This is a genomic window from Sulfitobacter litoralis (assembly GCF_900103185.1).
In the GTDB taxonomy this organism is placed as follows: domain Bacteria; phylum Pseudomonadota; class Alphaproteobacteria; order Rhodobacterales; family Rhodobacteraceae; genus Sulfitobacter; species Sulfitobacter litoralis.
Map to the genome: position 1 here is coordinate 1 of NZ_FNJD01000011.1, position 57,083 is coordinate 57,083.

The 57,083-nt window shown below is 59.6% G+C and carries 56 protein-coding genes, 1 tRNA gene and 1 riboswitch; of the genes, 31 read left to right on the top strand and 26 right to left on the bottom strand.

Features of this window, described 5'->3' with window-relative positions; genetic code table 11:
- The 7 genes from BLQ98_RS10155 to BLQ98_RS10185 form a co-directional block, all read left to right on the top strand.
- Positions 1–268, top strand: a 268-nt coding sequence (locus BLQ98_RS10155) for an integrase core domain-containing protein (protein WP_141135317.1), incomplete at its 5' end; no start/stop codon positions are given.
- A 201-nt stretch (positions 269–469) separates the two neighbouring features.
- Positions 470–1,249, top strand: a complete 780-nt coding sequence (locus BLQ98_RS10160) for a GntR family transcriptional regulator (protein ID WP_093733208.1) — start codon at positions 470–472, stop codon at positions 1,247–1,249.
- Between the two features lie 619 nt (positions 1,250–1,868).
- A tRNA-Glu gene (locus tag BLQ98_RS10165) sits at positions 1,869–1,943 on the top strand.
- Positions 1,944–2,101: 158 nt separating this feature from the next.
- A riboswitch (cobalamin riboswitch) is annotated at positions 2,102–2,300 on the top strand.
- 144 nt (positions 2,301–2,444) lie between these two features.
- Complete coding sequence (locus tag BLQ98_RS10170; protein ID WP_093733209.1) at positions 2,445–3,476, top strand: ABC transporter substrate-binding protein; 1,032 nt, start codon at positions 2,445–2,447, stop codon at positions 3,474–3,476.
- Between the two features lie 20 nt (positions 3,477–3,496).
- Entirely contained in the window at positions 3,497–4,525 is a 1,029-nt protein-coding gene (locus BLQ98_RS10175; RefSeq protein WP_237272662.1) for a FecCD family ABC transporter permease, read from the top strand.
- Positions 4,522–5,289, top strand: a complete 768-nt coding sequence (locus BLQ98_RS10180) for an ABC transporter ATP-binding protein (RefSeq protein ID WP_093733211.1) — start codon at positions 4,522–4,524, stop codon at positions 5,287–5,289. The genes BLQ98_RS10175 and BLQ98_RS10180 overlap by 4 nt, the downstream gene beginning before the upstream one ends.
- A 105-nt stretch (positions 5,290–5,394) precedes the next feature.
- Entirely contained in the window at positions 5,395–6,912 is a 1,518-nt protein-coding gene (locus tag BLQ98_RS10185; RefSeq protein ID WP_093733212.1) for a catalase, read from the top strand.
- Positions 6,913–6,985: 73 nt separating this feature from the next.
- Here BLQ98_RS10185 and panC read toward each other — a convergent pair whose 3' ends face one another.
- The 6 genes from panC to BLQ98_RS10215 form a co-directional block, all read right to left on the bottom strand.
- Positions 6,986–7,831, bottom strand: a complete 846-nt coding sequence (gene panC / locus BLQ98_RS10190; RefSeq protein WP_093733213.1) for a pantoate--beta-alanine ligase — start codon at positions 7,829–7,831, stop codon at positions 6,986–6,988.
- Positions 7,828–8,655, bottom strand: coding sequence for a 3-methyl-2-oxobutanoate hydroxymethyltransferase (gene panB, locus BLQ98_RS10195; protein WP_093733214.1), 828 nt, complete (start codon positions 8,653–8,655; stop codon positions 7,828–7,830). The genes panC and panB overlap by 4 nt, the downstream gene beginning before the upstream one ends.
- A 155-nt stretch (positions 8,656–8,810) precedes the next feature.
- Positions 8,811–9,755 carry a DMT family transporter gene (locus BLQ98_RS10200; protein WP_093733215.1) on the bottom strand — a complete coding sequence of 315 codons (945 nt, stop codon included), beginning with the start codon at positions 9,753–9,755 and terminating at the stop codon, positions 8,811–8,813.
- Between the two features lie 65 nt (positions 9,756–9,820).
- Positions 9,821–10,861, bottom strand: a complete 1,041-nt coding sequence (choV, locus tag BLQ98_RS10205; protein ID WP_093733216.1) for a choline ABC transporter ATP-binding protein — start codon at positions 10,859–10,861, stop codon at positions 9,821–9,823.
- On the bottom strand, positions 10,858–11,691 hold the full coding sequence (gene choW / locus BLQ98_RS10210; protein WP_093733217.1) for a choline ABC transporter permease subunit: 834 nt from the start codon (positions 11,689–11,691) through the stop codon (positions 10,858–10,860). Before choW ends, choV begins: the two co-directional genes overlap by 4 nt.
- Positions 11,692–11,777: 86 nt before the next feature.
- Positions 11,778–12,701 carry a choline ABC transporter substrate-binding protein gene (locus BLQ98_RS10215; protein ID WP_093733218.1) on the bottom strand — a complete coding sequence of 308 codons (924 nt, stop codon included), beginning with the start codon at positions 12,699–12,701 and terminating at the stop codon, positions 11,778–11,780.
- Positions 12,702–12,873: 172 nt separating this feature from the next.
- On the opposite strand from BLQ98_RS10215, the gene BLQ98_RS10220 reads away from it, so the two are divergent.
- On the top strand, positions 12,874–13,761 hold the full coding sequence (locus BLQ98_RS10220; RefSeq protein WP_093733219.1) for a 2-dehydro-3-deoxygalactonokinase: 888 nt from the start codon (positions 12,874–12,876) through the stop codon (positions 13,759–13,761).
- Positions 13,762–13,795: 34 nt separating this feature from the next.
- On the opposite strand, the gene BLQ98_RS10225 is transcribed toward BLQ98_RS10220, so the two are convergent.
- From BLQ98_RS10225 to BLQ98_RS10255, 7 genes are all read right to left on the bottom strand, one after another.
- Positions 13,796–14,767 carry an ABC transporter ATP-binding protein gene (locus tag BLQ98_RS10225; RefSeq protein WP_093733220.1) on the bottom strand — a complete coding sequence of 324 codons (972 nt, stop codon included), beginning with the start codon at positions 14,765–14,767 and terminating at the stop codon, positions 13,796–13,798.
- Positions 14,764–15,741, bottom strand: a complete 978-nt coding sequence (locus tag BLQ98_RS10230) for an ABC transporter ATP-binding protein (RefSeq protein ID WP_064216034.1) — start codon at positions 15,739–15,741, stop codon at positions 14,764–14,766. The genes BLQ98_RS10225 and BLQ98_RS10230 overlap by 4 nt, the downstream gene beginning before the upstream one ends.
- 3 nt (positions 15,742–15,744) lie before the next feature.
- Positions 15,745–16,650, bottom strand: coding sequence for an ABC transporter permease subunit (locus tag BLQ98_RS10235; protein WP_093733221.1), 906 nt, complete (start codon positions 16,648–16,650; stop codon positions 15,745–15,747).
- 1 nt (position 16,651) lies between these two features.
- The gene (locus tag BLQ98_RS10240) at positions 16,652–17,659 is read right to left on the bottom strand and encodes an ABC transporter permease subunit (protein ID WP_093733222.1); all 1,008 of its coding nucleotides are present in this window, start codon (positions 17,657–17,659) and stop codon (positions 16,652–16,654) included.
- Entirely contained in the window at positions 17,653–18,762 is a 1,110-nt protein-coding gene (locus BLQ98_RS10245; RefSeq protein WP_093733223.1) for a M24 family metallopeptidase, read from the bottom strand. The genes BLQ98_RS10240 and BLQ98_RS10245 overlap by 7 nt, the downstream gene beginning before the upstream one ends.
- A 92-nt stretch (positions 18,763–18,854) precedes the next feature.
- A complete protein-coding gene (locus BLQ98_RS10250; RefSeq protein ID WP_093733224.1) occupies positions 18,855–20,444 on the bottom strand; it encodes an ABC transporter substrate-binding protein in 1,590 nt (529 codons plus the stop codon).
- A gap of 70 nt (positions 20,445–20,514) precedes the next feature.
- Positions 20,515–21,105, bottom strand: a complete 591-nt coding sequence (locus BLQ98_RS10255) for a helix-turn-helix domain-containing protein (protein ID WP_093733225.1) — start codon at positions 21,103–21,105, stop codon at positions 20,515–20,517.
- Between the two features lie 364 nt (positions 21,106–21,469).
- Here BLQ98_RS10255 and BLQ98_RS10260 point away from each other — a divergent pair, with 364 nt between their 5' ends.
- Complete coding sequence (locus BLQ98_RS10260) at positions 21,470–22,276, top strand: HAD-IIB family hydrolase (RefSeq protein WP_093733226.1); 807 nt, start codon at positions 21,470–21,472, stop codon at positions 22,274–22,276.
- On the top strand, positions 22,269–23,489 hold the full coding sequence (locus tag BLQ98_RS10265; RefSeq protein WP_093733227.1) for a glycosyltransferase family protein: 1,221 nt from the start codon (positions 22,269–22,271) through the stop codon (positions 23,487–23,489). Before BLQ98_RS10260 ends, BLQ98_RS10265 begins: the two co-directional genes overlap by 8 nt.
- 24 nt (positions 23,490–23,513) lie before the next feature.
- Here BLQ98_RS10265 and BLQ98_RS10270 read toward each other — a convergent pair whose 3' ends face one another.
- From BLQ98_RS10270 to BLQ98_RS10295, 5 genes are all read right to left on the bottom strand, one after another.
- Entirely contained in the window at positions 23,514–25,262 is a 1,749-nt protein-coding gene (locus tag BLQ98_RS10270) for a sugar phosphorylase (protein ID WP_093733228.1), read from the bottom strand.
- 610 nt (positions 25,263–25,872) lie between these two features.
- Positions 25,873–26,874, bottom strand: a complete 1,002-nt coding sequence (locus tag BLQ98_RS10280) for a GGDEF domain-containing protein (RefSeq protein ID WP_244148417.1) — start codon at positions 26,872–26,874, stop codon at positions 25,873–25,875.
- A complete protein-coding gene (locus BLQ98_RS10285) occupies positions 26,871–27,467 on the bottom strand; it encodes a heme NO-binding domain-containing protein (RefSeq protein ID WP_093733230.1) in 597 nt (198 codons plus the stop codon). The genes BLQ98_RS10280 and BLQ98_RS10285 overlap by 4 nt, the downstream gene beginning before the upstream one ends.
- Before the next feature lie 133 nt (positions 27,468–27,600).
- Complete coding sequence (locus tag BLQ98_RS10290) at positions 27,601–28,296, bottom strand: HAD family hydrolase (RefSeq protein ID WP_244148418.1); 696 nt, start codon at positions 28,294–28,296, stop codon at positions 27,601–27,603.
- A gap of 2 nt (positions 28,297–28,298) precedes the next feature.
- A complete protein-coding gene (locus BLQ98_RS10295; RefSeq protein WP_171048974.1) occupies positions 28,299–28,577 on the bottom strand; it encodes a DUF3572 domain-containing protein in 279 nt (92 codons plus the stop codon).
- Between the two features lie 104 nt (positions 28,578–28,681).
- Between BLQ98_RS10295 and BLQ98_RS10300 the strand changes: the two genes are divergently transcribed.
- Positions 28,682–30,097 (top strand): diguanylate cyclase domain-containing protein, encoded by a 1,416-nt coding sequence (locus BLQ98_RS10300; protein WP_093733233.1) that lies wholly within the window; start codon positions 28,682–28,684, stop codon positions 30,095–30,097.
- A gap of 109 nt (positions 30,098–30,206) precedes the next feature.
- Complete coding sequence (locus BLQ98_RS10305) at positions 30,207–31,133, top strand: DMT family transporter (RefSeq protein WP_093733234.1); 927 nt, start codon at positions 30,207–30,209, stop codon at positions 31,131–31,133.
- Here BLQ98_RS10305 and BLQ98_RS10310 read toward each other — a convergent pair.
- A complete protein-coding gene (locus BLQ98_RS10310; RefSeq protein WP_093733235.1) occupies positions 31,066–31,758 on the bottom strand; it encodes a thiamine diphosphokinase in 693 nt (230 codons plus the stop codon). The genes BLQ98_RS10305 and BLQ98_RS10310 overlap by 68 nt on opposite strands.
- A 137-nt stretch (positions 31,759–31,895) precedes the next feature.
- Here BLQ98_RS10310 and BLQ98_RS10315 point away from each other — a divergent pair, with 137 nt between their 5' ends.
- The gene (locus BLQ98_RS10315; RefSeq protein ID WP_093733236.1) at positions 31,896–34,040 is read left to right on the top strand and encodes a hypothetical protein; all 2,145 of its coding nucleotides are present in this window, start codon (positions 31,896–31,898) and stop codon (positions 34,038–34,040) included.
- Between the two features lie 105 nt (positions 34,041–34,145).
- Here the strand turns inward: BLQ98_RS10315 and BLQ98_RS10320 are convergent, their stop codons facing one another.
- Together BLQ98_RS10320 and BLQ98_RS10325 are read right to left on the bottom strand one after the other, a co-directional pair.
- Positions 34,146–34,376 carry a DUF2842 domain-containing protein gene (locus BLQ98_RS10320; RefSeq protein WP_093733237.1) on the bottom strand — a complete coding sequence of 77 codons (231 nt, stop codon included), beginning with the start codon at positions 34,374–34,376 and terminating at the stop codon, positions 34,146–34,148.
- 55 nt (positions 34,377–34,431) lie between these two features.
- On the bottom strand, positions 34,432–35,727 hold the full coding sequence (locus BLQ98_RS10325; RefSeq protein WP_093733238.1) for an adenylosuccinate synthase: 1,296 nt from the start codon (positions 35,725–35,727) through the stop codon (positions 34,432–34,434).
- 216 nt (positions 35,728–35,943) lie between these two features.
- On the opposite strand from BLQ98_RS10325, the gene BLQ98_RS10330 reads away from it, so the two are divergent.
- From BLQ98_RS10330 to BLQ98_RS10405, 16 genes are all read left to right on the top strand, one after another.
- On the top strand, positions 35,944–36,339 hold the full coding sequence (locus BLQ98_RS10330; protein ID WP_093733239.1) for a DUF6524 family protein: 396 nt from the start codon (positions 35,944–35,946) through the stop codon (positions 36,337–36,339).
- Between the two features lie 120 nt (positions 36,340–36,459).
- Positions 36,460–36,825 (top strand): preprotein translocase subunit SecG, encoded by a 366-nt coding sequence (gene secG / locus BLQ98_RS10335; RefSeq protein ID WP_093733240.1) that lies wholly within the window; start codon positions 36,460–36,462, stop codon positions 36,823–36,825.
- A 177-nt stretch (positions 36,826–37,002) separates the two neighbouring features.
- Entirely contained in the window at positions 37,003–38,652 is a 1,650-nt protein-coding gene (locus BLQ98_RS10340; protein ID WP_093733241.1) for a CTP synthase, read from the top strand.
- 24 nt (positions 38,653–38,676) lie between these two features.
- Positions 38,677–39,459, top strand: a complete 783-nt coding sequence (rlmJ, locus tag BLQ98_RS10345; protein WP_093733242.1) for a 23S rRNA (adenine(2030)-N(6))-methyltransferase RlmJ — start codon at positions 38,677–38,679, stop codon at positions 39,457–39,459.
- A gap of 10 nt (positions 39,460–39,469) precedes the next feature.
- A complete protein-coding gene (locus BLQ98_RS10350; RefSeq protein WP_093733243.1) occupies positions 39,470–39,763 on the top strand; it encodes a DUF1330 domain-containing protein in 294 nt (97 codons plus the stop codon).
- A gap of 134 nt (positions 39,764–39,897) precedes the next feature.
- Positions 39,898–40,335, top strand: a complete 438-nt coding sequence (locus tag BLQ98_RS10355; RefSeq protein ID WP_093733244.1) for a tellurite resistance TerB family protein — start codon at positions 39,898–39,900, stop codon at positions 40,333–40,335.
- 37 nt (positions 40,336–40,372) lie between these two features.
- On the top strand, positions 40,373–40,813 hold the full coding sequence (locus BLQ98_RS10360) for a tellurite resistance TerB family protein (protein ID WP_093733245.1): 441 nt from the start codon (positions 40,373–40,375) through the stop codon (positions 40,811–40,813).
- Positions 40,814–40,940: 127 nt separating this feature from the next.
- Entirely contained in the window at positions 40,941–41,717 is a 777-nt protein-coding gene (locus tag BLQ98_RS10365) for an ABC transporter ATP-binding protein (RefSeq protein ID WP_093733246.1), read from the top strand.
- 38 nt (positions 41,718–41,755) lie between these two features.
- A complete protein-coding gene (locus BLQ98_RS10370; protein WP_093733247.1) occupies positions 41,756–42,490 on the top strand; it encodes a transporter substrate-binding domain-containing protein in 735 nt (244 codons plus the stop codon).
- 110 nt (positions 42,491–42,600) lie between these two features.
- Positions 42,601–43,482 (top strand): ABC transporter permease, encoded by an 882-nt coding sequence (locus tag BLQ98_RS10375; RefSeq protein WP_093733248.1) that lies wholly within the window; start codon positions 42,601–42,603, stop codon positions 43,480–43,482.
- Complete coding sequence (locus tag BLQ98_RS10380) at positions 43,479–44,285, top strand: ABC transporter permease (protein ID WP_093733249.1); 807 nt, start codon at positions 43,479–43,481, stop codon at positions 44,283–44,285. The genes BLQ98_RS10375 and BLQ98_RS10380 overlap by 4 nt, the downstream gene beginning before the upstream one ends.
- A gap of 97 nt (positions 44,286–44,382) precedes the next feature.
- Positions 44,383–45,717 carry a glutamine synthetase family protein gene (locus BLQ98_RS10385; RefSeq protein ID WP_093733250.1) on the top strand — a complete coding sequence of 445 codons (1,335 nt, stop codon included), beginning with the start codon at positions 44,383–44,385 and terminating at the stop codon, positions 45,715–45,717.
- Between the two features lie 13 nt (positions 45,718–45,730).
- The gene (locus BLQ98_RS10390) at positions 45,731–46,411 is read left to right on the top strand and encodes a type 1 glutamine amidotransferase (protein WP_093733251.1); all 681 of its coding nucleotides are present in this window, start codon (positions 45,731–45,733) and stop codon (positions 46,409–46,411) included.
- Positions 46,411–47,769 carry a glutamine synthetase family protein gene (locus tag BLQ98_RS10395; RefSeq protein ID WP_093733322.1) on the top strand — a complete coding sequence of 453 codons (1,359 nt, stop codon included), beginning with the start codon at positions 46,411–46,413 and terminating at the stop codon, positions 47,767–47,769. Before BLQ98_RS10390 ends, BLQ98_RS10395 begins: the two co-directional genes overlap by 1 nt.
- A 73-nt stretch (positions 47,770–47,842) precedes the next feature.
- Complete coding sequence (locus tag BLQ98_RS10400) at positions 47,843–49,147, top strand: NAD(P)/FAD-dependent oxidoreductase (RefSeq protein WP_093733252.1); 1,305 nt, start codon at positions 47,843–47,845, stop codon at positions 49,145–49,147.
- 95 nt (positions 49,148–49,242) lie between these two features.
- Complete coding sequence (locus BLQ98_RS10405) at positions 49,243–50,421, top strand: DegT/DnrJ/EryC1/StrS family aminotransferase (protein WP_093733253.1); 1,179 nt, start codon at positions 49,243–49,245, stop codon at positions 50,419–50,421.
- A gap of 117 nt (positions 50,422–50,538) precedes the next feature.
- On the opposite strand, the gene phaR is transcribed toward BLQ98_RS10405, so the two are convergent.
- The 3 genes from phaR to BLQ98_RS10420 all read right to left on the bottom strand — a co-directional run bounded on the left by phaR (position 50,539) and on the right by BLQ98_RS10420 (position 53,637).
- Positions 50,539–51,102 (bottom strand): polyhydroxyalkanoate synthesis repressor PhaR, encoded by a 564-nt coding sequence (gene phaR, locus BLQ98_RS10410; protein WP_093733254.1) that lies wholly within the window; start codon positions 51,100–51,102, stop codon positions 50,539–50,541.
- Positions 51,103–51,235: 133 nt separating this feature from the next.
- On the bottom strand, positions 51,236–51,679 hold the full coding sequence (locus tag BLQ98_RS10415; protein WP_093733255.1) for a phasin, PhaP: 444 nt from the start codon (positions 51,677–51,679) through the stop codon (positions 51,236–51,238).
- 152 nt (positions 51,680–51,831) lie between these two features.
- On the bottom strand, positions 51,832–53,637 hold the full coding sequence (locus tag BLQ98_RS10420; protein ID WP_093733256.1) for a PHA/PHB synthase family protein: 1,806 nt from the start codon (positions 53,635–53,637) through the stop codon (positions 51,832–51,834).
- A gap of 105 nt (positions 53,638–53,742) precedes the next feature.
- Between BLQ98_RS10420 and phaZ the strand changes: the two genes are divergently transcribed.
- Both phaZ and BLQ98_RS10430 read left to right on the top strand, forming a co-directional pair.
- Positions 53,743–55,059, top strand: coding sequence for a polyhydroxyalkanoate depolymerase (gene phaZ, locus BLQ98_RS10425; RefSeq protein ID WP_093733257.1), 1,317 nt, complete (start codon positions 53,743–53,745; stop codon positions 55,057–55,059).
- Complete coding sequence (locus tag BLQ98_RS10430) at positions 55,059–55,649, top strand: DUF6151 family protein (RefSeq protein ID WP_093733258.1); 591 nt, start codon at positions 55,059–55,061, stop codon at positions 55,647–55,649. The genes phaZ and BLQ98_RS10430 overlap by 1 nt, the downstream gene beginning before the upstream one ends.
- Before the next feature lie 15 nt (positions 55,650–55,664).
- Here BLQ98_RS10430 and BLQ98_RS10435 read toward each other — a convergent pair whose 3' ends face one another.
- Together BLQ98_RS10435 and BLQ98_RS10440 are read right to left on the bottom strand one after the other, a co-directional pair.
- Positions 55,665–56,375, bottom strand: a complete 711-nt coding sequence (locus BLQ98_RS10435; RefSeq protein WP_093733259.1) for an alpha/beta fold hydrolase — start codon at positions 56,373–56,375, stop codon at positions 55,665–55,667.
- A gap of 65 nt (positions 56,376–56,440) precedes the next feature.
- A complete protein-coding gene (locus tag BLQ98_RS10440) occupies positions 56,441–57,055 on the bottom strand; it encodes a hypothetical protein (RefSeq protein ID WP_093733323.1) in 615 nt (204 codons plus the stop codon).
- Positions 57,056–57,083: the final 28 nt, after the last annotated feature.

Below are 57,083 nucleotides of genomic sequence, written 5' to 3' on the forward strand. Positions count from 1 at the left end.
ACAAACCCAAGGCAAAATCGAACGCTGGCACCAGACCATGAAGAACCGGGTTCTGCTGGAAAACTACTACCTGCCAGGCGATCTTGAGCGTCAGATCGGGGCCTTCGTCGAATACTACAACAACCAGCGCTACCACGAGAGCCTGAACAACGTCACGCCAGCCGACGTCTACTTTGGCCGCGACAAAGCCATTCTGAGGGAAAGGGAAAAGATCAAGAAGCAGACAATCCGCCAACGTCGCTTGCAACACCAAAAACAAGCCGCATAATCAACTACACATACGAGCCAGAGCCTCCAATGCTCAAACCGCTCTGATGCCCCATTTTATATGACGACGGACACGTCAAACGCTGCTTCTTTATAATGGAAAATACGCCGAAGCTATCCTATCACCTGTTGCGTTGCTGTTTATCGCACTTACAATTGGTGTAATGGTCCGTGCATTTATGGTATCTCAAAGGAAAGCCGAATGAAGCAGCACGCGCCGATCACCGATCAAACAGACCCCACTCCAATGCTAAAAAAGGCAATGCAGCGCGAGATGGCGATCGAAGGTGCGACTAAAAGGCAAGCGCTACGCGTTGTACTTGTCTGGGCGATCAACAGTGGCACACTACCTGCTGGCTTCCGTCTGCCTACAGAAACAGATTTAGCACGTGGCCTTGGGGTTAGCATAGGAACCGTGCAGACCGCACTGGGGCAGGTGCAAGATCTCGGCCTAATTAAGCGCCGACGGGGCGATGGGACAAGGGTACTTGATAGCTCCGTCTTGCCGTCCAGTATTTGGCATTTCCGAATGCACTCCATTGAGACAGGTAACGTGTTTCGCATTCTTGACCAACGGATTGAAATTGCGAGCACTGACGCATCTGGCCGCTGGTGCGAGCATTTGGGGCATTGTCCAGAATATACGGTGATCCGACGAAGCATAAAGGGAACGGATGGAATGTGTGTGGGCGCGGAGATGATCCTTGACGCTCGATTGGTGCCCGCGGCCAGCATCACGGCACACGCGCTTCGACAATCCAACGTTCGGACGGTTTTGGAGGCCCGCCTCGGGGTGGTCGCAATTCAAGGCAAGCGGCAGGTAACGCTCGGAGGTATCGACCCGAGACAATCAGCGCTTTTCGAATTATCAACAGACGTGCCAATTTTCGAAGTCGAAGCCAGCACATTCCTCACAGACCAACGCCCATTCTACTTTCAGACTTTGTATGTTCCCGCTGACCGTATCGCATTGGAATTTTAGCTTTTCCGAATGTGACGCTCCCCTTCGACCCGAATCGATTTCTGATGGGCGATACGACCAACGTCAGCCTTCAGCCCGCATCTCCGACTTCTTTCTGAGCATAGAAAATGTCCGTAAACGGTATTTCGCAATAAACACTTAATCTTACTCAAAAGATAAAAGTGTTGCGACCTTTAGAAATCACAAGTGAGGACGGGGCCCTTCTATGTACCAATGACCATCATAAAAGGTGCGGTCGTCTCTCTCAACTTGTGATCTTAATGCGCGATGTCAGGTCAAAGGTCGTATGTGAGCGTGGGACACCCAGGTCGTAACCTATTGATTCCCCTTCTACCGCATTCGGTTTTCGTGGGACACCTACTTCCATATTTCATTGGGATATAGTACACTTCTGAGAGGCCCCTACGGGCTGCCACTTGTGCCTTTCCAGCATTAGCATAGACTTATAGGCCTTTGCGCTGCTATTTATCAGCGCGCTTTGAGGCTGGTACCGCCCCTTGTGAGCCCCACACGAGCACTGCGCGAGATGTAATTTTTCGCCCGATTTTCGTGTTTTTCCTGCGCAGTTTCTCTTGCGCCTTGCTACTGCTTTCCCTAAAGAAGCGCTCACAAGTTAAGTGGCCCGTTCGTCTATCGGTTAGGACGTCAGGTTTTCAACCTGAAAAGAGGGGTTCGACTCCCCTACGGGCTGCCACTTGTACTTTCCCCCAATCTATAGTTGCCGCAGTTACTGGCCCACCCGACGGTCGGTTCGGGCCTGCAGTGGCATGGCGCTGCAAGACTGGGCCGCACCAATCATGTCTGACGCCGAGGGCAGCGTGCAAAACGCGGCTTGACGGGTGCCGGAACAACTGTCATCGAAATGCGGTCGGTTTCCTTCGGGAAATAATAGGGAATTCGCCATTCGAGCTTGGTCTTGGATGAACCGAAACTGCCCCCGCAACTGTAGACGGTGAGCTACCTCCATCATGCCACTGGGCCCTTTGGCCCGGGAAGGCGGGGACAGCCGCGATCCGTCAGTCAGGAGACCTGCCGACACTGAACCTGAAACACCGGGCGGGGTTGCTCGGGAGAGGATGATGATGGGACCGAGCCTTACGACACGCGCAGACCACCTAGCGCCCGCGCGCCGTTTTGCTGGCCCCTTCTCTTTCTATTCAAAGACCCCGGCGTCGGACCAACCGGAGCCTTCGACATGACAACCACACGCGCAAAAGCGACATTTACCGGACTGACCCTGATCGCCTCTCTAGCAGGGAGCACCGTGCTGGCGGCAGAAACAACCTATCCGCTGACCATCGATAATTGCGGCCACAGTCTGACCTTTGATAGCGCCCCCGAGGCCACCGTGACCATCGGGCAATCCACGACCGAGATCCTGTATCTTCTGGGCCAGCAGGACCGGATCAAGGGGACGTCGGTCTGGTTCAGCTCTGTCCTGCCAGAATTCAACGAAACCAACGCCGCCATCGACCGGTTGGCCGACAATGACCCCAGCTTTGAAAGCGTTCTGGCCAAACGTCCCGATCTGGTCACCGTCATGTATGAATGGCACGTCGGTCCCGAAGGTATGGTTGGCACCCGCGACAGCTTTCACGAGGTTGGCGTTCCGACCTATGTGATGCCCACCGACTGCGCCGCAAAGGACAATACGGTCGGGGCGGATGGCACGCGATCTGAACTGTTCACCACCCAGCAGCTCTATACCAGCATCGAGGAACTTGCCCGGATCTACAACGCGCAAGATGCCGGTGCCGCCCTGCTGCAAGATCTGCAATCGCGCGAAGCAAAGGCCGTGGCCAAGGCCAAATCGCTGAACCTGCCTCAGGGGACATCAGCGTTGTTCTGGTTCTCAGCGTCGGAAATGGCGGCGGACCCCTATGTCGCCGGCCAGCAGGGTGTGCCCGCCTATATGATGGACAAGCTTGGCGTCGAAAACGTTGTGACCTCGGCCGAGGAATGGCCGCTGGTAGGCTGGGAAACACTGGCGAAATCCGATCCGACTTTCATTGTTCTTGCCAAGATGGACCGTCGCCGCTTTCCGGCCGATGATATCGAGAAAAAGCGCGAATTCCTGATGACTGACCCCGTCGCCCGCGAGATGACCGCCGTGAAAGAGGGCCGGATCATCACCATGGACGCCCATGCGATGGACCCGACCGTGCGCGCGATCTATGCGCTCGAGACGATGGCCGACGCGCTGTCCGGTTTCGATCTGGCCGAATGACCGCAATCGACCGCCCCGTAATGCGCAGACCGCAGTGGCACTGGTGGGTGATTATCCCGCCCGCGCTGTTGGCCGCGCTGCTGTTTGGTGCTGCCATCGGCGAGGTCTCTATCCCGCCGCAGGTGGTGCTGAAAGTGCTGGCCAATAAGGTGCTGAACGCGGGCTATGCGGTCGACAAGATCGACGAAGGCATTGTGTGGAACTACCGCATGGCGCGGGCCGTGGTCGCGATGTGTTGCGGGGCCGGTCTGGCACTGTCAGGCGTCGTGTTGCAGGCGCTGCTGCGCAATGCGTTGGCAGACCCTTATCTGCTGGGCATCTCGGCGGGCGCGTCGACGGGTGCCGTCGCGGTGACCATCCTCGGGCTGGGGGGGGGTGCGATCTCGCTGTCCATCGGGGCCTTCAGCGGGGCGCTTGTGGCCTTTGCCTTTGTCGCCGTGCTGGCGCAGGCGGCGGGGGGCGGCGTCGGGCTGCGGGCAGCGGGTGTGATCGTGCTGGCAGGCATTGCGGGCAGCCAGATGTTCAACGCCCTGACCGCACTGATGATCACCAAATCCGCGAATGCGGAACAGGCCCGCGCCATCATGTTCTGGCTCTTGGGAAACATGTCGGGCGTGCGTTGGCCGGATGTGTTCAGTGCGTTGCCTGCCGCGATGATCGGTCTGCTGGCCTGCCTGTGGCACGCCCGCGCGCTGGATGCCTTTACCTTCGGCAGCGACAGCGCCGCGTCCTTGGGCATTCCGGTGCGCCGCGTGCAGCTGCTGCTGATCGGCACGGCGGCGCTGGTCACGGCGGTGATGGTCTCGGTGGTCGGGGCGATCGGCTTTGTGGGACTGGTGATCCCCCACGCCATGCGCATTGTCGTAGGGCATCGTCACGCGATCCTTGTGCCTGCATCTGCACTGGCTGGAGCGGTATTTTTGGTCTTTGCCGATGTGATTTCGCGGGTGATCGTACCGGGCCAAGTGCTGCCCATTGGCGTCGTTACCGCTTTGGTCGGCGCGCCTGTGTTTGCGCTGATCCTGATTGGCAAAAGGACGTCGCCATGATCCTGTCGTGTCACGAACTGGGCTGGCGGGTGCGCAACCGCGCCATTGTCAACGATGTGTCCTTGTCCTTGCGACCGGGCGAAAAGCTGGGGCTGATCGGGCCGAACGGATCGGGTAAATCCACGCTGCTGCATATGCTTGCCGGTATTCAGAAACCGTCGCGCGGGCGGGTCGAACTGGACGGCGCACCGCTTGCAAAGATGCGCCAGCGCGACATTGCGCAGCGGCTGGCGTTGGTCGAACAACACGCCGACACGGCTGACCGTATCACCGTGCGCCATGCCGTTGAACTGGGCCGCACACCGTGGCTGTCGGCCCTGCGCGGGTGGAGCCATCAGGATGATGCCATCGTGACGCAGGCCTTGGCGGATGTGGACCTGTCGGGCTTTGGCGACCGGCACTGGCATACGCTGTCGGGCGGTGAACAACAGCGCGTACATATCGCGCGTGCCTTGGCACAAAGGCCGCAAGTGCTGCTGCTGGACGAGCCGACGAACCACCTTGATATCCGGCACCAACTGTCGATCCTCGAGCTGATCCAGCGCCTGCCAACCACCGCCATCATCGCGCTGCATGACCTGAACCAAGCCACCCTTTGCGACCGTATCTGCGTGCTGGAAAACGGCACCCTGCGAGCCATTGGCACCCCGTCCGAGATCATGAACGAACCTCTGCTGCGCGAGGTGTTTGGCGTCTGCGGGCATTTCCTTGTAGATCCGGCGGATAACGCGCAGGTGATCCGCTTTCACACGGCGACCCATTAAGCCGCGCAACCTGCACACCATTTGACAACTATCTTATGCATCCGGTCGGGAACCTTCCGCGCTCTCCTTAGGTTTAACCCAAGGATCCTGAAGGAGTAGCGACAGATGACCGATAAAAAGCAGACCCCTCCCACCACCACTGACGCCGGTATTCGCGTTCAAAGCGATGAACATTCGCTGACCGTTGGCCCCGATGGCCCGATCGTGCTGAATGATGCCTATCTTCTTGAACAGATGGCGAATTTTAACCGCGAACGCATTCCAGAGCGTCAGCCCCACGCCAAAGGCTCGGGCGCGTTTGGCACATTCGAAACGACGCAAGACGTGTCGAAATACACGATGGCGAATATCTTTCAGCCCGGCGCGACATGCGATGTGGTGATGCGGTTTTCAACCGTAGCAGGCGAACGCGGCAGCCCTGACACATGGCGCGACCCGCGCGGCTTTTCGGTCAAGATGTACACCGACGAAGGCATCTTTGACATGGTCGGCAACAACACCCCGATCTTCTTTGTACGCGACCCTATCAAGTTCCAGCAATTCATCCGCAGCCAGAAACGCCGCGCCGACAACAACATGCGCGACCACGACATGCAGTGGGACTTCTGGACCCTGTCGCCAGAAAGCGCGCATCAGGTGACCTATCTCATGGGCGACCGCGGTATTCCGAAAAACTGGCGCGAGATGAACGGCTATTCCAGCCACACCTATTCGCTGGTCAATGCCGAGGGCGAGAAATTCTGGGTCAAGTTCCACTTCCACACCGATCAGGGCGACGGCAATGCCTACCTTAGCCAGGAAGAAGCCGACAAGCTGGCGGGGACCAACGGCGATTATCACCGCGCCGATCTGTTCAATAACATCCGCGACGGGAACCACCCCAGCTGGACGCTCATGTGGCAGATCATGCCCTATGAGGATGCCAAGACCTATCGCATCAACCCGTTTGATCTGACCAAGGTCTGGCCGCACGAGGACTACCCGCTGATCGAGGTCGGCAAGCTGACCCTGAACCGCAACCCTACCGATTTCCATACAGAGATCGAACAGGCCGCGTTCGAGCCGAACAATATGGTGCCGGGCGTGGGTCTGTCGCCGGACAAGATGCTGATGGCACGCGGCTTTGCCTATGCTGACGCGCACCGAGCGCGGCTGGGGGTGAACTACAAGCAGATTCCCGTCAACAAGCCCGTGTCACCCACGCATAGCTATTCAAAGGATGGTGCGGGCCGGACTGAAAAGGTTTCTGATCCGGTGTACGCGCCCAACTCCTACGGTGGGCCCTCCGCGCAGCCGCACCAGCATGAGGCTGGCCTGTGGTATTCCGACGGTGAAATGGTGCGTCAGGCCTATACCCTGCGCCCTGATGATGACGACTGGAGCCAGGCTGGCAAGCTTGTCCGCGAGGTCATGGACGCTGACGGCCGCGCGCGTCTGGTGTCGAACGTAGTGGGGCACCTCTGCGACGGTGTCAGTGAAAAGGTGCTCGTCCGCGCCTTTGAATACTGGCGTAATGTCGACAAGGAAACCGGCGACAAGATCGAAGCCGGAGTGCGTGAAAAGCTGGGCGGTGAATCCAAGGCCCCCGGTATGGCGTCAGCGCTAAGCATTGGCGGCAAGTAACACCGACCTATCTATTGCACGCGATCAGCGGGGCCTTATCGGGCCCCGCTTTGCTATGTCTAGTTTCGCTGTGTTATCCGACGGCGATATTGTCGATCAGCCGCACACCGGCCAACCAAGCGGCTGCAAGCAAGCGTGCAGGACGGTCGGGCGTGGTCATCAGTTCCAACCGGTCGGCAGATCGCAAATCAAGGTATTCCACCTGCGTAAATCCCGCGCGTTCAATCCGCTTTACCGCCACCGCGCGCAAGACTTCAAGATTGCCCCCCGCGCGCAGCCCCTCTGACATCTCCTCCATCGCGCGGTGCAATTCTGGTGCCCACGTACGGGCGCGATCCGACAGCATCAGGTTGCGCGACGACATGGCCAACCCGTCTTCTTCGCGAATGGTCGGACAACCGACGACCTCGATCGGTAGGTCCAGATCGCGGGCCAGACGGGTGACCACCTGCAGCTGCTGATAGTCCTTTTCGCCAAAGAACGCCTTGTCGGCTTGGGTCTGGGTGAACAGTTTGGTCACGATGGTCGCAACCCCGTCAAAGTGCCCTGTCCGATGCGCACCGCACAACCCTTGGGTGATGCCATCGACGGATACGGTCGTCGCAAAGCCATCGGGGTACATCTGCGCCCCATCAGGCACGTAAACCACATCCGCCTTCAACGAGATCAGCTTGCGCGCGTCCTCTTCTTCGGTGCGGGGATAGTTCTTGTAATCATCGGGGTTGTTGAACTGCTTAGGGTTGATGAAGATCGTCACGATCACGCGGTCGCAGGCCGCTTTTGCAGCCCGTACGAGGCTCAGGTGCCCCTGATGCAGCGCACCCATCGTGGGCACGACGGCGACGCTTTCGCCCGCGGCTTTCCAGCCGGCGACTTTGCTGCGCAGTTCAACCAGCGTGCGGATAATTTCGGGTGTCATGTTTTAGAAACCTCGTCAGAAAATACATGGTCAGGTCCGGGGAAGGATCGCGCCGTGATCTCGTCGGCATAGGCCTGAACCGCGGCTTTTGCGTCATCGCCCAGATGGGCGTAGCGCTTTACGAATTTCGCCTTGAAGGCGGTGAACAGTCCCAGCATGTCGTCGACCACCAGAATTTGCCCGTCGCATTGCGCGGATGCACCGATGCCGATGGTGGGGATGGCGACGGTTTCGGTGATCTCGTTGGCCAGCGCTTGCGGTACTTTTTCAAGCACCACGGCAAAGGCCCCTGCCCGCGTCACCGCCTGCGCGTCGGCCATCAGCTGCGTGCCTGCCGCGCCGCGCCCCTGCACCTTATAGCCGCCAAGCGTGTGGATCGACTGCGGCGTCAGCCCGATATGCGCCATCACCGGAATGCCCCGCTTGGTCAGAAAAGCTATGGTGTCTTCCATCACCTCACCTCCCTCGAGCTTGACCGCGCCGGCACCGGTTTCACGCATCAAACGCGCCGCGTTTTCAAAGGCTTGCGCCGGGCTTTGTTCATAGCTGCCGAACGGCATATCGATTACCAACATCGACTGTGTCAGCCCGCGCCGCACCGCTTGACCGTGCAGGATCATCATCTCCATCGTGACCTCGAGCGTCGACGGCAGCCCGTGCAGCACCATCCCCACTGAATCCCCCACCAGCACAAAGTCGCAGATGCCATCCATCACCTGTGCCATCGGCGTCGTATAGGCCGTCAGGCTCACCAGCGGAGCCCCCCCTTTTCGAGCCAGAATATCCGTCGGCATCGGGGCAGTCTTGCGGGCTGTTGCGCTCATCTTGGCGGTCCTTTGTATAAGGTACGTCATTGCAATCACTGTGGCGCATGCACAGGCATGGGCCGGCTTGCGCATGCTTCTAGACCAAAACATCGCGGTTGAGGTAGCAAAACCCGAAAGAATTTACGCGTGTCGCAGCGTCAGTCGATTTAATGCTACTCTGACGGGATGGGCGGGACGGTCTGCGCACGGTGTCCCCTAGGTATGGTCAACACCAGCAGGCACACCACGACCAGTCCTACACCGATCCACCCCAAGGCGGGCAAGCGTTCGCCCACAATGACCACGGCCAGCACCGCCGCAACCACCGGTTCAATCAGCGTCAGGGTGGTGGCCGTACTGGCCCGCACCCGTGACAGCCCGTACCCGAAACAGATGTAGCCCAGAAACATCGGCACAAACGCCATATAAAGCCCGACCGCCGCATTGCCCCATGAGGCCAGCAGCGGGCCACCCGTTACGATCAGCACGGGCATGAGAAACATTCCTCCCAGACCAAAGGTCGCGCCCATCACGACAGATGACCGCACGCCACGCAACATCACCGACCGCGCCGTCCAGCTATACAGCGCATAGGTAAAGCCCCCCAGCAGGCCAAGCGCCACGCCAAGCGGGACAGATGAACCGCCCACAGCGCTGTGGCTGCTCCCCTCGGCCAGACAAATCAACACCATCCCCGCAACGCCCGACAGCGCGCCGACGGTCCAGCGCAGGGTCAGCAAGGATCGTTCCATCACATATTCAATAAGAGCGGCAAACAAGGGCGCGGTGCCGATGGTGACGACGGTGCCGATGGTCACCCCCGCCAGCCGCATCGCGCTGTAAAAGGCCAGCGGATAAATCATGACGGCCAAGGCCCCCAGCACAAGAAGCCCGCGGTGCTGCCAAAGTGCGGCGCGGGCCCGCGCAATGCCGCGCAATGCCAGCAAAGCCTGTCCGAGACCGCCAATCCCCATAGCAGCAGCCCCGATGGCAGCCGCGCTGACATCGGGGGCGAAAGTCGCGGCCGTGCCTGTCGTGCCCCAAACGGTACCCGCGAACAGTACCCCCGCGATGCCACGCGCATTACTTTGACCGCCTGCATTGGCCGCGTTTGTCATAGGGTCACACCTACCGTCTTTCAGCCCGCCACGCCCGCGCAATGAAGGCCGCCGGAGTCATAGCGTTATTCAGAGTGCAACCGCGACACGATGCTGCTGGCTGTGACCGTGCCGATCGTCTCTCCGTCTTCGACCACGGGGATCGCCTGTCCATCGTCGCCAATCTTGCCAATCAGTTCCGACACCGGCGTTTCCGCGGCAACGGCCCCGTCCGAGCTGGCGGCCGGTGGCCCCATCACATCGCGTGCCGTCAGCACGCCAAGCGGATTCATATTGGCCACAAACTCCGCGACATATTCTGACGCGGGGTTCGAGAAAATCTCGCGCGGGGTGCCGCATTGCACGATGCGCCCACCTTCCATGATGGCGATGCGCCCGCCGAGCTTGAAGGCTTCGTCCAGATCGTGGCTGACGAAGATGATCGTGCGTTTAAGCTCGCGTTGCAGATCAAGCAGCTCGTCCTGCAAGCGGGTACGGATCAACGGATCAAGGGCAGAGAAAGGCTCGTCCATCAGCAGGATCGGGGCTTCGGTGGCAAAGGCGCGGGCCAGCCCCACACGTTGCTGCATGCCGCCCGACAGCTCGCTGACCTTGCGGTCGGCCCAATCGGCCAGACCGACCAGCTTCAGTTGCGCCTCTGCCCGTTCAAGACGTTCGCGTTTGGGGACATCCGCCAGTTCCAGCCCAAGCGCCACGTTGTCACGCACGGTGCGCCACGGCAACAATCCGAACTGCTGGAAAACCATTGACACACATTCACGGCGCACACGGCGCAGATCAGCGGCAGAGCTTGCGGTGACATCACAGCTCCAGTCGCCATCATGCACCCGCACCGATCCGCGCACCAGCGGGTTCAGCCCGTTGACTGCACGCAGCAAGGTGGACTTGCCCGAGCCGGACAAGCCCATCAGAACAAGGATCTCGCCCTGTTTGACGTCAAGCGTGCAGTTATGCACCCCAAGGATCTGGCCGGTTTCGACCTCGATCTCGGCGCGGTCTTTGCCTGCATCCATCAAGGGCAGCGCCTTGGCCGGCTTCGTGCCGAACACGATGGATACGTTGTCGAATTCAACGGCGTTTGCGGGGTTGTTCATTTGATCGCTCATTTACGTGTCACCCGTAGCATCCGGTCCAGCATGATGGCGACCACCACAATGATCAGCCCCGATTCAAAGCCAAGCCCCGTGTTCACCTGATTAAGCGCCCGCACCACCGGCACGCCCAGACCATCGGCCCCCACGAGGGCGGCGATCACCACCATCGACAGCGACAGCATGATAGTCTGGTTCAGACCGGTCATAATCTGTGGCAACGCATAGGGCAGCTCGATCTTCCACAGGGTCTGGCTGGGCTTCGCGCCAAAGGCCTGCGCGGCCTCGAGCAGCGCCTTGGGGGTCGATGCGATACCAAGCTGCGTCAGCCTGATCGGTGCCGGCAGCACAAAGATCACCGTCGCGATCAGCCCCGGCACCATGCCGATGCCGAAAAAGACAATCGCGGGAATGAGATAGACGAAGGTGGGCAGCGTCTGCATCAGATCGAGCACCGGTGCCATATAGCGATACATCCGCGGGCGGTGCGCCGCGGCGATGCCGATGGGGACGCCGACGCCCATACACACCACACAGGCCGACAGCACCAGCGTCAGGCTTTCGGTCGTTTCCTCCCAATAGTCCTGATTGAGGATGAACAAAAACCCCACCACGATCAGCAACGGGGTTTTCCAGTTGCGCTGGATCGCCCATGTCAGCGCGCCGAAGACGGCGATGATGATCAGCGGATGCGGCGTTTGCAGCACCCAAAGGATTGCGTCAATCAACCACTCCATCGCGACGGCCAGCCCGTCGAACAGCCACCCGGCGTTGATCAGCAACCAATCAAAAATCGCCTCTGCGGCGTCATCAATCGGGATCTTATTGTCGGTGAGCCAGTTCATGGGAACCTCCGGAGGACTGTTATCGTGCGATCATAGCAAAAAGGGCCCGCCCAGTGGCAGGCCCTTTTCACATTTTGTTGGATCAATTACTCGACGATGGTCTTAGCGGCGGCCATCGCGTCGCCACCGTCACGTGTTGTAACGCCGTCCAGCCATGTGTTCAGCACGTCAGGGTTGGCCTTGATCCAGGCCGTTGCAGCATCACGTGGCTCTTCGCCATCATCCAGAATGGCACCCATGATTTCGTTCTCCATGGCGAGCGTGAATTCCAGATTATTCAGCAGCTTGCCGACGTTCGGGCATTCTTCGACGAAACCGGCGCGGGTATTTGTGGCAACTGTCGCACCACCCAGATCGGGCCCAAAGAAGTCGTCGCCGCCTTCAAGATAGGTCAGGTCAAAGTTCGCGTTCATCGGGTGCGGTTCCCAGCCAAGAAAGACGATCGGCTCGCCCTTGGCGGACAGGCGTTTCACCTGCGCTAGCATCCCCTGCTCGGAGGATTCCTTGACCTCGAATTCGGCCAGATCAAAAGCGTTGTCGTCAATCATCGACTGGATCAGACGGTTGCCGTCGTTGCCCGGCTCAATGCCATAAATCTGGCCGTCCAGCGCGTCTGCATTGGCTGCGATATCGGCAAAGGTCTTGATCCCCAGATCGGCGGCGGCTTTGTTCACCGCCAGCGTGTATTTCGCGCCGGTCAGGTTGGTGCGCACGGTGTCAACCGTACCGTCTTCGCGATAAGGCGCGATGTCGGCTTCCATTGTCGGCATCCAATTGCCAAGAAACACATCTACATCGCCCGCAGCCATCGACGTATACGTCACCGGAACGGAAAGGATTTTTACGTCGGTTTCATACCCCAATGCGTCCAGCACAACGGTGGTCGCAGCGGTTGTTGCGGTGATGTCGGTCCAGCCTACGTCGGAAAAAGTGATTTCGTCACAGCTGGCCGCAGCAAGGCTGCTGGCAAGCGACAAGGTAAGCGCGGTGGTTGCTGCAAGGATTTTCATGGCAGAGGAACTCCCGTTATGTTTATTGTTGGTCGCGCAATAGAGCGCTATCGCGCCCTTCGATGCAACCCGATTTCTATAGGACCGCGCGGCATGATGCAGTGCGGACAAGGAGAAAACCAATGATCCGCATGCCCCAATTTCACCGTCCGCTTTACGCAGGTCGCCCCGCGTGAGCGGCGCAAGCCCTGCGTGGATCGGCGTCGATGTCTCAGACGGACATGTGCATTTGTGGGTGCATGATCCCCGTGGTGACGTGCTGGCACAGGCCGACGGGCCAGTTGCCGATTTGCCCGCCGAGGCGGGGTTTGTTGCCGCACTGACCGACCTGCTGTCGCCCTATTTGTCAGATCACCAGCGCTTGCCGGTGATTGTGGCTGGGCTGCCTGCCCTGCCCGCACACAGTCTGAGGCCGGTGCCAGCGCTGCCCGTTGACGGGGTTTTGGGTCTGGATGCCGACGACCCACGCTTGGATTTACGCGCAGTGCCGGGGCTGAAACAGGCCACTCCGCCGCAGATGATGCAAGGCCCCGAAACTGCGATCGCGGGCTACCTGCAAGCACTGCCAGAGTTTGACGGCGTAATCTGTACTCTTGATGCACAGTCTACATGGAGCCACATCAGCGCCCGCGAGGTGGTCAGCTTTCAAACATTCATGACACCGGCGATGGCACTCCAGCTCGGCGGTGCCGCCCCCCTGTCGCAGGCCGTTGCCGGCGGGACGCTGATTGAAGAGACGTTTGACACGGCCGTGAATGACATCATGGCCCGCCCTCAAAGTTTTGGCACCGCCCTTGCCGAGACTTCTGCGCAAGCCGCCCTTGAGGGGGCCAGTCCCGATACAGGCTGGTCGCGGCTGATGGGGGCTCTTATCGGGCTCGAGCTTGCCGGATCGCGCCCCTACTGGCTGGGCCGCGAAGTCGTGATCCTATCGGATAGCCCGCTTTCGGCACTCTATACACGCGCGCTCAAAGCGCAGGGTGTCTTGGCACAAGATGTCTCGCGCAGGGAGCAACTGCGCGCAGGGCTTCAGGTCTGTGCAGAGGCAAGCGTCAACTGACGAGACGGGCACACCTAAGGGGAAGCCCCCGGCCTTAGGCCGGGGTGCCACCGTTCTCGGGAAAGAAGCAGGCCGCCGCATGGTGGCCTTGGGTCAGTTCGGGCCGTTCAGAACGGCATTTATCCTGCACCTTCCAACACCGTGGCGCAAAGGGGCACCCGTCGGGAATGGCCAAGGGCGATGGCAGTTCTCCCTCCAGCTTGATCCGTTCTTTCGCGGCACGGGGGTCTGCTTGCGGCGTCGCCGACAGCAGCGCTTTGGCATAAGGATGAAACGGCGTGCCGAACACATCCTCGCGGCTACCGCGTTCGACGGCACGGCCCAGATACATCACGATCACCTCGTCGGCGACGTGACGTACAACGCTAAGGTCATGCGAGATGAACAGATAGGCCAGTTGCAGACGTTCCTGCAGATCGACCAGCAGGTTCAACACCGAGCTCTGGATCGACAGGTCCAGCGCGGACACAGGCTCGTCCAGCACCAGCACTTTGGGGTCCAGCATCAACGCCCGCGCAATCGCGATCCGCTGGCGTTGCCCGCCGGAGAACATATGCGGATAGCGGTCAAAATGCTCAGGCCGCAAACCCACCAACCCCAGCATCTCGCGCGCCTTGGCAGTACGCTCCTTGCTGCTCATGTCGGGGCGGTTGATCTTGAGAGGTTCTTCGAGGATCGCGCCGATCCGCTGGCGCGGGTTGAGCGAGCCATAGGGGTCTTGGAACACGATCTGCACCGATTTACGCAGCGATGCCCAGTCTTCGCGGACCACGGGTTTGCCATCCAGTGTCAGCGATCCGGCGGTCGGGTCCTCGATCATCGTGACCATCCGCGCGAGCGTCGATTTCCCGCAGCCGCTTTCGCCTACGACGGCCAGCGTCTTGCCGGGATACAGCGCGAAATCGAGCCCGCCGACGGCCTTGAGCGTGCGCGGCTTGCGAAACAGCCCGCCGCCGACTTCGTAGTGACGCTCTAGCGCCGTTGCAGTCATCACAGGTGCGGTCATGATGCGACCCTTTCGTCTGTGTTCAAGGGGTAAAAACAACGCGCATAGCCCAGATCAGGGCCCAAGGCGGGCGGCGCTTCGGACTTGCATTTGGCGTTGGCGAATTTGCAGCGTGGCGAAAACAGGCATCCTGCGGGGCGGTCGAATTGCCCCGGCACCACGCCCGGAATGGTCGGCAGCCGCTTTTCTGTCGCCCGCTCTGGCAGCGCGTCCAGCAGCGCCGAGGTATAGGGGTGGTGCGGCGCGTCAAATAGCGGGATCACCGGCTGCTCTTCGATCTTTTGGCCCGCATATTGCACGCTGACCCGTTCGGCGGTTTCCGCAACCACGCCCATGTCGTGCGTGATCAAGACCAACCCCATGCCGGTTTCCTCGCGCAGGGATGCCAGCAGGTCAAGGATCTGCGCCTGAATGGTCACATCCAGCGCCGTGGTGGGTTCATCAGCAATCAGCAGCTTGGGCTTGCAGGCAATCGCCATGGCGATCATCACACGCTGGTTCATCCCGCCCGACATCTGGTGCGGGAAGGCGGACAGCCGCTTTTCGGGATCGGGGATGCCGACCTGTTCAAAGAGCTCAATCGCGCGTTTCTGACGTTCGCGGCGGCCCATGCCAAGATGCACCCGTAGGGCCTCGCGGATTTGCCAGCCGACGGTAAAACACGGGTTCAGGGATGACATCGGTTCCTGAAAGATCATCGCCAGATCATTGCCGACGATCTTGCGGCGCGCTTTGGCATCCATCGTCAGCAGGTTGTGCCCGTCAAAGGTCAGCTCGTCCGCGGTGACGGTAGCCGTCCAGGGCAGCAGCCCCATCAGCGCCAGCATCGACACGGATTTACCCGACCCGCTTTCCCCCACAATCGCGAGGATTTCGCTTTCGTTCACGTCTTGGTCGACCCCGTCCACCGCCCGGAACTTGCCCGAGGCCGTGGCGAAATCAACGCTTAGGTTTCTAATACGCAAAAGTGTCATGGCTCAGCTCCGTTTCAGTTTCGGATCAAGCGCGTCGCGCAGGCCGTCACCCATGAGGTTGATCGCCAGCACGGTCACAAGGATCGCCACGCCGGGGAAGGTCACGACCCACCACGCGCGCAAAATGAACTCGCGTGCTTCGGCCAGCATGGTGCCCCATTCAGGTGTGGGCGGCTGCGCCCCCATCCCCAGAAAGCCCAAAGCCGCCGCATCAAGGATCGCGGTCGAGAATGACAGCGCGGCCTGCACGATGATCGGCGCAAGGCAGTTGGGCAGCACGGTGACAAACATCAGCCGGAATATCCCCGCCCCTGCCACACGCGCCGAGGTCACGTAATCCTTTTGCCGTTCTGACATGACGCTGGCACGGGTCAGGCGCACATAGTGCGGCTGCAATACAATCGCGATGGCGATCATCGCGTTGGTCAGCGATGGCCCAAGAATCGCCACCAGCACCAGCGCCAGCAGCAACGACGGGAATGCCAAAACGATATCCATCACGCGCATGATGATGCTATCGACCCATTTGGGTGCAAAGCCCGCGATTAGGCCGATGATGATCCCGCCGCTCGCCGCGATTGAAACAACGACGACCCCCACAAAGAAAGAATAGCGCGCGCCCACGATCAGACGCGACAGCATATCGCGTCCCAGCGGGTCGGTGCCCAGAATATGGGTCCAGCTGCCGCCCTCTTGCCACGCGGGTGGCTGTAGGGTGGCGGCGCGGAATTGCTCGGTTGCGTCATGCGGCGCGACCCAAGGGCCGAACAGCGCCAGAAAGGCGAAGACCGCAAAGATATACAGCCCGATGACAGCGCCGCGGTTTTCGCGGAAGTAGAACCAGAATTCGCGCAAGCGGCCCGGACGTTCCTGAACCATTGCGGCCTCGGCAGAGAGTGCGTCGTCCATATTATCGCTTTCTGATTTTGGGGTTGATGACGCCGTACAGCATGTCGACGGTCAGGTTCACGACCATCACCATCACAGCAATCAGCAGCAGCCCGCCCTGAACCACGGGGTAATCGCGGCGGAAAATACTATCGACCATCCACTTGCCGATGCCCGGCCAGCTAAAGATCGTTTCGGTCAGGATCGCGCCGGCCAGCAGCGTGCCCACCGACAGACCAATCACGGTGATCACGGGGATCAGCGCATTACGCAGCGCGTGGATGCCGTTGATCCGTCCCGGCGACATGCCTTTGGCGCGCGCGGTGCGGATGTAATCCTCGCCCAGAACTTCCAGCATGGCCGACCGCGTCTGGCGCGCGATCACGGCCAGCGGGATCGTCCCTAGCACAATCGTCGGCAAGATCAGATGCCGCACCGCCGAAATAAACGCGCCCTTCTGGCCTGACGCCAGACTGTCGATCAGCATAAAGCCGGTGGGGTTGGGGAAATAGTACAGCAGATCGATCCGCCCCGACACAGGCGTCCATTGCAGGTTGCCCGAAAAGACAATGATCAGCAGCAACGCCCACCAGAAGATCGGCATCGAATAGCCCACCAGTGCCGTGGACATCAGCGCCCGGTCAAAAAACTTGCCTCGGTTCACCGCCGCAATCACCCCCGCCGGAAGGCCAAGCGCGATGGCAAAGATCATCGCACAGACCGACAGCTCAAGCGTCGCGGGGAACAGCGTAAAGAATTCGTCGAACACCGGGCGCTTGGTGACAAAGCTATTGCCCAGATCGCCCTGAAGCACGCCGGTCAGATAGTCCCAGAATTGCACATAGATCGGCTGGTCATAGCCGAATTGTTTGGCCAGTTGGGCATAGCGTTCATCAGAGATTCCGCGCTCGCCCGCCATCACTTGGATGGGGTCACCCGGCAGCGCGCGGATGAACCCGAAGGAGATCAGCGTCACCCCGATGAAGGTCGGGATGAACGTCAGCAGTCGTCCCAGAACATAGTTCAGCATTTTATCACCATCAGCTCTTTGGGGAAGTTGGTCAGCGTTTCATAGCCGTCGTCGGTAATCAGCACGTCATCCTCGATGCGCACGCCGAAATTTCCGATCTCGTAGAGGCCGGGTTCATTGGTGTAAACCGTTCCGGCGGGTAAAGTCATGTGGTTGCCCCGCATGATATAGGGGGCCTCGTGGACTTCGCGACCAAGTCCGTGGCCGGTCTTGGTACGGATACGGTCCCCATAGGGCGATGCTTCCAGCACAGAAATCACGGCGTCATCGATCTCATGCGCAGTCACCCCCGCACGGGTCACGGCAAGGCCGGCCATATTGGCGCGCAGCACGGTGTCATAGACATCGCGACCCTCGTCGGTCACGTGATCCAGAAAAACGGTGCGGGTAATGTCGGCGGCAAAGCCGTTCTTGCGCGCGCCGAAATCCAGCAGCAGCGCGTCGCCTGCCTTGACCGCGTAATCTTCGCGGGCGTGGGCATGGGGCCGGGCCGAGCCATCTGCGGCGGCCACGATGGGACCAAAGGACAGGTCATCCGCCCCTTCGGCAAACAGCGCCTGTACCAGCGTCTGTTCAATCTGCTTTTCGCTCTGGCCCAGCTTGACGCTGTCCAGCGTCCGCTGCAGGGCGCGTTCGGAAATCGCGATGGCCTCGCGCAGGGCAGAAATATCTTCAGGGGTTTTGATCATCCGCAGTGCCGAGATTTCGCGCTCTGCATCGGTGATGATCAGATCGGGTTGCGCGTCTTTGAACGCATGGTGCACGAACACGCGCATCACCTGCCCCTCAACCGCCAGCGACGTGATGCCCAAATGCTGCGTAAGCGCGGCAAAGGCATCGGCATAGCCTGTCTGATCACGCCAATCGAATACCGCACCGTCAAATCCGACTGTATCCCAGCTGCCCAGTTCAAGGTTCGGCAACAGCACAGCCGCGGGTTTATCCGCAGGGATCACCAGAACAAAGGGGCGTTCGTGGCTCATAAAGCTTTGGCCAACGGCACGCGAAAAATTGGGCCCGGGCACCAGCGCCACGGCATCGACGCCCAAATTGGCGGCCACAGCGGCATAGTCGGCAAGACGTTGGGAGAGATTTTCTGACACGGGGGGTTGCGCCTTTCGTTAACGTGGCCGGGGCCTAGAATAGAGGAAGGGACGGCGCGATATGCACCGTCCCCATTGCTTTGTCATCGCTGTTATTGCGACAGACCAACCTGGTTGAAGATGTGGCCACCCAGCGGGTGCACAACATAGTTTTCAACTTCGGGGCGCATTGGCATGTAAACAACCGAATGCGCGATGGTTGCCCAAGGGGCTTGGTCTTTGAAGATTTCCTGCGCTTTTTCATACAGCGGCGCACGTTCTTCTTGTGTCGGCAGAACCTTGGCTTCCTGAACCAGGGCGTCGAATTCCTCGTTGCACCATTGTGCGCGGTTGGATTTCTCTACGCCGTCGCAGCCCAGCAGAACCGCGAGGAAGTTGTCGGGGTCACCGTTGTCACCTGTCCAACCCAGCAGAACGGCACCATCGCGGTCTTTCGCTTTGGAACGCTCAAGGTATTCACCCCATTCGTAAGAAACGATCTCTACGTCGACACCGACCTTAGAGAAATCTTCCTGCATCAGCTCCGCCATACGGCGGGCATTGGGGTTGTAGGGACGCTGAACCGGCATCGCCCAGATTTTCAGCGTCAGGTCGGATACCCCTTCGGCTTCCAGCGCGGCTTTCGCGGCTTCGGGATCGTATTTGTCATCCTCGATCGCGTCGTTGTAGGACCACATTGTTGGCGGCAGCGGGTTCTTGGCAATCTCGCCGGAGCCCTGGAAAACCACGTCGATGATCGCTTGCTTGTCGATCGCCATGTTCAACGCTTTGCGCACGTTGGCGTTGTCGAACGGAGGCATCTGCGTGTTGTACGCCAGATAGCCCACGTTCAGGCCCTCTTGCTCCATCACGACCACATCTTCGGCGTCTTTCATCGCCTGCACGTCCGCAGGGTTCGGATAGGCCATCACGTGGCATTCGCCCGCCTGAACCTTCTGGTAACGCACGCTTGCGTCAGGTGTGATCGCAAAGATCAACGCTTCGACTTTCGCCGGGTCACCCCAGTATGCGTCGTTGCGCACGTAACGGATCACGGCGTCTTTCTGGTAGGCTTGGAAGGTGAACGGACCGGTGCCGATGGGCGCCTGGTTCAGCATTTCCGGCGTGCCGGCTTCCAGCATCGCGTCAGCATATTCCTTGGACACGATCGACGCGAAATCCATCGCCATGTTTGCGATGATTGGCGCTTCGGCACGGGTCAGGTTGAACTGAACGGTATAATCGTCAACCTTTTCAATGCTTTCGATCAGATCTGGCATCGACATCGCACCGTAGTATTCCCACGTGCCGCCCGATACTTTGTTGTAAGGGTTTTCGGCGTTGCCCTGACGGTCAAAGCTAAAGATCACGTCATCGGCGTTAAAATCACGCGTGGGCGTGAATTGCGCGTTGCTGTGAAACTTGACGCCCTTGCGCAGCTTGAACGTGACGGTTTTGCCGTCTTCGGACACGTCCCAGCTTTCGGCCAGCGCGGGAATGGTTTCGGTTGTGCCGACCTTGAATTCCGCCAAGCGGTTGTAGACCGGGTGGCTGGACGCGTCAAAGGTCGTGCCCGATGTGTACAGGGCCGGGTCAAAGCCTTCGGGCGACCCTTCCGAGCAATAGACCAGCGACTGCGCCTGCGCCGCAACGCCAAGCGTGCTCAGCAGCAGGCCAGTGGCCATGATTTTCTTGAAAGACATTCGATTTACTCTCCTGGTTGGTAAAGTGGTATGTCCCCACGGCCTCTTTGGGCCGATGAGGGCGATAGGGTTAACGCCTGAGGGGTAACATTTCGCGCCGGCTTTCCACCGGCGCGGCCTCATTCTGTCCGATTTCCCCGGACTTATCGTATTTCATCCGACCGACCCATAATATGCGGGCCTGCCGATCTGTCTTGTTGGACCAGCAATGGGGCGTGGTACCCAGATAATGCAGGCTGTCGCCCGCCGTCATCAGATACTCCCGTTCGCCAACCATCTGCGAGATCTCTCCCTCAAGGATATAGATGATCTCTTCGCCTACATGGGTCACTGTTTCGGACTCGTAGCCGGGCGGGACATTCATCACATAGGATGTCATCTCGTGACCCGCGCGTTCAGCACCGATCTGTTCATATTCAATCGACGATCCTGCCACTGCAAAACGGGGCCGTCCGGCACCGCGGGTCAGACTGTCGACCGTACGCGGGGTGCGCACAAAGAAATCCGTATCTACCTCAAGCGCGGCGGCGATCTGGCTAAGCGTGCCAAGCGTCGGCGTCGCATTGGCACGTTCCACCTGGCTCAGATAGCCGACCGACACACCGGACGCGGCGGACAGCTGCTGCAATGTCATCGCCATACGGTGACGCTGCATCCGCATGCGATCGCCCAATCCATCCGGTGGCGAAAGCGTTGCCGCCTGTATCGCTGTTGTTGACAAATAATCCCCCGAAAGCACGCTTTGGCGTATCTTGGCGCACAGACTGTCGCGCAACTTTGTTTACGTCAACAATAAAAATTATTGTCAGAGTGAAAACACCTCTAGTTGCCGCGACGGCACTTTGCGTTGAACCCGACACGGATCGCCCACCGTGGCACAGGACCGATTCTATTTATACGTGCACACGCCCCGCTTTCCGATAAACGCACATTTTTTAGGCAAACGCTAGAAAAAACGACACGGACCGCGCCATCAGCCCGCTTGCGCCGTTGCAACAATCAGCCCCACGACACACGCTAAACAGATGACTATGCCCCCACCTCTGCTGGTGTTTACCGACCTTGATGGCACGTTGCTGTCGCATACCTCCTATCGCTGGGACGCGGCCACACAGGCGCTGGATATACTGCGCGATATCGGTGCGGCGCTGGTGATCGCCAGCTCCAAATCTGCCCCGGAGATCATAGAGATTCGCGCCCAATTGGGCTGGACCAATTGCCCCGCGATCATTGAAAACGGCGCAGGCATTCTGCCCCCCGAGAGCACCGACACACCCAAAACGGAGACCTATGTCCGGCTGCGCCGCGCACTGGACAGCTTGCCCGCCAACCTGCGTGACCCGTTCTGCGGGTTCGGTGATATGACGGTGGCGCAGATCGCGCAGATCACGGGCCTGTCGCACAGCGGTGCCGCTAACGCGGCGGAGCGGGCCTTTTCTGAACCTGGCATCTGGTCCGGCAGCGCCCAACTGCGCGCCGCATTTATCGACGCCTTGCACGACCACGACATCCATGCCCGCGAAGGCGGCAGATTTCTCACACTCTCCTACGGGCGCACCAAGGCCGACCAGATGGCCGCGCTGACCGATGCCTTTGCGCCGCGCCATACGCTCGCGCTTGGCGATGCCCCCAACGACATAGAGATGCTGCAAGCGGCAGATTTCGGCGTCATCGTTGCCAACCCTCACCGTGACCCCCTGCCCCCGATGCCCGGCGAAGACACGGGCCGGATCACCCGTACCGCCCTTGCCGGCCCCGCTGGGTGGAACACCGCCGTGCTTGATATGATCGCGCGTCTGAATCTGAACGAAGGAGCGACAAAGCATGGCTGATTTTCATCAAAACGGAAATATCGCGACGTTGCACAATCTGCGCACCCGCTCTCAGGCCGAGATGACCTACGAGCTTGAAACATTCGCGCAGACCCGCAAAATGACGCTGATCCTGCCGTGCCTCTATTCCGAGCTACGAACCGAAGCGATGCCCCGCATTCTGGATGAACTTTCCAAGGTCACCTATCTGCACCGTATCATCATCGGTCTGGACCGCGCCGACGAGGCACAGTTCCGCCACGCCAAAGAGTTTTTCAAAGGCTTAAACCAGAACCATATTGTGATTTGGAACGACAGCCCGCGCATGCAAGCGCTTGAGGCTCAGCTCCAAGATATGGGGCTCGCCCCCGCCGAGAAGGGCAAAGGCAAAAATGTCTGGTCCTCTCTCGGGTATCTGATCGCTTGTCAGGACAGCGCCGTGATGGCGATCCACGATTGCGATATTGTCACCTATACCAACGACCTGCTGGCCCGCCTGATCTATCCGGTCGCCAATGCGAATTTCCCCTATCAGGTCGCCAAAGGCTATTACGCGCGGGTGGGCAGCGACAAGCTGAACGGGCGGGTCACGCGGCTGCTGGTTAGCCCGCTGCTCATAGCGTTGAAAAAGGTCGTGGGGGATCGTGACTATATCGATTACCTGCGCGCCTTCCGCTATCCGCTGTCGGGCGAATTTGCCATGCGTACCAATATCCTGCCCGACCTTCGCATTCCATCCGACTGGGGGCTAGAGATTGGCGTGCTGTCAGAGGCATGGCGCAACCTCGCGCCGAAATCCGTCTGCCAAGTCGAAATCGCCGACGACTATGACCACAAGCACCAAGATCTAAGCGAGGCCGACGCCGATGCGGGGCTGAACCGCATGTCCACCGACATCTGCAAGGCGATTTTTCGCAAGCTGGCGGCAGACGGCACGGTGTTCACACCCAATGTCTTTCGCACGCTCAAGGCGACCTACTACCGCTGTGCGCTGGATCTGCTGGATGCCTATTACAACGACGCCAAAATGAACGGGCTCAGCATCGACCGCCACAAGGAAGAGCGCGCGATCGAGCTCTTTACCGAGAATATCATGCGGGCGGGACACTTCTTTCTCGATAACCCGCACGAGACCCCCTTTATCCCCACCTGGAACCGCGTTCATTCCGCCGCGCCTGAATTTCTCGCCAAACTACGCGAGGCCGCGGCAGCGGATGACGCCGAATACAACTAGCTGAGGGCCGCGCAGGCGGCGGGGTCAGAACCGGTTGGTGATCCACATGCATTGATAGGGGGCCAGCGTGATGTGATCCGCGCTGGCGTCGATCAAATCATCGCTGATCAGGTCCAGCCACGGTTGATCCTCGATCAGGTTCAGCGCCGCCGCCGAAATCGCGACAGAGGCGTCGCTGACGTTGTGCAGCGCAAAGATCGACTGTTTGCGGTCCAGACTTTGCCGCCACACGCCGAACACACGGTCATCTTGCAGGTTCACGGTGAATTGCGTCGCATTGGGGTGAAATGCCTTTTGTTTCTGCCGCACCTTTAGCCGCGCCGACAGATCGCCCAATACCTGCGACTGCGCGCTGGATGCATCGGCCAGCCGGTCGCGCAAGCTCGGATAATCCCATCGGTGTCGGTTGATCGCGCGGCTCATCCCGCGATGTTCGACCTGCGCGTGATCATTGGGTGTCGCCAGCATGGCGTGAATGTAGAAGGCGGGTATCCCCTCCAGCGACATGACGATGGTCTGCGAACAGATGAACCGCGCATGATGATGGTCATCCTCGCCCTTAAAGGTCCGCGACAGCGCGTCGTAAAAGGTCGTGTTCAGCTCGTACGGGCTTTGCCCGCCGTCAGGCAGGCTGCGCATCGATACCAACCCGCCGACCTGTAACACCGTATCAATGACCTGTTGCTTTTCATCCTCGGGCAACAACCCTTCGGCGGGGCGCATGCCGATGCCGTCGTGACTGGCGGTAAAATTCAGATACGCGCAGCCCATCGGCGCGGGCGGCATGGTGCGCTGCCAGCGCCGCAGATGCGCCCCGTTTCCCGACATCATCGCATGCAAAATCAGCGGCGGCAGCGGGAAATTATAGATTGCATGCGCCTCGTCCCCCGCGCCGAAGTAGCTTAGGTTTTCGGCCTTGGGTACATTGGTTTCCGTCAGCAAAATGATCTTTTCGGGCGCATAATCACACAGCAACCGCATCAGCCGGACAATCGCATGGGTCTGCGGCAGATGGATCGACGGCGTGCCGATCTGCTTCCATAGAAACGCCACCGCATCCAGCCGAATGATCTGCACGCCATTGTCCACATGCAGGCGAATGATCCGCAAAAACTCCAGCAGCACCTCGGGGTTGCGGAAATCGAGGTCGACCTGATCGTGGCTAAAGGTGCACCACACGTGACGCGGCCCATTGGGGGTCTCTACCTCTTGTAGCAGCGGCGTTGTGCGCGGGCGCACCACATCGCGCAGATCATCCTGCGGCGAGGCTTCGAAAAAGAACGTGTCAAAAGGGGACTGACCCTGACGGTACGCATTGAACCAATTACCCTGACTTGAGACGTGGTTCAGCACCAGATCCGACATCAGAGTAAAATCGGCGGCGATGCGATTAATATCAGGCCAGTCACCCAGCTGTGGGTTCACCGCGCGGAAATCGGACACCGCAAAGCCGTCGTCAGACGTATAGGGAAAGAACGGCAGAATATGCACGCTATTCAAAATTCCGCGTAGATATCGGTGCAGGAAATCGTTCAGTAGATCCAGCGGTTTATGCGCACCATCCACAATCGAATTGCCGTATGTAATCAACAGCGCATCCTGTTCCGACCACAGCGTATTGCCCGCCACACGGCCCCTCTTGCGCCGGGTTGTGTCCTCGGGCCAAAAGGCGTCCAATACCATGCTGGCCAAAATGTCGACATCCAGTTCGGGGTAGATTTCGCCCAGCAATGCACGAAGCCGATAGCCGAGAGAACGCGCGCTGTCCGTCATGATCTACTGCCTTGTATAAGTGCCATTTCCAAAACCCTAGCGCAGACAACTGCGCGCGACGAGCCAGCATGCCGCGGCCCCCGCCCTGAGGGCACTAAACCCAGAAGGTCAGGAAAACCCGTCTGATTAAGAGGCGCAACGCCCAATCGACGGGCATTTGACGGACCCCGAGGGCGGGATCAGCCTGCAACGGGCCAGATAGTTCAGAACGGTCAGAGAATGCGGTCTGGTCCTCACAGCTTGCCCACTTGCTAATACAGCGCCTCGGGGAACGAAGATGATCGACAGGCAATTTTTTGCCCGCGACGTCAAAGCGGTTCGCCGCAAGATTGAAATCCCCTCTCGCCCAGCGCGACATTTGGTATTTTCAGTTTGGATTTCCGACTTAAAAGCGGCCCTAGCGGGTTAAGACACCTTTTGTCAGCGAGGGTAGCTTTGGCACTTTAGCCTTCTGGTCCCGCAATCTTCTATTCTGGGGATGCCTTCTATTCTGGGCCTGCGTCGCCCTATCTAGCTGATATATATCTCGCATGCTATTTTGCCGCGATAGCTCGCCCATCTCTTTCCTCTCCCCCTTCCACTAGGGTTTCGTTGCATTGTCGCTTTGCGCTTAGATGTGCAGCGTATGTTGCGCACGGCCAGCGTGCTTGGAGCGGTAGAGCGCCGCATCAGCGTCCGACAAGACATCCTCCGCGACGGCATCCTGCCCCTTGTCGACCCAAATGCTGCCAATGCTGGCCGAAATCCTGCAGGCCGCACCGTCAAAATCAATTGGCCGCTCTAGCCGTGCTATGATCCGATTGCCAACCTCAGTGAGATGGGCACCGTCTGTGATACCGGGTAGAAGGACCGTAAATTCGTCACCGCCGACGCGGGCAATGGTATCGATCTCTCGGGTGGTGTCGATCATCACACGCGCGGCAGCCTGTAGCACATGATCGCCCGCCGCATGCCCCATGCTGTCATTGACCACCTTAAAGTAATCAAGATCGATCTGCATCACCGCGAACCCCTTTTTCCCCGCAATAAGACGTGCAAGCACATGGTCCATCGCACGGCGGTTCTTGAGACCCGTCAGCGTGTCAGTAAAGGCCTGCTCTTCCGCGGCGATCTTGGCGACCTCTAGCTTCTGGTTCAACGCACGCGAAGCCGCCATCGCCGCCGATTTCGCCTCTATGAGATATAGCATTTCAACCGCTAGATCCGTTGGCGCAAAATCTGCATTGCTTAGCCGATACGCGCGTACCCCGTTCAGGATTGAGATCCCGAAGGACAGGTTGATGACGCAATCGTCTTCCGCGGTTTCTGCATCCTGCCCCCCACTGCGATCCGGCAGTGGGACCAATACCCCCTTCAATATCAATTCCGGCCTGTCACGTAGCGCTAAATGCAGCTTGCGCCCTGCCAAGGGGCGGATCTGCGCGATGCTGCAAGCCATATTGGGACGCCGTATGACGAACTGATCAAAGAAGTTTCTGCCAACCCATGTACCGCGATGGCACAGCTTCTGAACTGTGGGCCCCACATGACGAATACGTCCACAAGGCCGCACGATAAGATGCATCGGGCAAAGCATATCCAGCGCCGCCTCATAGGCAGCAGCGGTGATCATTCGCTTGCGCCCAACTCAAAGCTGCGTCCCTGTGCAAAATCCCGGTCAATGATGGTGACGATGATGATCTCCTCCCCCGCAGTGAACCCTTTGCAGTCCAATAGGGCCAATGTGCCATAATCATCCGCGATCACCCGCATAATGCCCATCATCACATACCCAAAGCCCGATACCGGCCCGCGACACGTCAGCGCGAAACGCCAGTCGTCCAGCTGCGTGACCTCCATGGCGGGCAGACGAAGTTCCTCTATCGCGAGGGTGGCACGTTCAGGAAGATCATTGAGAGAATGGAGGAACTCTTCGAAATCGACGCCGCCGAACCGCAGCAGACGGCGCACCCCGTCACGTGCGGGGTTAGACACCAGCCAAGCGCCTAAATCCTCAAGCAGGTCCGGTATCGGGCGGTCCACCACCGCAGACAGGCGCGCAACGACCCGTGGCGTGATGGCGTCATCATAGGTCAGCATCGGCTCAAAGTCGCTCGAGCCCATTGCGCCACATAGATCGGCGCGCAGGGCGACTTGCATCCATACCGCCCCCCCAAAACTGTCCAGCACGAACCGTTGGATCGTATGGTTGATCAGCCCGTGCATCGCACCCCTCTCTGCCGCTTTCAGGGGGGAAGGTGACTAAAGACCGTTAATAAACACCCAACGGAAACAGCCCCCGAGGGGCGAAAGCCGTTCAAATTTATATCAATTCAAAGGCAAACGTCCGACAGCGCGTCTATTGCGACCGACTGTCAAGCCACGCAGGCAGGTGGCCAATGTCAGGCAGCACCACATCCGCTGCGGCCTCAAGATCCTGCCGTGTAGCCATTCCAGTCAGCACCGCAACACATGCCATACCCGCTGCACGGCCCGCTGCCATATCATGCAGACTGTCGCCGATCATTGCCACTTCTGACGGGGCCAATCCAACGGCCTTGGCAAAAGCCAGCAATTGCCCCGATGTGGGTTTTGCACCGTAGCCACTGTCGAAACCCGCGATAAAATCAAAGTATCCGGTCACCCCGGCCTCTCCCAGATGCGCCCGCGCGGGGGCTTCGGCGTCATTCGTCGCAACACCAAGCGTCAACCCGCGCGTCTTGAACGCTTCGAGCAAAGCAATCAGCGGCACGGCCTCTGCCTGCGGGGCGTTTTCTGCCTCGTAATTCAACAGCTGCAATAATTCCGCCTTCGTCATCTCGCTGACCTGAGGGGCAAGCGCCTCCACGATCTCCCCCGGGGTGCCGGCAATGGCAATACTGTCAGCACAGAACGTTTGCGTCCGCACGTCAAACCCGATTTGTTGCCCCAGCAGGGCGGTCCGATCCGCATCCCCCTTGCCAAGCCGCGTGAGGAAGGAATGGGCCCATGCCTCCCATGTGGCGGCGAAATCGAACAGGGTTCCGTCTTTGTCGAACAGCAGGGCTTTGATCATTCTCAGGTCCAATTCATCTGCGCGCCGCCCGGCAAAGACTGCCGCGCCTGCATGATACGGTCGTAGGGCACATTAATCGTGTCGCATAGCCCCGTCACCCATGCGTCATCCATCATGATAAAATCAAGCACAGCGCCAAGAAACACCGGGTCACCCGCTTGCGTGCGCAGGTCTTCGGCCGAGGCACCGGTTGCCCCCATGAATGTCGGCATGAGGTCTTCGTTGGCAGCCAGCCAACCCAGCGCCTGCAAGGCGACTGTTTCAGCGGCATCTTGCTTCATCATATTAAATTCCCTCGCGGCTTCATAATCGAAACACTTTGTTAACCATTCACGGCAACAAAGAGCATTCAAGCCAATTACACGCGAGCGGAGATTGAAGACAAGTGCCGGGTAAAGTCCTTATCGTCGATACTGTTGCCACCAACCGCATCGCACTGAAAACCAAACTCACGACGGCCTCTTACGAGGTACGCGAGGCGACAGCGGTATCACAGGCCGTTGAAATAGCGCAGCAATGCGCGCCAGACATCATTATCGCGACGCACCACCCGGGTGGCCAAGATGCCACGCAACTGTGCCGTGCGCTTGCAGCGTCCCCCCTAACATCACGCATGCCGGTTTTTGCGCTTGCTGACGGGGGTGATCCGGCGATCTGTATCCATTTATTAACCCAGGGCGCACAGGAGGCGATGGTAAAGCCGGTAAGCGACTTTCTTTTTCTAGGGCGGGTGCGCAGCATCATACGCGCACGAAATACGCCTGCCCCGTTTTATATGCACGAGTCTCTCTGCCCCGCGCCCGGTCTAGCGGAACCCGCCGGTGGCTTTGCGCTTCCGGGAAATTTCCAGATTGTCAGCAGTGGCCAGCCGCGGACATCGGCCTGCCTGTCGCAGCTGCGCAAACGACTGGGCGGCATGGTGACACAAACGACGCCCCGCGATGCGCTTGCCTGTCTCAGGCAAAAGACCCTGCCCGACGTGTTTATCTTGACCCTGACCGGCGCGGACGAGACGGATGAAGAGCAGCTGCGGGTGATCTCTACCCTGCGGGCGAATGCAACCGCGCGCCACTGCGGTATCCTTGTCCTGCAGACGCAGCCCCACCCCGTTGCCGCGGCACATGCGCTGGATCTGGGGGCAGATGATCTGATGCAGCACGGCTTTAACGCCGAAGAATTGGTGCTACGGCTTGAAGGCTTGTTGCAGCGCAAACAACAGGGGGACACGATCCGGCGCGACGTGGATGCCCGCCTGCGCGAGGCGGTGTTTGATCCGCTTACCGGTATGTACAACCGCCGCCATGCCCTCTCGGAAGTGGCACGTCTTGCGGTGCGCATGCGCCAAAAAGGGTTACCGCTGGCGGTGATGCTGGTGGATATAGACCACTTCAAACGGGTGAACGATGCCTTCGGCCATGCCTCCGGCGACGCGGTGCTGGTCGAAACAGCGCGCCGGCTGAAATCATGTCTGCGCCCGCTGGATGTCGCTGGCCGCATCGGAGGCGAGGAGTTCTTGCTTGTGCTGCCCGGAATAACCGAGGACGAAGCGGCGCAGATGGCCAAGCGAATTTGCCGCGCCTATCGCACCACGCCGTTTACCATCCCCGCAAGCGTGCAGCCGATCCATACCACCATCAGCATCGGGCTGTGCATCGCGCAGCCGGAAGACAGCCCGCCTTTGGGCACATCGCAAAGCGCACAGGATCTCGTCGCCCGTTTGATCGACCGTGCGGATCAAGCCCTGTACAGCGCGAAACACGGCGGGCGCGACCGAGTGGGGCTGATCCGGTCGGCCGCATGACGGTGCCACGCGGGATATTTGCAATGCGGCGAAAAACACGCCACTCTCGTGCTTGCGCGTTTAGCAATAGCCCGGACGCGTATCCCAGCCCTACAACAAAGGCCTCGCCATGCTGCCCGATAAACCGATGACCGGTATTGCCATGATGCTTGGCTTTTGCATCATCGCCCCTGTGGGGGATGCGATCGCCAAACTGCTCGGGGCATCGGTGCCGCTGGGTCAGGTGGTCTTCCTCCGCTTCGCCGTCCAGCTGCTGATATTGCTGCCGATTGTGATTTTGACCGGTCGGCCCCTGATCCTGCGGGGCAAAACGCTGTGGCTGACGTTTGTGCGCACGCTGCTGCATGTCATCGGGATCGCGATGATGTTCTCCGCGCTGAAGTACCTGCCGCTTGCCGATGCGGTGGCGATTATCTTTGTCATGCCCTTCTTCATGCTGTTGCTCGGCAAATATGTCCTGAAGGAAGAGGTCGGCCCCCGTCGGCTAATCGCGTGCATCGTCGGCTTTTGCGGCACGCTGCTGGTGGTGCAACCCAGCTTTGCCGAGGTCGGCTGGCCCGCCTTGTTGCCCGTTGGCGTTGCGCTGAACTTTGCCCTGTTCATGCTGGTGACGCGTCAGATTGCGAAACACACCGACCCGATCAGCCTGCAAACGGTCAGCGGGTTTATGGCCTTGGTGATTATGCTGCCGTTCCTGGCCCTTGGTCAGGGCATGGCGCTGCCCGCCTTGGGATGGATCGCGCCTGACACAACAGATTGGTCGCTGCTAATCGCCATGGGCGTACTGGGAAGCATCGCGCATCTGCTGATGACATGGTCCCTGCGCTACGCCCCCTCGGCAACGCTGGCCCCGATGCAATATCTCGAAATTCCCGTGGCGACGCTGGTCGGGTTGATCGTTTTTGGCGATTTCCCCAATGCGCTGGCGGCGCTCGGCATGGGGATCACTATGGCCGCGGGGCTTTATATTATTCTGCGAGAGCAGGCCACCCAGCGGCGTCTGGCCGCAGCAACGCTTGTGCAACCTGCTGCATGAGGTCCCGTGGCACCATCAGCAGCGCGGCGGGGCGGTCCATCGAAAGCGTCAGGGCACCTGTGGCACGGTTCGATGTGCCCAAGCGCCCAAGCGGCGATAGCTCCAGCCCGTCAAGCGGCCACTCCAACCCGCGGCTTTGGCCCCGCACTGCGGCCAGCGGATATACCGACACCACATCGCCTGCCCGCGTCGGCAGGGTTATGTTTGGCGGTGCGAGAAAGATAAGCTGCGTGCCAGCGATCAGCAGGCAGCGTTGGTGCGGGTGGCGCGCCAGACTGCTCAGGGCCGCAAGCTGATGGTCCACGCGCCCGCCCGAAAATCCGACCGCCACGATCAAGGGGGCAGCCACCGACCGCAGCGCTTTGTCAAAGTCCGTCGTCTCTTGCTCTGCCAGTTTGAACTGACGCGCAGACGGGATGCGGGACAGGGTTTCGGACGATACGGAATCAAAGTCGCCGACCAGCGCCGCGACCTCTGCCCCTTGGGCAACGGCCAGATTGGCCCCACCGTCGACCGCTACGCACATCGGCGCAAGCTGCAGCGCGTCTTTCAGGTCATCCGGACCCACCTGCCCGCCCCCAACGACCGTTATAGGGCTGTTGCTTGCAACAAACGTTGTTTTCACGGCGATTTACCTCAAATTGGAAACAATGCCGCAATTTTGACATTAAATGATACGTTGCAGGGCACAGATTCGAGCCGAATTGGTCTTGAACCTTATGGTAAACAGTAAGCTGCAAATAGGCAGAGGACGACCATCCGATGATGAATAACAACAAAATTCTGACGGTCTCATACGGCACTTTCTCGTGCACGTTGGAAGGCTTTGACGATTCATTCGGCACCATGAAGGCCATCGCGGAGTATTTTCGCGATTTGTCGTCGGAGGATCGGTATTTCGGTGCAGAACCCGCACAGCCCGATGCGGAGATGCTGGCACATATCGCCCAAAAAGAGATTTCGCGCCGTGTCGAGGCGCGTCAGCAAGACGGACAGATTGTCCTGAGCGCACAAACGCCCGAAAAAGCCGCAGCGCAAGCGCAGCAAAGCCCTACCCCTGTAGCTGCACCTGCCAGCCCGTCGGTTGTGTCGACCTCCTTTGCGCCCCGCGGGCCTCAGGAAATTTCCGCCTATTACGACGCCTACAGCGTCAACGCCTTGAAAGCCGACACAGCTAAAACCGCCCCTGCAGCTCAGGCAGAAACCGCCCCTCAGCGCGTTGATGCGGTCAGCCGCGCCGTCGAGACACCGCAGCCTGCCTACGACGCCCCTGCGCCGCAGGCCGAAACCCCCAAAGCGCCACCCGCCGAGGTGGATATCGTACCCGGCCAGCCCGACGAAGACGTCGAGGCGTTCTTCGCCGATAGCCCACGCACCACTGTGACCCTCGACGACCAGGACGCCGAAATCCAACCGGTCGCGGCACCCGCCGTCGACAGCATCGCGGCCAAACTGCAGCGCATCCGCGCCGTGGTTGCCAATCAGGATGCGCCCGCTGCGCAACATCCCCAGATCTCTGGGGATGACACTGCAGACAAAAACGAGGCAAAAACCGATGATGTGATCGCCAGTGCCATTCACGACATCGAGGATGCCTTGAATGCGGATGATACTGTCGAAGATATTGCCCACGCACGTGAAACCGATACGCAGGTTGAAGAAGCCGCAGCGCCGGCCGAAACTGCGACCCAAGACGATGACGCCTTAGAACAGCAGCCTGACCCAACAACGCAAGACGACGCGTCCGACGAAGATGATGCGCAGAACGACGACACAGCTGAAAGCGAAGAGCTTGAAGCCGTCGAAGATACCGCGCCGCGTGGTCGCGTGCTCAAGGTGAAACGCGCCGACATCGACCGCGCCATCGCCGCGGGCGAGCTGGAAGAAGTCAAAGAAGACGCCCCCGCTGTGCTGGAAGAGACCGATAGGCCCGCCGCGCGCCTCCCGCGCGATCCAGAATCGACGCTCTCGGACGAGGACGAAGAAGATTTGGCACGCGAGCTGGCCGAGCTAGAGGCGACATTACCCTCTGCCTCCGCCGACACGCTGGCCGACGCGCCCGACGAGGATGCCGACACTGCGGTGGAAGACGAGATCACTTCGGAAGACGAAACCAGCGCGGAGGACGTATCAGAAGATACAGATGCCGAAATGTCAGAAGACGACACTGAAACGGCGGCAGAGCCCGAAGCCGAAGCGCCCAAAGATGCCGCGCAACGTCGCAGCCTGCCAACGCTCGACGCGGATACCGGACCGGACATGAACCGTCTGCTCGCCGAAACCGACAACCAGATGGACGAACCCGAAGCCGCCACCCGCCGCGACGCGATCACCCATCTGCGTGCAGCCGTGGCCGCGAAAAAGGCCGACATCGCCCTTGGCGCGCCCGCCACGACAGAGCAGAAGAACAACGCCTACCGCAGCGATCTGGCTGAAGCGGTGAAACCGCGCCGTCCCGCGACGACCACCGCCCGCACCGAGCGTCCGGCAGAACCACGCCCTGCGCCGCTCAAACTGGTGGCGGCACAGCGGATCGACACCCACCAGCCGCGCAACGTCACCCCTGTACGCCCCCGCCGCGTGGCCGCAGTCGCGCCAGCTCCCGCGCCTGCTCCACAGGCCGGTGGGTTCGCTGAATTCGCCGAAGAGATGGGGGCGACCAAACTGCCCGACCTGCTGGAAGCCGCAGCGGCCTATATGGCCTTTGTCGAAGGGATGGACGAATTTTCGCGCCCGCAGCTGATGAACACAGTGCGCCAAGGCGGTGCCGATGACTTTAGCCGAGAGGAAGGCCTGCGGTCGTTTGGCCTACTGCTGCGCACCGGCAAGCTTCAAAAGCTGGACGGTGGCCGGCTCAAAGCGTCAGAGCAAATCGGCTTTCAGCCAGATGAGCGCGCCGTCGGATAAGCTGGACAAACAGAAAATCCGAAACGCAAAACGGCCCCCTCGGGGGCCGTTTTTTTATTGTGATGTAAGGTAAAGTATCCGCAAGCCAGGCCGGCCAAATCGGTTCTATTCAGCGTCGTCGCGCGCGTTCGGGTCGGCTTGACCAATGCCCTTGAACACGAACTTGAGCGGGATCGCCCAAACCACGCCAAGCGCAATATAGATCAGCAGTTCAACCCAGAACGGCGGCCGGTCAAACAGCGACACCGCGACGACAGCCGCAATGATATAGAGCGGCAGACCGACCAGAAGAATGACCAGCGCCCAACGGCGTCGTGCTTTATATCCAAGGGCCATCGTTGTGTCCTTTCATCAGGTGCCAAGGGCCCCGCAGGGCCCCCGGCGATATAGATCAATCGGCGAAGGGGTCAGTGACCAGAATCGTATCTTCCCGCTCTGGCGAGGTCGACAGCATCGCGACGGGGCACTGGATCAGCTCTTCGATGCGGCGCACGTATTTAATCGCGTTCGCGGGCAGATCAGCCCAGCTGCGCGCGCCTTCGGTGCTTTCGGACCAGCCCGGCACTTCCTCGTAGATCGGGGTACAGCGCGCTTGTTGATCGGCTGCCGTGGGCAGGTAATCGAGCACTTGACCGTCCAGATCGTAGCCGGTGCAGATCTTGAGCGTCTCAAACCCGTCAAGCACGTCAAGCTTGGTCAGCGAGATGCCGGTCACGCCACTGGTGACACAGGTCTGGCGCACGAGGGCCGCATCGAACCAGCCACAGCGACGCTTGCGCCCGGTGGTGGTGCCGAATTCATGGCCGCGTTCGCCCAGACGTTGACCGTCGGCATCGTCCAGTTCAGTCGGGAACGGGCCTTCGCCGACACGCGTGGTATAGGCTTTGACGATCCCTAGCACATAGTTGATCGCGCCCGGACCAATGCCGACACCCGTCGCCGCCTGCCCTGCAATCACGTTAGACGAGGTGACGAAAGGATAGGTACCAAAGTCGATGTCGAGCAGCGCGCCTTGGGCCCCTTCGAACAGGATACGCTTACCGGCTTTGCGCTTTTCGTTCATCACCTTCCAGACAGGTGCCGCATATTCAAGGATCTTCGGCGCGATCTCTTTGAGCAGTTCAACCAACCCGTCGCGGTCAATCGCTTCGACGCCCAGACCCTTACGCAGCGGATCGTGGTGCTGCAACGCGCGGTCAACGCGGGCTTCAAGCGTGGCAGGGTCGGCCAAATCGGCAACGCGGATGGCGCGGCGACCGACTTTATCCTCGTAGCATGGCCCGATGCCGCGACCGGTGGTCCCGATTTTGGTGCCTTTTGACGCGGCCTCTTCGCGGGCGCGGTCCAGCTCGCCGTGGTAGGGCATGATCAGCGGCGTGTTTTCCGCGATCATCAGCGTTTCGGGCGTGATCTCGACGCCTTGGGCGCGGATCGTTTCGATTTCTTTCAGCAGGTGCCACGGGTCAAGCACAACACCGTTGCCGATAACCGAAAGCTTGCCGCCGCGTACAACACCCGAGGGCAGCGCGTGCAGCTTGTAGACCTTGCCGTCGATGACCAGCGTGTGGCCCGCGTTATGGCCACCCTGAAAGCGGGCGATGACATCGGCTCGTTCGCTGAGCCAGTCAACGATTTTGCCTTTTCCTTCGTCGCCCCACTGGGCGCCTACGACTACGACGTTGGCCATGAAGATATTCCTTTAACAGTTCAAATAACCGTGCAAACCCGTGGAGGTATAGCGACGACCGCCAAGGTCCGAAACTGTAAAATGCAGCCAAAACGCCGCGGCGTCACATTTCTCGGCATTTATCGGCCTTGGGCGGTAAAACTTGAACCCGCCCCCATAGACTTTGGCGCGGTAGCGCCGATATTCCAAGCCAGACCAAACAAGGAAGTACCACAGATGGGTTTTTTCATACGTTGGGCCTGCGCTTTTGTGCTGTTAGCCGCGACCTTTAATCCGACGTCTTATAATTATGTCACATGGGTCATGCGCTACGGCCATATGAATCTGTCCATCGCCGTCTTGCTGGGGCTGCTGCTGCTCATCGGCTACGTTGTCTATCTGCGTGCGACGCTGCGCTCTATTGGCGGGCTGGGGATGTTGCTGGTGCTGGCACTGGTCGGGGCCAGCCTCTGGGTGCTCTATGATCTGGGGGTCCTGCGGCTGGACAACGGCAGTTTTAACCTGTGGCTCGGCCTAGTCGCACTGAGCTTTGTACTGGGCATCGGCCTTAGCTGGAGCATCTTTCGCCGCGCCGTGTCGGGGCAGGCAGATGTGGACGATGTGGAAACCTGAAGCGAGGTTTCACACCGGCTTTCTGCCCAAGCGAGGCTACGCGGGCCAATCCTCCCTTGCCCCCATAGGCAAACTTGCCTAGACACGCCCAAAGTCAAAACCGCAGAGCCGTAGGTACCAATGGAAAATGTAGTCCTGATTGTCCATCTCATTCTGGCCCTTGGCCTGATTGCAGTCGTGTTGCTGCAACGGTCCGAAGGGGGCGGCCTTGGCATGGGCGGTGGGGGCGGCGGTGCCGTTTCCGGTCGCTCGGCAGCCACGGCGATGGGCAAACTGACCTGGATCTTGGCCGCGGCCTTTATCGTGACGTCGATCACATTGACCATCATCGCGGCAGAAAAATCCGCCGGCTCCTCGGTCATCGACCGTCTGGGCGGCACGCCACCAGCTCTGAACCAAGGTGACGCACCAGCGCTGCCCGATACCGATTCACTGCTGCCGCCGACACCTGCGGAAAACACACCGCAAGTTCCGACTGCGGATTAATCCAGACACTACAACAGCTTGAGGTTAGGCCAAGTTACGCAACAGGATGTTGCGGCTTGGCCTTGCTTTTTCCATCCGAATCCTGTTAGGTATAAGTCCCGTGATGCTGCGGTTTTCCGCAGCTCAATTGCTTGGCTTTTGCCGCATCAAATCTGAACTCACGGGGGCCTTCATCACATGGCACGCTATATTTTCATCACCGGTGGTGTGGTTTCCAGCCTTGGCAAAGGCCTTGCCTCTGCGGCGTTGGGGGCCTTGCTGCAAGCGCGTGGCTTTTCCGTCCGTCTGCGCAAATTGGACCCGTACCTGAACGTCGATCCCGGCACGATGTCGCCCTTTGAACATGGCGAAGTTTTCGTGACCGACGATGGTGCCGAAACCGATCTGGATCTGGGCCACTACGAACGCTTTACCGGCGTCGCGGCACGCAAGACGGATTCGATCAGCTCTGGTCGGGTCTATTCCACCGTGCTCGAGAAAGAGCGTCGCGGCGACTATCTGGGCAAGACCATTCAGGTGATTCCCCACGTCACCAACGAGATCAAGGATTTCCTGCATGTCGGCGATGACGAGGTCGACTTTATGCTGTGCGAAATCGGCGGCACCGTCGGCGACATCGAGGGCTTGCCCTTCTTCGAAGCGATCCGCCAGTTCAGCCATGACAAACCGCGCGGCCAGTGTATCTTTATGCACCTCACCCTGCTGCCCTATCTGGCAGCCAGCGGCGAGCTGAAGACCAAGCCGACGCAACACTCCGTCAAGGAATTGCAAAGCATCGGGATCGCGCCGGATATTCTGGTCTGCCGTTCAGAACACCCGATCCCCGAAAAAGAGCGCGAGAAGATCGCCCTTTTCTGTAACGTCCGCAAAGAGGCTGTGGTCGCGGCCTATGACCTGAAAACCATCTATGACGCGCCGCTGGCCTATCACGCCCAAGGGCTGGATCAGGCCGTGCTGGATGCGTTCGATATCTCCCCCGCACCCAAGCCCGAACTGTCGGTCTGGCGCGATGTCTCTGACCGCGTGCACAACCCCGAAGGCGAGGTCAAAGTCGCCATCGTCGGCAAATACACCCAGCTTGAAGACGCCTATAAATCCATCGCAGAGGCGCTGACCCACGGTGGCATGGCCAATCGGGTCAAGGTCAAGATCGAATGGGTCGATGCAGAGGTCTTTGATCAAAGCGACGACCTGTCCTCGCACCTCGAAGGGTTCCACGCGATCCTCGTGCCCGGCGGGTTTGGCGAACGCGGTACCGAAGGCAAGATCAAGGCCGCGCAATACGCCCGCGAGCAGAAAGTCCCCTATCTGGGGATCTGTCTGGGCATGCAGATGGCCGTCATCGAAGCCGCGCGTAACGTGGCGGGCCTGACGACTGCGGGCTCCGAAGAGTTCGACCACGAATCCACCGGCAAAAAGCGTTTCGAACCCGTCGTCTACCACCTCAAGGAATGGGTGCAGGGCAACCACAAGGTCGAACGCAAGCTGGACGACGACAAAGGCGGCACCATGCGTCTTGGTGCCTATGACGCGACGCTCAAAGAAGGATCGAACGTGGCCAATATCTATGGCACCACGTCCATCGACGAGCGTCACCGTCACCGCTATGAGGTCGACACCGCCTACCGCGAGCAGCTTGAAAAAGCGGGTCTTACCTTCTCGGGGATGTCGCCCGATGGCATGCTGCCCGAGATCGTGGAATGGTCCGATCACCCGTGGTTCATTGGCGTCCAGTTCCACCCCGAACTGAAATCCAAACCCTTTGATCCGCACCCCTTGTTCAAGGACTTCATCCGCGCCGCCAAGGAAATGTCGCGGCTGGTCTGACCCTCGCGAAAGGCGGCCATCGGCATGCTCAGCTACCAACATATCTACCACGCCGGCAATCTGGCCGATGTTCACAAACACAGCTTGCTGGCGTGGATGTTGGGGTATCTGACGCGCAAGGACAAACCGCTGTCCTATCTGGAAACCCATGCGGGTCGCGCGTTGTATGACCTGTCCGACACCCCTGCCCTGAAAACCGGCGAGGCGGCGCAGGGCATCGGCCGTGCCCGTGGCTGGTTTGGCAATTCGCATCCCTACGCGCAGGTGCTCGATCAGATTACGCGTGAGCAAGGGGCCGATGCCTATCCCGGTTCGCCGCTCTTGGCCGCCAAGCTGCTGCGCGACAGCGACAGCATCCATCTGGCCGAACTGCATCCCGGTGAACATGCGGCACTTGATCTGGCGATGTCGCCCTATGACGCCAAATGCCACTACCGCGACGGGTTCGACATGGCTTTTGCCCTGACGCCCCCCACCCCGCGCCGTGGCCTGATGCTGATCGACCCGAGTTTTGAGATCAAAACCGATTACGTCGATATCCCGCGCCACATCGGCAAGCTCGCCCGCGCATGGAACGTCGGCATCATTGCGCTGTGGTATCCGATTTTGACCAGCAAGGCGCACCAGCCCATGCTCAGCGCGCTGATGGGGGCCCACCCCGAAGCACTGCGCCACGAGGTCAGCTTTGCCCCTGCCCGCCCCGGTCACGGGATGGTCGGATCGGGCATGTTCGTGTTGAACCCGCCATACGGGCTCAAGGAAGAAGCGGCCCGTCTGACGGCCAAGTTCAAAACTCTCCCCAGATAAGGAGCTACCGATGCCCAAAGGATACTGGATCGCAAATGTCGACGTCCGTGACGCCGAGGTCTACGACAAATACCGCGCTGCAAATGCCAAGCCTTTTGCCGATTTCGGGGCAAAGTTTCTGGTCCGCGGGGCCACGCCAGACGTCCGCGAAGGTACGTCACACCCGCGCATCGTTGTGATCGAATTCGCCTCTCTTGCGGATGCCGTGGCCTGCTATGAAAGCGACGGGTATCAGGCGGCCAAAGACATCCGGTCGTCGGTGTCGGATGGCAATCTTGTCATCGTCGAAGGCTATGACGCCTGAGGCCACGAACAGCAGTTGTGTGCGCGTTTAGAATTGCGCTTTTTATACATCACCCCTTTGCGAATATGGGCCAATTGGAACGTCCGGCTTTGATTTGAGTTAGCCTACAACGCCCCGAACGATAAAGAGTTGCCATGTTTGAACGTCTATTCCCCCGCCGCAAGCCGGACCCCAAGCCGCTGCCACAGCCGACCCCACAGCTTGCGCTTGGTGCATTGCTGGTGCGTGTGGCGCTGGCCGATCGCACCTACCGTGCGGCCGAAGTCGGGCAGATCGACCGCATTCTGGCGCAGACCTTTGGTTTGAAACCGATCGAGGCGGCGAAACTACGTGCCACTTGCGAAGCCTTGGAACGCCACGCGCCGGGCACGCCTGAATTCGCGCAAATCCTGCGCGAGGAAGTCGCCTATGACGACCGCAAGGCGCTTGGCGATGCGATGTGGTCCGTGGCGCTGGCCGATGGGGCGCGCGACGACGACGAGGAAATTCAGCTGCTGGCGATCGAAACTGCGCTTGGGCTCAGCGACAAAGACATGTCCGCCGCCCGCGAAAAAGCGTTGAAAGCTTTGTGACCTTGGCCTCACGCCGCAACCGCTCTATATCACGCCCATGTTTGCAGAATTCATCAAACGGCTGACCCAGCCTGATCCCGCCCAGCTTCCCGACGGGGATGCCCGCCTTGCGCTGACCGCGCTGTTGGTGCGCATCGCCAAGTCGGATAACGAATACGCCCCGTCCGAGCGCGCGCGCATCGACCAGATCATCGCCAAACGATATGCGCTGGATGATGACGACACCGCCTCCCTGCGTGCCGACGCCGAAGCGCTTGAAGCCGAAGCCCCCGATACCGTTCGCTTTACCCGCGCGATCAAGGATGCCGTGCCCTATGACGCCCGCCTTGCCGTGATCAAAGCGCTGTGGGAAGTCGTGCTGGCTGACGGCATGCGCTCTGACGAAGAAAACGCATTGCTGCGTTTGGTGGCCAACTTGCTGGGGGTCACAGACACCGACAGCGCCATCGTGCGCAAGCAGATTGAAGACAAAGACTAGTTTACGCGCAGGCGGTGAATTTACGCGGGGTCAACCGTTGAATTATTGGGCGAAACCCAAGTTCTGGATTGCAAATCCCCCTTAAAATCACCTTAACTTGCTGCGGAATGCACAATAAGGCAGCACAGTGACAGATCAGCCCCCCGTTATTGAGATCAACAATCTGCACAAGGCCTATGGCCCTCTGGAGGTGCTCAAGGGGGTGTCGGTCAAGGCCCCGCGCGGGCACGTCATCTCGCTGATCGGGTCGTCCGGCTCCGGTAAATCGACGCTGCTGCGCTGCTGTAACCTGTTGGAAGACAGCCAAGAGGGCGATCTGCGCTTCAACGGCGAGGCCGTCACCTGGAAAGGCACGGGCCACAACCGCCGCCCCGCCGATCCCAAGCAAGTGCTGCGCATTCGCACGAACCTGTCGATGGTGTTTCAGCAGTTCAACCTGTGGGCCCATATGACGATTCTGCAAAACGTGATGGAGGCCCCCCTCACCGTTCTGCGCCGCGACCGCGCCGAGGTAGAGGCCGCAGCACGGGCGTATCTCGACAAGGTGGGCATCGGCGACAAATGCGATGTCTATCCAGCGCAGCTGTCGGGCGGCCAGCAACAACGCGCCGCCATCGCACGCGGGCTGTGCATGGAACCCGAAGCACTGCTATTCGACGAACCGACCTCGGCGCTTGATCCCGAGCTTGAACAAGAGGTCGTCAAAGTCATCAAGGATCTGGCCGCCGAAGGGCGGACCATGATGATCGTAACCCATGATATGAAACTGGCGGCCGATGTCTCGGACCACGTCGTTTTCCTGCATCAGGGTTTGATCGAAGAACAAGGGGCCCCCGACGCATTGTTCGGTGCCCCTAAATCGGAACGTCTGCGCGGGTTCCTCTCGGCCACCCACGCGGACTAAAAAACGACCAAAAAACAATAAACTGGGAGACTTCAAAAATGAAAACACTCGTTCTTGCCACTGCCGCACTGGCGCTCAGCACAGGTTTCGCCATGGCAGATGCCCACGGCAAGACCATCCGCATGGGGACCGAAGGGGCCTACCCTCCCTATAACTTCCTCAATGACGCGGGCGAAGTCGACGGCTTTGAACGCGAAGTCGGCGACGAGCTTTGCGCCCGTGCCGAGCTGACCTGCGAATGGGTCACCAACGAATGGGATAGCATCATCCCGAACCTGACATCGGGCAACTACGACACCATCATCGCCGGCATGAGCATCACCGACGAGCGCGAAGAAGTGATTGATTTCACACAGAACTACTTCCCGCCTGCGGCCTCTGCCTATGCCGCGAAATCGGCTGATGCCGACATCACAGGCGGCGTCGTTTCCGCGCAGACCAGCACGATCCAAGCGGGTCACGTCGCCGAATCCGGTGCCACCTTGCTGGAATTCGCCACCTATGACGAAACCGTCGCAGCCGTGAACAACGGCGAAGCCGACGCGGTTTTCGCCGATAAGGACGCATTGGTCCCCACGGTCGAGGAATCCGGCGGCGAGATGGTATTTGTCGGTGATGACGTACCACTGGGCGGCGGCATCGGCCTTGGCCTGCGCGAAAGCGACACAGAGCTGAAAGCAAAGTTCGACACCGCCATCCAGTCGATGAAGGATGACGGCAGCCTAAACAAGCTGATCATCAAATGGTTCGGCGACGACGCCAAAACATTCTGATCCTGATCGGGGCGGCACGTCTGCCGCCCCCTTTTCTCTGCCTACCGATCTGACTAAAGACCCCAATACAGACGCCCGCAAAAGGGCGCATACCACCGGGACATTTCGCTATTTTTGCTTGCACCGACCCAGAAACGCTTTCCGGCCTGTCATGGCTGACGTGCTACCTGACCACGGGCAAGCATTTGGCTTTCTATGGCGCATTCGGCACAGTGTTGCTGTTGCTTGCCATCACCGCCCCCGCAGCACTTGCCTTTGGCTTTGGCGGCGCGATGGCCGCGCGGTCGCCCTTTGCGCCACTGTCATGGCTGGGTCGCGCCTATATCGCCATTGTGCGCGGCGTGCCCGACATCGCCTTCTTCCTGTTTTTTGTCATCGCGCTGGATCAGGGAATCGAATACCTACGCCACAAGGTGAAATGCCCCGACTGGGATCAACCGATCCGTCAGGGCAGTGACTTTCTGGTCTGTCAGGCCGCCAAAATGCCGCTTGGGAATTCGGCGCAATGGGTCCACGAAGCCTACGGCTTTTCGCTCGCCGTCCTGACCTTTGCAATCGTGTTCGGTGCCTTTGCGGCTAATGTGCTTTATGGCGCGATGCGCGCCGTGCCACGGGCGCAGATCGAAACCGGCGAAGCCTACGGCATGAGCCCGCGCCAGACCTTCTGGCGTATCCTTGTGCCGCAGATGTGGGTCTATGCGCTGCCCGGGTTGGGCAACCTGTGGATGGTGCTGATCAAAGCAACCCCGCTGCTGTTCTTGTTGGGCATCGAAGACATCGTGTACTGGGCGCGTGATCTGGGCGGGGCCAAGACGCCGCGCTTTACTGATTACCCCCACCCCGACTGGCGCATGTGGTATTTCCTAGCACTGCTGGTCTTCTACCTTTGCTTTACCCGGGTGTCTGAAATCGTGCTTGACCGGCTGATGCGGCGACTGACCAAAGGTCAGGCCACCGCCGGTGGTGAAGCGCAGCGAAAGGCCGCCGCATGACCTGTTGGGAAACGATCCAATCCTACGGGCTGCGCTCGCTTGGCTATGGTGAACGGCTGCTGCCGCGCAGTGACTTTACGCTGTGTGATCAATTCACCCTGATCGGGTCGGGCATGATCTGGAACGTCTACTACGGATTTTTCGCGCTGATCAGCGGCTTTCTGCTGGCAACGGTTCTGGCCGTGGGCAAGGCGCACCCCAGCCCTTGGCTGCGCAAACCGTCGGAATGGTTTATCTTTCTGTTTCGCGGCTCGCCGTTGTTCATCCAGTTCTTTTTCGGCTATTTTTTGTTCCTTAGCCTAAAATCTGTGCACCCGTTCTTTGATATGTTCACCTCCGCGTGGCTCGGGGCGTTGATCGTTTTGTTCTTTAACACCTCCGCCTACTCGGCCGAGATTTTCTATGGCGCGCTGCAATCCATCCCCAAAGGCGACACCGAAGCCGCTGATGCCTATGGCATTTCGGGCAGGCCGCGTTTCAAGCGCATCGTCTGGCCGACCATGCTGCGTTTGGCCTGGCCCGCCTATACCAACGAGGCGATCTTCTTGTTTCATGCAACAACACTGGTCTTTTTCACCGGTTTTCCGGCGCTGCAACAACGCGGCGATGCGCTTTATTATGCCAGCTATTTTGCGGATAAAACGTTCAACCCGTTCATCCCCTATCCCATTCTCGCCGGCTATTTCATTCTACTGACACTCGTGATCATCTCTGTCTTCGGGCTGATCAATCGCCGTCTAAACCGCCACCTGCCCCAGTCATCGGTGCGGAAAATTCGCTTGCGTCTAAATCTGATCCGGTAGTATCTATTTTTTGATCAAATTATTTAGCGCGTGGGCGCTACTTTCGGTTTTCATGTTTTAAGAACACCGTTCACGCCCGCCGCTTGCAAGGTGTGATATGAAAAACTGGCTTCGCAAACATCCTCAGGTCCGCACAATCCGTGTGGCCGCCGCCGACCTGAACGGTCAGGCCCGTGGCAAGCGCATCCCTACGCGTTTTGCCGACAAGGTCGTAGAGGACGGCACGCGCTTTCCGATGTCGGTGCTTAACCTCGACATCTGGGGCGAAGACATCGACGACAGCCCGCTGGTGTTCGAAAGCGGCGATGCCGACGGCATCCTGCACCCGACAGAGCGTGGCTTTCTACCGATGCCATGGCTTGATGCGCCGTCCGCCCTGCTGCCGATCTGGATGTTCCACGAGGATGGCCGCCCCTATGGCGGTGACCCGCGTCATGCCCTGCGCGCGGTGGTTGATCGCTATAAATCGCGCGGGCTGACACCGGTCTGCGCAGTGGAGCTTGAATTCTTTCTGATCGACGATTCGGGCCGCAAGCTTCAGGTGCCCCTGTCGCCGCGGTCGGGCAAACGCCGCAAGGCGGCTGAAACCCTGTCGATCCGCGCGCTTGACCAGTTCGATGAATTCTTCACCGACCTTTATGACGCCTGCGAAGAGATGGATATCCCCGCCGATACCGCGATTTCAGAAGCAGGTCTGGGCCAGTTCGAAATCAACCTGATGCACTGTGACGATGCCCTGCGCGCCGCCGATGATGCGTGGCTGTTCAAGATGCTGGTCAAGGGACTTGCCCGCCGCCACGGCTTTGCCGCGAGCTTTATGGCGAAACCCTACGAGGATTACCCCGGCTCTGGTTTGCACACGCATTTCTCTGTGCTCGACAAGAACGGCAACAACGTCTTTGACGACGGCGGCCCCCAAGGCACCGCGATCATGCGCCACGCCGTTGCGGGCTGCATGAACGCCATGGCCGGTTGCGCGCTGGTCTTTGCCCCTCATGCCAACAGCTTTGACCGGATGGTCCCCGGTGCCCACGCGCCCACGGGCATTTCCTGGGCCTATGAAAACCGTACCTCGTCGATCCGTATCCCGTCGGGCAGCCACAAGGCGCGGCGTATCGAACACCGTGTGTCGGGCGGCGATGTGAACCCCTATCTGATGCTGGCCGCCGTACTGGGGGCCGCGATGAACGGCATCGAAGACGGGGCCGAACCCCCTGCCCCGATCACCGGCAACGCCTATGCCGCCGAACTGCCGCAAATTCCAGGCGACTGGAAATCCGCGATCGATGCCTTCGAAAACTCGGAAGAGGTGAAACGCATTTTTGCCCCCGAAATGGTGCGCAACTTCATCCTAACCAAGCGCCAAGAGCTGCATTATATGCAAGAACTGACCCCGCAAGAGCAGGTCGAAATCTATCTGGACACGGTGTAAACAGATGGCGCGCATGAAAATCGGCATCCTCCAGACCGGCCACTCCCCCGACAACATGAAAGACGCGCTTGGCGATTATGGTGATATGTTCGTCAAACTGCTGGGCGGGCATGATTTTGACTTTCAGATTTGGTCGGTGGTTGATGGCGACTTCCCCGCCTCTGCCGTGGATGCGGATGGTTGGCTGATCACCGGATCCAAACACGGTGCCTACGAAGACCACGACTGGATCCCACCGCTTGAACAGCTGATCCGTGGCATACGCGACGCAGGCCGCCCCTTGGTCGGCATCTGCTTTGGCCACCAGATTATCGCCCAAGCCCTTGGCGGCAAAGTCGAAAAATTCGCGGGGGGCTGGTCTGTCGGCCGGACCGAATACACCATCGACGGCGAAACGCTGGCGCTGAACGCTTGGCATCAGGATCAGGTTACCGAACTGCCCCAAGGCGCAAAGGTCGTCGGCGCATCAGATTTCTGTGCCAATGCCGCCCTCCTTTATGATGATCAAATCTGGACGATCCAGCCCCACCCCGAGTTTACGCAAGATTTCATCGACGGGCTGATCCGCACCCGCGGCAAAGGCGTGGTGCCCGATCACCAGCTTGAATCTGCCTCCGCCCTGCTGGACGCCCCCACTGACAACGCGAAAATCGCCGACCACATTGCAGACTTCCTCAAGAAAGAGAGATTATGATGTCCGACTGGCTTGAAGAGCTTCCCCCCGCAGCACGTACATATCTAGAGGGTCGACGGCTCGACGAAGTTGAATGCATCATCCCTGATATTCCCGGCATCGCACGCGGCAAGGCAGTGCCTGCGACGAAATTTGCGCGTCAGGAATATTTTCACCTTCCCGACAGCATCTTCTACCAGACCATCACCGGCGAATGGGGCGATGCCGCCGGTGTTGACGGCTTCATCGAAAAAGACATGATCCTGCGCCCCGATATCTCGACCGCGACCGCCGCCCCCTGGACCGGTGACTGGACCTTACAAGTCATTCACGACGCCTATGACCGCGATGGCAACGCTGTGGGCTATTCGCCACGCAATGTGCTAAAGCGGGTCGTCGAGCTGTATCGCGCGCAAGGCTGGGAACCCGTTGTGGCCCCCGAGATGGAATTCTTTCTGGTCGCCCGCAACCTTGACCCCGCCCACGAAATCAAGCCGATGATGGGCCGCTCGGGCCGTCCCGCCGCTGCGCGACAGGCCTATTCCATGACCGCCGTGGACGAATTCGGCCCCGTGATCGACGACATCTATGATTTCGCAGAGGCGCAGGGCTTCGAAATTGACGGCATCACCCAAGAAGGCGGCGCGGGCCAGCTGGAGATCAATCTGATCCACGGTGACCCTGTGCGTTTGGCAGACGAGGTATTCTATTTCAAACGTCTGATCCGCGAAGCCGCGCTGCGCCACGATTGCTATGCCACCTTCATGGCGAAACCCATCGCCAACGAACCCGGCAGCGCCATGCACATCCACCATTCGGTGCTGGACGCGACAACGGGCAAGAACATCTTCTCCGGCCCGCAAGGCGGCGAGACGGACGCCTTCTACCACTTCATCGCCGGTATGCAAAACCACATGCCCGACGCGCTGGCCGTCCTTGCACCCTATGTGAACAGCTATCGGCGCTACGTCAAAGACCACGCCGCGCCGATCAATCTGGAATGGGGCCGCGACAACCGCACCACGGGCATCCGCGTGCCCCTGTCCGGCCCAGCTTCACGCCGCGTCGAGAACCGCTTGGCCGGCATGGACTGCAACCCCTACCTCGGCATCGCCGCCTCGCTCGCCTGTGGTTATTTGGGCCTGATGGAGCAGAAAGACCCCAAACCCGAATTCAAGGGTGACGCCTATAATGGCGACGGGGATATCCCGCAGGTTCTAGGGTCAGCACTGGATCTGTTCGAAGAGGCCACAACCCTGCACGACGTGCTAGGCCCCGAGTTCGCCCGCGTCTATGCCATCGTGAAACGCGCCGAGTATGAAGAATTCCTTCATGTGATTTCCCCGTGGGAGCGTGAGCACCTGTTGATGAACGTCTAGGTTCGCCGCACCCGCGGGAGCCTTCGGCGAGGATTTAGGACCATTTGGAAGCGGTCGAGGGGGCCTATCTGCCATGAATCTGCTATATGAAAATGACGCGCCGGGGCGCTACCCCGACAGCTGGTACGCTGCGACCGCGACCCCCAGCACCCCCTACCCAACCCTAAAGGGGGACCAGCGCGCCGATGTCTGCATCGTGGGCGGCGGCTATACCGGACTGTCCGCCGCCTTGCATCTGGCACAAGCCGGACGCCGCGTCGTGCTGGTCGAGGCGCAGCGCGTGGGCTTTGGCGCATCGGGCCGCAATGGCGGTCAGCTGGGCAGTGGTCAGCGGGTCGAACAGGACGCGCTTGAAAAGATGGTCGGGGCTAACGCCGCCCGCCGTCTGTGGGACCTAGGCGAAGACGCCAAGGCGCTGGTCAAGCAGCTGATCGCCACCCATGACATTGACTGCTACCTCAAGCCCGGTGTGGCCTGGACCGCCAGCGCGTCGACGGATGTGGACCACCTGCACGCCTATGCTGGCTTCTTGCAGGACCGCTATGGCTACGACCAGATAGAGGTGCTGGACCGCAACGCTCTGCGCAATGTCTGCGCCTCGCCCGCCTATGCTGGCGGTATTCTGGATATGGGGGCCGCGCATCTACATCCCCTGAACCTCGCCCTTGGGCTGGCACGGGCGGCGCAGGCAGCAGGGGTCGAAATCTATGAACGCAGCGCCGTGCATCACATCACCGAAGGCAGCCCCGCCACTGTGCAAACCGATGGCGGGCGGGTCACGGCGGATCATGTGATCCTTGCCTGCAACGGCTATCTTGGCGGGCTGAACCGCAAGGTTGCGGCCAAGGTGATGCCGATCAACAACTTTATCATCGCCACCGAACCCTTGGGGGATCGCATAAAGGAAGTGTTGCCCCGTGACGTCGCCGTGGCCGATAGCAAATTCGTGGTGAATTATTTCCGGCTTAGCCATGACGGGCGGCTGCTGTTTGGCGGCGGCGAAAGCTATGGCTACCGGTTCCCCAGTGATGTCGCGGCCAAAGCCCGCAAGCCCATGGCCCAGGTTTTCCCCGCTTTGCGCGATGTAAAAATCGATTACGCTTGGGGCGGCACGCTGGCGATCACCATGAAGCGTCTGCCGTTTCTCGCACGTATTGCGCCGAATATCTTGTCGGCCTCTGGCTATTCCGGCCACGGCGTCGGCACGGCGATCCACGCAGGCCAGCTGATGGCACGTGCGATTGAAGGCGACGGCGATGGCTTTGACACCATGAGCGCCCTGCCCACCCCCAGCTTCCCCGGCGGCGGAGCCTTGCGCAGTCCGCTGCTTGCGCTGGCGATGACCTGGTTCAGTTTGCGCGATCGGCTGGGGATCTAGTCACAAAACATTCATGAAGCCGAGCGGTGAAAACGCTTGGTCCCACAGGCGCATTGTTTTACCATTCTGAAAACAAACATTCAGGATATTGAAATATGACCCTGCCCGACATGCACAGCGCCGAAGCTATTCCGGACTCTGCCCGCGCCGAGATAGAGCAGCTGTTGCAAAGCGGCGATCTGTTTCGCTACACCGCTGCTGCCGATGCGCCGGTATCCCTGCTTGAGGCCGAGTTCGCGCAAATGATGGGCAGCCGCTATGCGCTGGCAGTGTCGTCGTGCTCTGCCGCGCTGTTTTTGTCATTGCTGGCGCTGGACTTGCCGCAGAACGCCAAGGTGCTGATCCCCGGCTTTACCTTTGCTGCCGTGCCCTCCGCTGTGATCCACGCCAATTATACGCCGGTGCTGTGCGAAGTCGGGGCGAACTACCGGATTGATATGGCGGATTTTGCCGCCAAGCTGCCGACGGTAGATGCGGTGATCATCAGCCACATGCGCGGGCATACCTCGGATATGGATGCGATCATGGCGCTTTGCGATGCCGCAGATATACCCGTGATCGAAGACGCGGCCCATTCGCTCGGCACGCTCTGGCATGACCGCAAGATAGGCACCATCGGCAAGATCGGCTGCTTCTCGTTCCAGTCCTACAAGATGGTCAACGCGGGCGAAGGCGGTATCCTGATCACCGACGACGCCGATCTCGTGGCGCGTGCGATCATTATGTCAGGGGCGTACGAGCACAACTGGAAGAAACACCCCGGCATCGCTGACGCCTGTGCGCGGTGGCAGAACCAGCTGCCGCTTTATAACCTGCGGCTCAACAACCTGTCGGCGGTGCTGGTGCGGGCCCAACTGGCCGAACTGCCCCGCCGTGTGGCCGACGGGCTGCGTAACCACGACTATGTCGCGGCCAAGCTGAATGCCGTTCCACAGATCGACGTCCCCGCCCCGCTCCCCCCCGAGACCCGGGCACCGGATTCCATCCAGTTCAACCTTGTGGGTCTGGACGACGCGGCCATCCGCGCCTTTGCAGATGCCAGCGCCAAGGCGGGCGTCAAGGTGCAGGTCTTTGGTCAAAGCACTGACAATGCGCGCGCTTTCTGGAATTGGCAGTTCATTCAAGATTTGCCCGACCTGCCCCAGACCCGCGCCATGTTGATGGCCGCCTGCGATGTGCGCCTGCCCGTGCAATTGCAAACCGCCGATTTAGACGCCATCGTGAATGTGCTGTTGGGGGCGCTGGCAACGGTGACGAAATCCGCCGCGGCCTGAGGCTTCATTTTGCCAGATAAACTCCCGCCGGAGGCATCCGGCAGACACAACAAAGCCCACCCGTCAGCGGATGGGCTTTGACCGTTCTAACGCATCTAAAACGCACCGAGAAAGAGGTTACTTCAACTTTGACAGTTTCTCTTGCAGTTCGGCCAGCTGCTGTTTGATCGCATCAAGACTTTCATCCTGACCGCCCCCCTTGGCGGGGCGCGCATCGCCCCCCCCCATGCCATTCCAGGGCGTCGGCATGGTGCCCGTCATCGCTTTCATAAAGGCCTCTTGCTGGGCCTGCATGACCTCGAAGCCCGGCATTTTCGACATCGGGTTGATCGTATTCATATTCTCGAGCACCCGTGCCTGACCATCGCGCAGCATATCGAACGACGATTTCAAGAACTGCGGCACGACACTGGCATCGGGGGACATATAACTGCGGACAAGATCGTTCAGCACATCCACGGGCAGCACGGATTCACCGCGGCTTTCGTGTTCGGCGATGATTTGCAGCAGGTATTGACGGGTCAGATCGTCGCCTGATTTCAGGTCTACAATCTTCACCTCTCGGCCATCGCGGATAAAGCCCGAAATATCGTCTAAAGTGACATAATCACTGGTTTCGGTATTATACAGGCGGCGGCTTGCATATCGTTTGATAAGCAGGGGCTTGACTGTTTCGGTCACACTAGGTCCTTCCCAAATAGGCATGCTGCATTGCAGCTTAGGGCAGCTTAAATGAAAAAGATAGGCGCCACAAAAAAGGGCAGACCGCAAAGTCTGCCCTCATCAATCTTTACTGAACCAAAGGCCAGAGCGATTACTTCGCTGTGGTTTTCTTTGTCGCGGCTGTCGCGTCGGCAGTTGCCTTTTTGACAGCGGCCGTTGCTTCTTCGGACATGTCCTTGCCAGCAGCCATCATCAGCTCAACAGTGTCCATCTGGACCTTTTTGGCGATCTCGGCAAAAGCGGCCATGTGCTCGGACGCAACTTCGGCAGAAGCCGAGGTGAACTCGGTCATTGCTTTGGCATAATCAGCAGGCTCTTGCTTGGCTTTCGACATTTCCGACATTTTTGTCAGGGTGTCTTGAGTCCATTTGCTGGAAATCGCTGCGGATTTCTCAGCGGCGCTCAGGGCCACACCGGACAGCTTTTCGTTCAGCGTCGCGGTGGTTTTGAACGCATCGTTCATTGCGGATGTGTCAACGGGGAATGCACCCATCATGTCTTTCATCATCGCGGCGAAATCTGGTGTCTTCGTCATGGTAAACTCTCCTTATGGGGGTAAGCGGCGTCTACCGCTTCGTTATGACTAAACTTAAGATAGATGCTGCAGTGCGGCATTGCAAGCTTTTTTCTGCATTGCAGCATCGTCATTTCTCGACACTCACGCCCCTAAAAAATTGGGCAATCAGATCAACCTCTTGCCCTGCGGGCCACATAGGTGCCGGGCGCATCGCCAAACGTCTCACGGCCATTTTCACCCGCAATACGTGCATCCACCTTACCGTCGGACTGATTCTCGAGCCATGCCCCCCAGCGGGGCCACCAAGACCCTTCGTGGAAGGTCGCGCCCTCTCGCCAGTCCTCGTGGTCCAGCGACACATCAGCGTTGGTATAGTGGCCGTATTTGCCTTTGCTGGGCGGATTCACGATGCCTGCGATGTGCCCCGACTGCGTCATGACAAATGTCTTGTCAGCGCTGCCCATCAGCCCCACGCCGCGATAGCTGTCTTTCCACGGCGCGATGTGGTCCGTCTCGCAACCGACTGCCATCAGCGGCACGTCAATGTCTTCGAGCTTTAGCCGGTGGCCCAGCAGGTCGAACCCGCCGTCGACCAGCTTGTTCTGCTGGCAAAGCCCCCGCAAATATTCCATCGCCATGCGTTGCGGCAGGTTCGCCCCGTCGCCGTTCCAGTACAGCAGATCAAAGGCGGGCGGCGTATCGCCCAGCATATAGCTCTTGATCGCAGGTCCATAGACCAGATCGTTCGACCGCAAAAACGAAAAGGTACGTGCCATGATAAGCGACGGCAGCATACCTTTATCCTGTGTCTCTGCCTCGATCCCGTCAATGAAATCATCGGTCAGGAACGGCTGAAACTCACCTTGATCGGAGAAGTCGGTCAGGGCGGTAAAGAAGGTCGCGGATTTGACCGACGTATCGCCCCGCTGTTTCATCAGCGACAGCGCCAACGCCAGTGTCGTGCCTGCAATGCAATACCCCACGGCATGCACATTGTCTTGACCCGTGATCGCCTTGGCCTCCTTGATCGCGGTCAGGAACCCGTCTTCGATATAGTCGCCCATGCCAATGTCACGATAACTTTGGTCCGGATTGACCCATGACACCATGAACAACGTATAGCCCTGGTCCACGATCCATTTGACCAGACTGTTCTGCTCTTTCAGATCAAGAATGTAGAACTTGTTGATCCACGGCGGAAAGATCACGATTGGGGTGGCGTCCACTTTTTCGGTGCTGGGGCTATACTGGATCAGTTCGAACAATTTGTTACGAAACACGACCTTGCCGGGGGTTGTGGCGATGTTGCGACCCAGCTCGAACGCGCTCTCATCCGCCAGCCGCACAACCAGCTCGCCGTTGTTGGCCTCTAGGTCAGCAATCAGGTTCTCAAGCCCGCGGATCAGGCTTTCACCTTCTGTGGCGACGGCACGTTCCAAAGCATCGGGGTTGGTGGCCAGAAAATTTGTCGGGCTCATCAGATCAACGATCTGGCGGCTAAAATAGCTCAGGCGTTTGCGTTCGTGCGGGGCCAGATCGGCGACGTTCTCGACCGCTTGGCCAAGCGCCTCTGCGTTGATCTGGTACTGTTGTTTGACAAAATTGAAATAGGGGTGCGATTTCCACAACGGGTTGGCAAAGCGGCGGTCCTCGGGCGCGGTATCTTCAGGAGCTTCCAGCTTGCCTTTGGCCAGCGCCTGCTGCGCCTCGACGAAGTGGCTGACAGATTTGCTCCAGTACGACACCTGCTGCTCGATCATCTTGGCCGGATTTTGCACAGCTTCGGTCCAATAGGACGTCGCAGCCTTTGTGAACAGCTCCTGATTCGGGCCGTCCAAACTCGCCTGATGCGTGTCCCGCCCGACCATGATCTGCGACAGTCGTGCCCCCAGCGCTTCGACCTTGCGCAGGTTTTCCTCCATACGTTCCTGTGCCTTGGAACTCTCAACGTCGGTCTTAGTTGTTTTTATTGTCATGTTAACCGTTCCTCCCTATGTTTGCACCTGCAGCATCGCGCCGACCTTTGGGGGAGGGTCCGACAAGATGCAGGGCGCAAGGCCCCCCAACAGGAGACCCCTTACATGAAGTATATGGCATCTTACGATTTAATGGAAACGATGAGAAACACCAATCAGTGGCTTGGCGCCACCGCGTTGGCGATGGCATCGTATCCCGCTTTTGCCGCTGTTCCGAACCCCGCGCTGAACTGGATGGCCGCTTGGGGCGAAGTCACCGAACGCAGCTTTTCGCGCATGGTGGTCAAACCTGATTGGGACATTCCGCCGGCTGTTGGTGCCGATGGTCTGGATCATCCCGTCCTGATTGAAAAAGAGCTTCAAGGTCCGTTTGGCGATCTGGTGCATTTCGTTGTGCAGGGCCGCGACACGCCCAAGCGCAAGATCCTGCTGGTCGCGCCCATGTCGGGCCACTATGCGACCCTGCTGCGGTCCACCGTGATCAGCCTGATCCCCGATGCGGATTTGTACATCACCGACTGGCATAATGCCCGCGACATCCCTGTCAGCGCCGGCAAGTTCGACGTAGAGGATTATACCCTGCGGCTCGTCGACTATATGCGCCATCTGGGCCCCGACGTGCATGTGATCGCCGTCTGCCAGCCTGCGCCACTGACCCTTGCCGCAACCGCCTATCTGGCCGAACAGGATCCCAAGGCGCAGCCCAGCTCGCTCACGTTGATTGGCGGCCCGATCGACACCGCCGCCAGCCCGACAGAGGTGACGGATTTCGGCCACCGCGTGAACATGAACCAGTTGCAAGAGATGATGATCCAGCAAGTCGGCTTCCAGCACCAGGGCGTGGGCCGCAAGGTCTATCCCGGTCTGTTGCAGCTGAACTCTTTCATCACGATGAACGCCGAAACCCACGCCAAGGCCTTCCGCGACCAGATCATGCGCGTCGCACAAGGGACGGCAGGCGACCATGACAAGCATAACAAGTTCTACGACGAATACCTCGCCGTGATGGACATGCCCGCCGAATTCTACCTGTCTACCGTGCAGCGGATCTTTAAGGACAATGAAATCGGCACCAACAGCTTCACGATCCAAGGCCAGCCCGTCGACATCGGCAAGATCACGGATGTTGCGGTGAAAACCGTCGAAGGCACCAAGGATGATATCTCGGCCCCTGGCCAATGTGTCGCCGCGCTGGACCTATGCACCGGCCTGCCCGACGACAAAAAGGCCAGCCATCTTGAAGACGGCGCAGGGCACTATGGTATCTTCGCAGGCAAAAGCTGGCGCGAGAATATCCGCCCGCTGGTGCTGAAATTCATCGATGAAAACCAGCGCACGGCCAAGGCAGCGGCCCCCCAAGCCCCCGCCGCCCCAGCCAATGCCGGCAAGACTTCGGTTCCGGCCCAGAAGTCGACAGCATAATGCCCGCCGCGCCGCGTGATCTGCCCTTTGCCTGCACCTGTGGGACTATCAAAGGGACTTTGCGCGGCGTGACACCCGCACGCGGCAGCCATGCCCAGTGTCACTGTATCGATTGCCGCGCGGCCGAGGTGTACTTGAACCACCCCGACCCTGCGCCACAGGCGGTCCAACTGTTCCAAACCACGCCCGACCGTTTCGACTTTGATCAGGGGTTCGACCGACTGGGCGTGTTTGCTTTTGGTGAAAAGAGCCTGCTGCGCTGGTATGCGACCTGCTGCGGGACGCCGATGTTCAACACGCTGCGCAAGCCCAAGCTTGCCTTTGCCAGCATCATGACCAGCGCTCTGTCCGACCCTTCGGCGCTTGGGCCCATCGTCGGCACCGGATATATCCCCACACCGTCAGGCAAAACCCGCAACGAGGGACTGCCGCGGTTGATCTGGGGGGCGCTATCGCGTGCTGCGGGGGCCAAGATAACGGGACGGTGGAAAACCAACCCCTTTATCGATCCCGATACCACGACGCCCAACCGCCCTGTGCAGATCGTGCCGCACGACCAGCGCCAAGCCATCCTCGACGCCCTGCGTTAATCCCGTCCTCAGTCGCTAGGCAGGGGCCAGGGGCAGCTTCATCCATTCCTTGATCGCTGCAGTCGTTGCCTCTGGCTGCTCCAGCGTGGGCAGATGCCCTGCCCCCTCGATCACGCGCAAAATGGCATAGGGCAGCAATTCGGCCATAAAACTATGGCGCTTGACGGGGTTCAGCTTGCCCACCTCGCCACACATCACCAGCGTCGGCACCTTGCACTTGCGCAGCACCGCTTGCTGGTCGCGTGCCCGTTGCAAGGCGCGGGCCTGACGGATGTAGACCTCGGGTCCCATCGTGTCTGCCATATCCATCGCGATCTCTAGGATCGCCGCGCGGTTCGGGCCGGGGGCCAACCACAAAGGGTCCAGCTCTTCGCGCATCGCATCCGCCAGCCGCCCCGACTTGACCTTGACGATCAGCATCTCGCGGGCCGCCGCGGCCTGCGGTGGTTCGGCCAGCGGACTGGCCCCAATCAGCGCCAACCGTGACAAACGGTCCGGCGCACGGCGCAAAATCTCAAGAGCGACCGCCCCGCCCAACCCCATCCCTGCCAGCGCAAACCGTTTGGGCAATTGATCCAGCAGACCGGAGGCAATTTCCTCGATCCGTTCGCCTTGGGTGATCGGGGCCACGGTAACGGCGGTTTTCGCCGACAGTTCGGCAATCTGCGGCCAGAACACCCGCGCGTCAGACATGAGGCCGGGCAGAAGAACAAGAGGGTCAGCCATGTATGTCCCTGTCATTAGTCATAAATTCGCGCCACTTCGGGACACTGCTGCTGCGCCGTACCTCATCATGGATAGGCGATGCCACGCAAGGGCGGAAAATCCTTATAGCGCGTGCGGCGCTGCGCCAAGGGCTCTGACGGCGACTTCCCGCCACGCAGTAACATTCCGCGCGGTGCGATATAGCTGGAAATGCTGCGCTGCGGCTCTGGTCGCCAGGTCAGGTTAAAGGCCGCGAGCTTGGGAAAGAACCACATCTCGGAATAGGGCAGATGATCATGCACCCACCACGCCAGATCGCGCCAGTCGCGGCCCTGATCATACTGGTCGGCAAACCACGGGATCACGATGCTGGCGCCCGCGATTGCCTGCGCCCCTGCCCCGCGATCCCAGATATGACATTCGATCGGGTTGTCATTGGCCGCGCAATTCAGCTTGTGCCGGTTGCCATAGGCATTCAGCGCCGCCGACCGATACCCTGACCGCACAGCGATACGTCCAAAGGTTTCCTCTAGCGGGTCCAGCAACGACGTGCAAAAGGCCCGCCCGTTTTCGATCGCAAGATCAGGATCGTCGGGGATATTGGGCTGTCCGTGAAAGCCCGAAATCTCAGAGTACATAAAATCGCGCATAAAGAAATGCCGGGACAGCCGGACCCGCCCAAAAGTCTCGAGGCTCCACATGCTGGCCGGTTTGCGCATGGCGAAGCCC

Bases quoted from the DNA above. Each gene is read 5' to 3' on its own strand.
- BLQ98_RS10215 (WP_093733218.1), bottom strand. From the start codon at position 12,701: ATGAAAATCCTTGCAGCAACCACCGCGCTTACCTTGTCGCTTGCCAGC.
- BLQ98_RS10295 (WP_171048974.1), bottom strand. From the start codon at position 28,577: ATGAAGCAAGATGCCGCTGAAACAGTCGCCTTGCAGGCGCTGGGTTGG.
- BLQ98_RS10185 (WP_093733212.1), top strand. From the start codon at position 5,395: ATGACCGATAAAAAGCAGACCCCTCCCACCACCACTGACGCCGGTATT.
- BLQ98_RS10315 (WP_093733236.1), top strand. From the start codon at position 31,896: ATGATGAATAACAACAAAATTCTGACGGTCTCATACGGCACTTTCTCG.
- BLQ98_RS10340 (WP_093733241.1), top strand. From the start codon at position 37,003: ATGGCACGCTATATTTTCATCACCGGTGGTGTGGTTTCCAGCCTTGGC.
- BLQ98_RS10395 (WP_093733322.1), top strand. From the start codon at position 46,411: ATGTCCGACTGGCTTGAAGAGCTTCCCCCCGCAGCACGTACATATCTA.
- BLQ98_RS10160 (WP_093733208.1), top strand. From the start codon at position 470: ATGAAGCAGCACGCGCCGATCACCGATCAAACAGACCCCACTCCAATG.
- BLQ98_RS10370 (WP_093733247.1), top strand. From the start codon at position 41,756: ATGAAAACACTCGTTCTTGCCACTGCCGCACTGGCGCTCAGCACAGGT.
- phaZ (WP_093733257.1), top strand. From the start codon at position 53,743: ATGAAGTATATGGCATCTTACGATTTAATGGAAACGATGAGAAACACC.
- BLQ98_RS10255 (WP_093733225.1), bottom strand. From the start codon at position 21,105: ATGCGGATGCAGCGTCACCGTATGGCGATGACATTGCAGCAGCTGTCC.
- BLQ98_RS10330 (WP_093733239.1), top strand. From the start codon at position 35,944: ATGGGTTTTTTCATACGTTGGGCCTGCGCTTTTGTGCTGTTAGCCGCG.
- BLQ98_RS10415 (WP_093733255.1), bottom strand. From the start codon at position 51,679: ATGACGAAGACACCAGATTTCGCCGCGATGATGAAAGACATGATGGGT.
- BLQ98_RS10420 (WP_093733256.1), bottom strand. From the start codon at position 53,637: ATGACAATAAAAACAACTAAGACCGACGTTGAGAGTTCCAAGGCACAG.
- panB (WP_093733214.1), bottom strand. From the start codon at position 8,655: ATGAGCGCAACAGCCCGCAAGACTGCCCCGATGCCGACGGATATTCTG.
- rlmJ (WP_093733242.1), top strand. From the start codon at position 38,677: ATGCTCAGCTACCAACATATCTACCACGCCGGCAATCTGGCCGATGTT.
- BLQ98_RS10240 (WP_093733222.1), bottom strand. From the start codon at position 17,659: ATGCTGAACTATGTTCTGGGACGACTGCTGACGTTCATCCCGACCTTC.
- secG (WP_093733240.1), top strand. From the start codon at position 36,460: ATGGAAAATGTAGTCCTGATTGTCCATCTCATTCTGGCCCTTGGCCTG.
- BLQ98_RS10305 (WP_093733234.1), top strand. From the start codon at position 30,207: ATGCTGCCCGATAAACCGATGACCGGTATTGCCATGATGCTTGGCTTT.
- choV (WP_093733216.1), bottom strand. From the start codon at position 10,861: ATGAGCGATCAAATGAACAACCCCGCAAACGCCGTTGAATTCGACAAC.
- BLQ98_RS10355 (WP_093733244.1), top strand. From the start codon at position 39,898: ATGTTTGAACGTCTATTCCCCCGCCGCAAGCCGGACCCCAAGCCGCTG.
- BLQ98_RS10285 (WP_093733230.1), bottom strand. From the start codon at position 27,467: ATGCACGGGCTGATCAACCATACGATCCAACGGTTCGTGCTGGACAGT.
- BLQ98_RS10200 (WP_093733215.1), bottom strand. From the start codon at position 9,755: ATGACAAACGCGGCCAATGCAGGCGGTCAAAGTAATGCGCGTGGCATC.
- BLQ98_RS10405 (WP_093733253.1), top strand. From the start codon at position 49,243: ATGACCCTGCCCGACATGCACAGCGCCGAAGCTATTCCGGACTCTGCC.
- BLQ98_RS10390 (WP_093733251.1), top strand. From the start codon at position 45,731: ATGAAAATCGGCATCCTCCAGACCGGCCACTCCCCCGACAACATGAAA.
- BLQ98_RS10170 (WP_093733209.1), top strand. From the start codon at position 2,445: ATGACAACCACACGCGCAAAAGCGACATTTACCGGACTGACCCTGATC.
- BLQ98_RS10435 (WP_093733259.1), bottom strand. From the start codon at position 56,375: ATGGCTGACCCTCTTGTTCTTCTGCCCGGCCTCATGTCTGACGCGCGG.
- BLQ98_RS10265 (WP_093733227.1), top strand. From the start codon at position 22,269: ATGGCTGATTTTCATCAAAACGGAAATATCGCGACGTTGCACAATCTG.
- BLQ98_RS10325 (WP_093733238.1), bottom strand. From the start codon at position 35,727: ATGGCCAACGTCGTAGTCGTAGGCGCCCAGTGGGGCGACGAAGGAAAA.
- BLQ98_RS10250 (WP_093733224.1), bottom strand. From the start codon at position 20,444: ATGTCTTTCAAGAAAATCATGGCCACTGGCCTGCTGCTGAGCACGCTT.
- BLQ98_RS10280 (WP_244148417.1), bottom strand. From the start codon at position 26,874: ATGATCACCGCTGCTGCCTATGAGGCGGCGCTGGATATGCTTTGCCCG.
- BLQ98_RS10180 (WP_093733211.1), top strand. From the start codon at position 4,522: ATGATCCTGTCGTGTCACGAACTGGGCTGGCGGGTGCGCAACCGCGCC.
- choW (WP_093733217.1), bottom strand. From the start codon at position 11,691: ATGAACTGGCTCACCGACAATAAGATCCCGATTGATGACGCCGCAGAG.
- BLQ98_RS10360 (WP_093733245.1), top strand. From the start codon at position 40,373: ATGTTTGCAGAATTCATCAAACGGCTGACCCAGCCTGATCCCGCCCAG.
- BLQ98_RS10235 (WP_093733221.1), bottom strand. From the start codon at position 16,650: ATGGACGACGCACTCTCTGCCGAGGCCGCAATGGTTCAGGAACGTCCG.
- BLQ98_RS10270 (WP_093733228.1), bottom strand. From the start codon at position 25,262: ATGACGGACAGCGCGCGTTCTCTCGGCTATCGGCTTCGTGCATTGCTG.
- BLQ98_RS10380 (WP_093733249.1), top strand. From the start codon at position 43,479: ATGACCTGTTGGGAAACGATCCAATCCTACGGGCTGCGCTCGCTTGGC.
- BLQ98_RS10385 (WP_093733250.1), top strand. From the start codon at position 44,383: ATGAAAAACTGGCTTCGCAAACATCCTCAGGTCCGCACAATCCGTGTG.
- BLQ98_RS10260 (WP_093733226.1), top strand. From the start codon at position 21,470: ATGACTATGCCCCCACCTCTGCTGGTGTTTACCGACCTTGATGGCACG.
- BLQ98_RS10175 (WP_237272662.1), top strand. From the start codon at position 3,497: ATGCGCAGACCGCAGTGGCACTGGTGGGTGATTATCCCGCCCGCGCTG.
- panC (WP_093733213.1), bottom strand. From the start codon at position 7,831: ATGACACCCGAAATTATCCGCACGCTGGTTGAACTGCGCAGCAAAGTC.
- BLQ98_RS10350 (WP_093733243.1), top strand. From the start codon at position 39,470: ATGCCCAAAGGATACTGGATCGCAAATGTCGACGTCCGTGACGCCGAG.
- BLQ98_RS10430 (WP_093733258.1), top strand. From the start codon at position 55,059: ATGCCCGCCGCGCCGCGTGATCTGCCCTTTGCCTGCACCTGTGGGACT.
- BLQ98_RS10320 (WP_093733237.1), bottom strand. From the start codon at position 34,376: ATGGCCCTTGGATATAAAGCACGACGCCGTTGGGCGCTGGTCATTCTT.
- BLQ98_RS10230 (WP_064216034.1), bottom strand. From the start codon at position 15,741: ATGACACTTTTGCGTATTAGAAACCTAAGCGTTGATTTCGCCACGGCC.
- BLQ98_RS10400 (WP_093733252.1), top strand. From the start codon at position 47,843: ATGAATCTGCTATATGAAAATGACGCGCCGGGGCGCTACCCCGACAGC.
- BLQ98_RS10290 (WP_244148418.1), bottom strand. From the start codon at position 28,296: ATGATCAAAGCCCTGCTGTTCGACAAAGACGGAACCCTGTTCGATTTC.
- BLQ98_RS10440 (WP_093733323.1), bottom strand. From the start codon at position 57,055: ATGTGGAGCCTCGAGACTTTTGGGCGGGTCCGGCTGTCCCGGCATTTC.
- BLQ98_RS10225 (WP_093733220.1), bottom strand. From the start codon at position 14,767: ATGACCGCACCTGTGATGACTGCAACGGCGCTAGAGCGTCACTACGAA.